The organism is Clostridium sp., from assembly GCF_036781005.1.
Taxonomy (GTDB): domain Bacteria; phylum Bacillota; class Clostridia; order Clostridiales; family Clostridiaceae; genus Clostridium_B.
Window position 1 is genome coordinate 1 of record NZ_DAIQBT010000019.1, and the last position, 54,036, is coordinate 54,036.

Below are 54,036 nucleotides of genomic sequence, written 5' to 3' on the forward strand. Positions count from 1 at the left end.
TTTGATGGGATTTTTTATATCTATAACTCTTTTTTTATTTTCGAACTCACGTTAAAATATTTCTTTGTAATGATGTGGACTATACTTTTATAGAAAAACTTAAAGATGCCATAAGACACTGCAAAATTCCTCTGGACACTACATCCTCAGAAATAGAGGCCCATTACTGCATATCTTTTGCTATATCAGGCTGCATAGGAGTAATACAGAAGTGGCTAGAGGATGACATGAAAACTTCTCCTAAAGATATGGCTGAAATTATGGTAAAATTGCTTTAAAACATATAAAAAGACAGGATATGTTTCCTGTCTTTTTATGTCTGATTATTTAACTTGTCACCTTCATTAATCAGAAAATCCTGGCAAGTACTACCTAACTCGTCAAAGGACCATAATCCGGTAGAATTGAATTTATAGCCGGCATAGGTTTCATAATCAGCGTAATCCACATTATAGGTTTGTATTAAGGGATATAAAGGCTTGTCTAAACCATAATATTGATAATCTTGAATCATTTTATCCATACATTTGGTAACAGACCACCTCATCTCTCCCCAATAACACTGCGGAGCGGCAAAATCACAGTATTTATTGAACACCGAATAAGGTATATCCTGATGATAACTTGCTATTGGAAAGGTAGTATAACCAATAATAGCATCAGGACATTCACTTCTTACAATCTGGCATATTTCTTCTGCCTGATTTGTCTTTCCCGATACAGCATCTTCAGGATCAAAAACATAATAATCACTATTATTAATAGCATCCACTATTATATTAGCTTCTCCCTGAACATCATCAAAATGATTATATCCCCAAGTACCCACTTTAAATCCTGCTTCCTTAAAATTATTCACATACTTTAAAAAATCTTCTCTGAAATTCATTCCTCCTCCAGATGCCCTTTCACCTTCATTGTATTTGATGCATACATTATTTATTCCCAATGACTTTAATTTGGATATTAAATTATCTATGCCCCCATATGCATCTACTTGATTTTGAAGCTGCCATATCCATGCCGATGTAGAAGTAACACTAGAAGGAACAGTTTCTGCTGAAGTATTTATTATAAGATTTAAATTCACCTTCTTGTCATATCCTTCAACCTGCCCCTGATAAACATAACTTCCTGGTATATTCAAGTTGCCAAGGGACTTGTCCCAAGTTACACTTACAGACTTCTTTTCTCCATTTGACATATTAGCGGTAACCACATCTGGTAATTTATAACTATCTCTTTGATTTATGGACACACTTATGTCATTTATTGAAGTTATTATTGACCCGGTGCTAAAAGTCATGCTAAAGGAAGTTTTTAAAGTTTTATTATATGCAGACATTAATCCAGCATCTATAATTAACAAATAATCACTGTCTGGAGCATAGGAAGAAGTATTTGATATATCTACACAAAAATTATCCTCACTTGATGATATATTTATTGGAACTTCTTTATTTGTTTTTTTGTCTAGGATTTTTATGCTCTTTTCAGCAGAAGATAAAATTATAGGCTGATTAAATTTTATCTTCCAAATCTTGTTTGCAGATATATTTTTATAGTTGTCTACATTAGATGTTGAAATAACAAAATCATCTTCTGCAGCAGTAGAATCAGAAGGATTTTGTGATATGGAATCTTCATTTACGTCTTTTTCATAAGAATAAGCTGCATCCTTAAATGTTGAAGATTTAGATTCTGAAGAACTGTCAGTATCTTTTAAGTCTTGAGTATCAGATGTGTTTTCAGTTGATGCAGTTTGAACTTCAGAGACAGTGGAAACATTCTCTGCCCGTACTAAATTATATGGATTTAGCTGATACATCGCAATAATACTTGCGAAAATCAAAAAATTTTTTAGTATTTTAACCAATTTTCTCTCTTCTTTCTACATATGTATATTTAAAAAACACCTTTTTATATTTTATTACCTTAAAATGAACTTTTTATAAACATAATATAGATATTTTGTTACAATAGTAAATTAATTCTTTAAAAAATATATTTTATCAGCTTGAATAATTTTTCTCTTAATATCTAATAATAATTACTGTAAAAACCAAAAAATTTCAGGAGGTATAAATACCATGATACAAATGAACACTAATACTTTAAATGAACAGAGAATGAATACACAACAGCTGAGGTTTGTGCCAATGCCATCAACTCACCTAAATTCGTGTAATGCTTTTAATTACGGACTTCCTATGCAATCCGGCGGAAATACTTGTTATAATACTCCTCAAGCCATGGGTACCCAGATGATAAATTGTGGAATCAATCCTTATCAGATGGTTTCAATGCCATATACCTTATCACACCAAGGGACTCAGATAAGAAGCGGAAATTTCAACAGTATGCCTCACCACCATCATCCCATTGCAGGAAGCATTATGGTTCAGCCTACAGTGGATATATCAGAAACATCCAGTGACATCATAATATCTGCCTATGTATCAAAGGCACCGTTAAATGATTTAAATCTCAATGTCAGCAACGATTCATTGACCATTTCAGGAACATTATCAAATGGAGTGAACCAATTTGTATTAAATAGAACAGTCCCTCTTTCTACCAGTGTAAGGGCAGAAGCTGTAGAAGCTACTTTGCAAAGCGGTGTTCTTGAAATCAAATTGCCAAAATCAGAAAAATTTTCACGAACAGTTCATACTTTCCAAAACACCAATAACATGATAATAAATGATTAGTTCTACATGTATTTTTAACTATCTGAAAAAGTGCCCTACATAAAAAATTTATATTTAAATTGGAGCTGTTAGAATATTTCATTCCACAGCTCCAATTCCTACATCCCATATATTTGACCTTCATCAAATTCTAAAATCATATCATACCATTTAGCTCCTCCATGTACTGATTTTGAAACCCCTTTATTTTTATACCCAAATTTCTCATAATACTCAATAAGATTATTCTTGCAGGTTAATACAACTCCTTTACGTCCCGATAACTTTGATGATTTTATCATATGATTCATAAGCTCTGTGGCAATTCCTCTATGGCGGTACTCTGGAACTACATCAAGTCCAAAGATAGTTTGATACTCCCCTTCTGGCAGATGTAATTTAGAATTTTTATAGAGTTCATCATAAATAACAGTATTATTTATAACTAAGAGTATTTTACTATTTCCAAACTTCCTGTGCAATTTCTTTTACCAGCTTTATTTTATTCCATTGTTCTTCTTCTGTAAGGATATTTCCTTCTTCTGTAGAAGCAAATCCGCACTGCGGACTTAAACAGAGTTTATCTATATCCACGTACTTACAGGCCTCAAAAACACGAACTTTCAGCTCTTCTTTACTTTCAAGTCCCCCGTGTTTTGTAGTAACAAGTCCCAGTACTACTATTTGATTCTTAATAAACCTAAGTGGAGAAAAATCTCCTGAACGTTCAGTATCATATTCAAGAAAAAAAGCATCTACCCTAGCATTTGAAAAAAGTTCCCTAGCCACAGGCTCATATCCACCTGCTGCAAACCACATGGAATGAAAATTACCCCTACATATGTGAAGTGCAATTGTCATGTCCTTAGGACAATGTGAAATTGACTGGTTAATCAGTTCTACATAATCTTTGGCAATTTTATCTGGATCCATTCCTAAATTAATATACCGCTTTCTGTGGATTTCGCTGCATAAAGTTCCCCAGGTTGTATCATCCAGTTGAAGATACCTACACCCTGCATCATAAAAAGCTTTTATAGCATTTTTATAAACATCCACAATATCACAGAGAAATTTTTCGTTATCTTTATAAAATCTATTAGAATTATAACTTTCTACAAAATGAAAAAGTGCAGGAGAAGGTATTGAAAATTTAGGAATACATTCTTTTGAAATACCTTTTAAATATTTAAAATCTTCAATCATAGGATGATCTTCAAATTTTATTTTGTCAATAACACGAAAAGTTTCAGCCTTCATAAGTTTATTATAGGAATTACTGCCCTGATTTATCTTGATTTTCTCAGTTCCTTTTATACCTAAAAAAAAGTCCAGATGCCACCATCCCCGTCTGAATTCACCATCGGTAACGGCCTTAAGTCCTATATGTTGCTGCTTTTTCACAAGTTTTTCAATTTGTATATCTTCCACTTCTCTAAGCTCTTTTTTTGAGATTTCCTTTTTTTCATACTGTCTTCGTGCCAATCTTATTTCTTCTGGTCTCAAAAAACTTCCTACAATATCATATCTATATGGGGGAATATCTCTTTTTTTTCCTACAACTTCACTACTCATAATTTCCTCCTTTTTACTATAGCAGGCAATAATTAAATTCCAAATATTTAGTTGCAATATCATAATTTAAAATCTCTATATACCTAGCTGCAATTTCACTTAGTTTTATATTTTTATGAGAAATCCATCCAATAGTAGCTATTTGATCACTTTCAATCGGAATAGATTGAATTTCATCTCCATTAAAGGCAGAAACTAATACTCCTGTTCCCACAGTATAAGCATTACTTTCCGTTAATAAATTAGACAATGTAGCTCTGTCATTGACCATAATACTTTTATTGGTATTTGAAAAATTTAAAATTTCCTCTGAGAAATTCAATGAATTTTTTTCTCCTTGATCAAATACTATAAAAGGAAAGGGAGTCAAATCCTCCATGGTAACAATTTTTTTATTTAAAAGCGGATGATTTTTACCTACAAACACATGAGGTGTTACATTAAATAAAGGTGTAAATTTAATATTATTGTCGCTAAAAATCTTATTCATAACCTTTGAATTTAAATCATTTGTATATAATATACCTATATCACTTTTCAAAGTTTTTACATCCTCAATAATTTCATAAGTTTTAGTTTCTTTCAAAGTAAATTCATATTTTAAATTATTATTGCTTTTCATAAGCTTTATAAAAGCATCTACCACAAAAGCATAGTGCTGAGTTGAAAGAGAAAAATGCAATGCCTCGAATTTTTCTCCATGATATCTATTCTCCAATACCTCTGTCTGTTCTATAATTTGACGGGCATATCCTAAAAATTCTGCCCCATCTATAGATATACTAATTCCTCTGTTGGTTCTCTCAAAAATACCAATTCCAAGTTCTACTTCTAATTCTTTTATAGCCTTGGAGAGGCTTGGCTGTGATATAAAAAGTCTCTTTGCCGCTTCATTAAAGGATCCACAGTTGGCAATTTCTATTGCATATTTTAGCTGCTGAAGTGTCATAACATTTCTCACCTTCTTTTAATTCATCTTAGTGTTAACGTTATAAATATAATACCATCACTCCTGTAACATGTATACTAGTTATGAAAGCTATTGTATATTAATATCTAAAATGGTCAATGGATTTTTCTCTTGAATTAACACAATATTAAAATTATAATGATTATATTATTATTTTCAGAAAGGACATAATGAGATGAAAAATTATAAGATAAACACAAAATGCGTACAAGCTGGTTACAGGCCTGGAAATGGAGAATCACGTCAAGTTCCTATAATCCAAAGTACAACTTTCAAATACAATACCAGTGAAGATATGGGAAAACTATTTGACCTTGAAACCGCAGGCTATTTTTACACCAGGCTGCAAAATCCCACAAATGACTATGTTGCTGCCAAAATTGCAGATATGGAAGGAGGTACTGCTGCAATGCTAACCTCTTCAGGTCAAGCTGCCAATTTCTTTTCCCTGTTTAATATTTGTAACTGCGGAGACCACATTGTTGCTTCCTCCAGCATTTACGGGGGTACTTTCAATCTAATTTCCGTAACTATGTCAAAAATGGGCATTACCACTACATTTGTTTCTCCTGATTGTACAGAGGAAGAATTAAATGCTGCCTTTCAGCCTAATACAAAAGCAGTTTTTGGTGAAACAATTGCCAATCCTGCCCTTACTGTACTTGATATCGAAAAATTTGCAAATGCTGCCCATACACATGGTGTTCCCCTTATTGTAGATAATACCTTTCCTACACCTGTGAATTGTCGTCCTTTTGAATGGGGTGCTGATATTGTTACCCATTCCACTACAAAATACATGGATGGACATGGTTCTGCCGTGGGAGGTGCCATTGTAGACTCTGGAAATTTCGACTGGATGGCTCACGCGGAAAAATTTCCGGGACTTTGTACACCAGATGATAGTTATCATGGTATTACTTATGCTGAAAAGTTTGGCAAGGAAGGAGCTTTTATTACCAAGTGCACTGCCCATCTGATGCGTGATCTTGGTTCTATTCAATCTCCACAACATGCCTTTCTCTTAAATCTAGGACTTGAAAGCCTCCATGTGCGTATGCTCCGTCACTGTGAAAACGGACAGGCTGTTGCAGAATTTCTTCAGAATCACGAAAAGGTTGCCTATGTTAATTACTGTGGTCTTCCAGGTGATAAATATTATAAAATAGCACAAAAATATCTGCCAAATGGTTCCTGTGGTGTTGTCTCCTTCGGTTTAAAAGGAGGACGAAAAGCCGCTGAAATATTTATGAAAAACTTGAAGCTCATGGCTATTGAAACCCATGTGGCGGATGCTCGCAGCTGCTGCTTAAATCCTGCCACAAGTACACATCGTCAGATGAGTGACAAACAATTAATAGAAGCCGGAGTGCCAGCAGAATTAATTCGTGTAAGCTGCGGCATTGAAGATAAAGAAGACTTGATTTTTGATATTTCTCAATCACTGGATTGCATTAAATAATAGTACTTACTTTCACTTTCAAGAATATGGAAACATCAGCCAATTAACTTATTTAGGTAACTATCAACCAGCTTAAGCTGGTTGATAGTTACTTTCATTAAATAAAATCAATAAAATCAATAAAAACACAGAAAACTACTCAAAACTTTCTGTGTTTAACAAACTTATTATTCTTCTATATTAAGTTTAACCCGTTCTATTCTCTTTTCCTTCACTTCCTCTATATGAAATGTAATATTTTCATACTTTAATTCAGGCTGTTCTCCATCTTCTGGTATACGTCCTATAATTTTAATCAGTAATCCCCCTAATGTATCATAATCTTCAGAATCTTCATTCAGATTTAGATGTAAACTCTCATTTAATTCATCTATAGGAATGCTGCCTTTAACTAGAAAGGTTTTATTATCTATTTTTTTTACAGAGGGTTCGTCCTCGTCATATTCATCATTTATATTGCCCATTACTTCTTCAATTAAATCCTCTATGGTTACTATTCCTGAAAATCCTCCATATTCATCTATCAGTATAGCCATGTGCTTTCTATAACTTTGAAGTTCTTTAAATAATTCATCTATATTTTTTCTTTCAGGTACAAAATATGCAGGGTGAATTATACTTCTTATATCCACATTTTCAAAGCCTACTTTATAGGCTTCAATTATAAAATCTTTCATATAAAGTATTCCTATAATATTATCACTGTCTCCTTCAAATACTGGAATTCTGGAATACCTTTTTTGAAGCAGTTCATCTACATATTCATTTAAAGGCTTATCCGCATTTATTAAATATACCTCTGTTCTAGGTGTCATTACCTCTTCTGCTAATTTATCATCAAATTCAAATATACTATTTATCATTTCTTTTTCAGTGGAGTTTATAACTCCATTTTCTTGTCCTATTTCTACTAATGACCTAATCTCTTCTATTGAAACTTTCTCCTCTAGGTTACTGCTGTTCATCCCTGTAATCCTTATTAAAAGATTGGTAGACATTGAAAGTAGTTTCACAAAAGGTATTGCCAATTTTGATATAAACAAAATTGGTCTTATAGAAATCATTGCAATTTCCTCTGACTTTTGAAGTGCCACTCTCTTTGGAAATAACTCTCCAAAAACCAGCATAATATAAGATAATATAATTGTTACTAAAAAAAATGAGATCTCCTGACCATAAGGAACATTGATCTTATCTAGATAATTTCCAATTCTATAGGAAATACCAGTTGCTGCTGAGGCACTTGAAAAAAATCCTGCAAGGGTAATTCCCACTTGTATAGTGGATAAAAATTTAGTTGGTTCCTTCAATAGCTTTTCTAATAGCTGTGCCTTTTTATCATTCTGTTCTGCTAAAAGCTTTATTCTAGTTTTATTAAGAGATACAATTGCCATTTCTGCAGAAGCAAAAAAAGCATTTACTAAAGTAAGTAATGCAATCAATCCTAATTGAGGCATTAAACCGGCAGGTTCTGGGTCTGGTTCCATTTATTTCTTCCTCCTTGAAATAAAATTTATTAATTAATATTATCATAATAACCTATAAATATCAACTAACTTGCTAATTTTACCATAAGGCAGACCCTTCTATTTCTTCTTAGATCCAGACAGAATTTTCTTACAAAGAATATACATCTTTATCTGCTCCTTGGAAGAACTTATCAAAATGCTTTATTTGCAATTGTTTTCCACTTTTAAGGAGTAGGAATATTTGCTAATTGCCACATTGAGATAAATCTAAAAACGCAAATGATATTGAGGGTCATTTTCAATTATAAAATAATATGTATATAAAGTCAATCTAAAATATATACTCAAAGCATGGTCCCAAGATGTCTGAATATGGACGCCAACTTCTAGAAAAACAAAAAATTAAAGCATATTATGGTACATTTAAATACATAAACTGCTTTGTTTTAATAGTTATTAATATAATTATACTACAATAGACCATTAAAGAGCCACTTAGCTTTCTAATACATTTTATACAGTAAATTCATGCTATGAAACCTATACAATAACTTTTTAAAAATAATTCATTGAAAAATTAGCCTGGCTGAACTAAACTTATTACTATAGAGGTGATTACTATAAAAGATAGGATATCAATAACTGATCTTGCAAAACTTAGAAATGTAACTACAGAAACCCTAAGACATTATGACAGAATAGGACTTTTTAAACCCACTTATGTAGACCCTAGAACCGGCTACAGATATTACTCCATACTTCAATATGAAAAATTAGGTACAATCAAGGAATTACGCCAACTTGGAATGAGCCTTAAAGAAATAAAAAAATATTTTGATAACAGACATGTGACTAAATCTCTTTCCATGCTTGTAAATAACCATAAAGAATTAAAAGAAAAAATAAAAGAGCTGCAGCTTCTTGAAAAAACCCTTTCTCAAAAAATAAAATTTTTAAGTAATGTTATCACAGAGTCCAAAATGAAAGAAATTATAATCAAACAACTACCCCAAAGAGAAATTATTACTTTTGGCAAGTCCATTAATAATGAGGTAGATTTAAGTTATGGATTTCTTCATCTTGAAAATATCCTTGAAGAAATTTCACCCATTTTGGCCAGCAACAGATTGGGATTTATTATATCTAAAGAAGATATTGAAAATTTAAAATTCAATAATTCTAGTGATATTTTTGTGTTTGCCAGTGGAAATAATACCAACAACGCAAAAAACACTAAAAAGATAAAGGGTGGAAAATATGTGTGTATATACAACAGCGGTAAACCTTGGGACAGGGAAAAAAGTATAAAAAAGCTGATACAATTTATCCATGACAACCATTATGCTATAGATGGTGATTTTATAGAAATAGCCCAGGTGGATATTACAGTAACGGATGTTGTAGAAGAAGAGTGCTTTGAAATTCAAGTTCCCATCAAGTGATTATTAGGCTCAGGCGGAACTTGCCTAAAACAACTTTAGTATAGAAATTAGCTGAAATCTATCATTGACATTTGTGTAACACAAAACTTTATAATTATTATAACAAAATATATTGCAAAAGGAGTCAATGATCATGAAGAAAAACTATGTAAAAAACTCAACTAATACTTTAAAAAAAGTACTGCTGTGTACTCCCACATATTTTGAATTTGAACCTATTAATGTAATAACGGAAAAGTGGATGGAGAAGGGTGAAAAAACCAATAAGGATATGTGTTTAAGAGAACACAAGGAAATTGTGCAGGCCTATAGGGAAAACGGAGTGGAGGTAGTTTTAATTGAACCAGATGCTAAACTGCCCTACCAGGTATTCGCACGGGATTTTGGAGCTTGTACTTCTGAAGGTTACATAATGGGAAGCTTTAGAGAACCTGTACGCAAAGGAGAAACCTCAGCTTATGAAAATAAAATGAAAGAACTTGGCATACCTTGTGTTGCCAGATGTACTTCAGGGGCCTTTGAAGGTGGAGACTTCTGGTTTTTAGATGACTATATAATGGCTCATGGTATCATTGCAAGAACAGATTGGCATGGATTCGAAAATATCAAAACCCAGGTACAGGAATTAGGATATGAATTAATTCCTGTACCTGCATTAAGGCAAAATCTTCATCTTGATATGTGTTTCAACATAGTTGCAGAAAAAGTAGCTGTGGTATGCAAAGAAGCTCTCCCTTACAATTTTCTGAAAATGCTTAAAAAAAGGAAATTCACCTTGATTGATGTTCCCCAGGAAGACGTCTTTAAACATTACTGCAACCTTCAATGTCTTGGAAATGATAAAGTACTGACTTTTGTGAACAACAGAGATGTAAACCACAAGTTAAAAGTACTGGGTTTGGAAACTATTGAAGTGGATCTGGTTGAAATATTAAAAGGAGGAGGAGGTCCCCACTGTATGACCTTTCCTTTAGAGAGAGAATAAAATTTTATTTCTACTTTACTAAATTTCAAATAAATAATCAGCCAGTTATATCTCCTTCCAAATTTCTATAATATAGTTAAAAATTTAACTGCTTAGCTGGTTATTTATTTGTACATTGTGGTAAATCATTATATCCTCAGAGGATATGAGATTATTAAATTGTATTTTTATTCTCCTTATTAAATCTTTATCTTTTTTTAGATTCAGACCATGATATATTGCGCCATTATATTCGCCCTGATATGTAAGGACATCCTCCACAGAATTATTTTTGTCATATATATCTTTAATCTTTCTACATTCTTTATCCCTTGGATTTATAAGTAACACAGAATATAAAATGGCACAAGCTGCACCAAATTCAATCATAGGAGTAGATATATGAAACTTTTGTGCCAGGGTAATAGTTCCAAAAATTCTCTCTCCCTCTTGTAATTTTCTCATAGGATCACGCCCCACACGGATGCACTTGTCCTTAAAAGAATTTCTACACCTTTTAATAAAATTAGAAATAAAGTCATCAATATACTGGGATAATTCAGGAGTATCTCTAATAAGTGAGGGTCTAATTTCTTTTTCAATAATATTTTTTACCAATAAAGATACCTTTTCATCTCCCATACCCTGTCCAATTGTTTTATAGCCAAGTAGAGCAGAATACCATGCTATTATTGCGTGAGGACCATTTGAAAGTTTATTTTTTATCTCCTGTATCTTTTCAATATTATCTACAACTTTAATTTGTCGTAATCTTTCAAGCAAGGGACTTTCATTACTTGCATACAACGGAATATATGGTTCACTGTTAAATAAGGATACATTAAATCTTGAAATACATTTATCAAATTGAGACATAACCGACAACTTTTTTGATATATTTCCAACCTTTAAAAGAGTCTTCTCATCAATTTTTTTCACTGTATTTATGGAATTACCGGTAATCCTTTCACTCTCTTGAAAGGATTCAACAAAACCTGTAACGTCAGACTGAAAACGGAAAACAGTTCTTTTAAGACTTGATAATTTTTTTTGAACTTGTGTAAGCAATGTTCTTTCTGGTATTGCTGAAACCATTCTATTTACAACAGTTTCACAAAAATATGTTCTAGATACTATTTTTTCAGCCTTTCCTTCCCCAACCAAATTTTCAAGAGCACTTTTAACATTTTTTTTCACAAATTTTGCTCCTTTTATTTTATTAATCACTACAAGTATTGTAAGATTTGTAGTATTTTTTCTATAGCGTTCAATGAGACCCTTAGCTATAATTTTACACTGGGACTTTACTGCTTTCTCTGGAATGGAAAGGCCAACAATCTGGCATTCTCTGTACATACTTATCATCTCTTTTTCATCATCCATATCAATAATATGAACATTACTTATACTTTGAAAATATGCCCTGCTTTCATATTTTACATTAAATTTTCCTAATGAATTTACTAATTCTTTAATTACAGTTTTTTTAGTTGCCCCAATTATCTCCTTAGGTCTAGTATAACCATCCCAGTGGGAAAAAATCTGTGTAAGATATCCTCCCCCTATTGCTCCAAAGCCGTGAATTCCCGCTTTTACATATCCAAAACTTTGCGGAAAATGTTCATTTAATTTAGGCATGGACATTTTAGGTGTAAATTTGACCAGTTCTTCGTGAAACTCTATCATACTGTTATATGATTTAAAAGCACGATTTTTTATGTGCTTTTCAGGCTCTTTTATATCCTTTATAAATATAGGAATTCCTCCTGAATCTGCTGCTGCAATCAAGCCATTTTGAGAATCTTCAAATATAAGGCAATATGATGGATGACGATTTAATTCCTCTGCTGCCTTTAAAAATATTTCCGGATCAGGTTTTCCTTTTGTAACCTCATCTCCACATATAATAACATCAAAAAACCTCATTACTCTCGCACTTAAGAGATACTCTTCTGCTATGGCCCTTCTGCTTGAAGTTGCAAGAGCTATTAGAATTCCATTTTTCTTCAGTCTTTCCAATACATCATACAGCCCTTCTTTAACAGGCACACCATTATGTCTTATATATTTCACTTCGTATTCATCAGCTTTTTTTCTTATCTCCCTATAGGGATAGTTCTCCCCATATTGTTTTTTTGCAAGTTCTTCTGCAGTTTTTGCACTAACCCCCAAAGAATCCATGAGAAGTTTGTCTGTCATACTTTCTCCATATATAAGTTTAGATGATGACTTTAACATATCAATTCTCAGTCTTTCAGTATCAAACATAGTTCCATCCATATCAAAAATTGCTGCGTAAATTTGTTTACCTTGAAAATTTATAAGACATTCTCCTTTCTATACTCGCGACATGTAACAACTTTATTATATATAACAAGTTGTTACATGTCAAATTTAGAGATAAATTCATTTAAAATCAAACTATTATTTTCCATTCAATCTACTCTAATGTTATAGAAAAATATATCTTAATCACTTTCCTCTCAATTCTATTTTAATATTTTTATCTACCCCATTTTTCTTATAGGTAAATCCCAGATATAATTTTTTTACATCTTTAAAATATGGACTTTGAAAGTTTGCTGTTATTTCCTTGATTCCTCCATTGTTATCTCCTTCTCCAAAGCTTTTACATCCATACATATTACCTTCCCCATCTTCAAGATAGGGGTTTTTAAATATCCAATCCTCTGGTATGAAAAATCTGCCATATGCACTAATAGGATATAAATTTATACCTTCTACTTTTACAGAGGAATTTTCATTTGTTTCTTGTGCTTTTACATAATTCCTTTATTTGGCATTTATAAATTTATCTTCAATTTTTATATTTATACACCAGTTTCCATTAATAATTTTAGGGGATTTATGAAAAATCCTATAAATATAACCATGTCTATAATATTCCCTCACACTTACAATATCCTTATCAGAACAATATGTAAATTTAACACTGATAGTCTTTGGAATAGTACTTAATTTTGTACTTTTAGTAGATGTAAATCCCATTACCATTTGTTTTTCCTGGGAATTTTGAAAATTTCCTTGATTTACAAATATTTTACTAGAGCCATTATAAAAAACTATATCACCATATGTTTTTCCTGTATTTTTTTTATCCTTCATAATTTCATCAAAGTCTCTTCCATCATATAATAGCCTTCCACTATCGTCTGTAATTTGCAGTATTTCTTGGTTTAAATCATTCCACTTATAACTTTTGTCAGCTTTAGAAGTATAGCCTATAATAAGTTCATTTTTATCTATAGCAAGCTGATTAATTGTAACTGTAATTCCCTTATCTGAAACTGAATTATTAGATTCAATTTTATCTTTAAAACTCCCCTGCACAAAACCATTTTTAACAGCTGTATTTATTCCTTTATCATTAAATTTACTAAATAAATTCTTTATTGCTATAGAAGTGTTATTTACATACTTGGCAAAAGCAGGTGAAATACTGTTTAGTATTACACATAAAGCTAGAGCTGCTGTCAACATGGCCGCTGCTTTTACAGCAAATTTTTTATTTCTGCCTTTAGCTCTCCTTATGGCTTTTTCTATAACTAAATCTATCTCTTTAGGAATTTCTATATTACTTAATTCATCCTTTACTGAGAATTTATCATTTTTTTGCACTTTTAACTAAGATCTCAATATCCATCTACAGTCCTCCAAACAATTTATCAAGTTACAACCGTAATAACTTTCATATATTAGACCATAAAGTGTTCAATTTGGTTTTATTTTTTTTAAATTTGTTAAAAATAAATTGCATAAAAAATTTATGATATAATATGTGTAATTTAATATAAAATAACACTGGAGGTATGAAAATGAGTATAGCAGACAAACAATATTTACATATTGTGAAAAATATTTTAGAAAAGGGATATTACGATCAAAACAGGACAGGTATTCCTACATTTAAACTTCCCCATCAAATTATGCAATTTGATCTATCTGAAGAATTTCCTATACTTACTACAAAATTTGTAGCCTTTAAAACATCAGTAAAAGAACTTTTATGGATATACAAGGATCAATCAAATGATGTAAGGAAACTGCAGGAACAAAATGTACACATTTGGGATGAATGGATGAAAGAAGATGGCACCATAGGAAAGGCTTACGGTTATCAGGTTGCAAAATTCAAACAAGTTGATAATTTGATAAATACCCTGAGAACAGATCCTCAAAGTAGAAGAATGATTATATCTTTGTGGAATATAGAAGACCTCCCAGATATGGCATTATACCCTTGTTGTTATGAAACTCTGTGGGATGTAAAAGAAGACACATTAAACTGTATGTTGGTACAAAGAAGTGGAGATATTCCACTGGGTGTTCCTTTTAACATGTGTCAATACGCAATTCTCATTCATTTAATCGCTCATGTAACGGAACTTAAACCAGGACTCTTTACCCACGTTATAAACAATGCCCATATTTATGAAAACCAGGTTGAAGGTATGAAATTACAACTTACAAGAAAGGATAAAGCCTATGATGCCCCAAAATTATGGATAAATCCAAAGATTAAAGATTTTTACGATTTTTCCATAGATGATATAAAACTTATAGACTATAAACACCATGAAAAAATTAGCATGGAGGTGGCTATATAGTGTTGAGTATAATCGTAGCTCTAAATGAAGACTATTTAATAGGATGCAATAATAAACTTATATGGCATATATCAAGAGATTTAAAAAGATTTAAAAAAATAACCTACGGCAAAACAATCATAATGGGAAAAAAAACCTTTGAATCTCTGCCAGGTGTACTTTCAAATAGAAAACACATCGTTATTACAAAAGATTCTTCCTATGATATTGAAGATAAAAATGTAGTAGTAGTAAATACCATAAAAGATGTTCTAAAATATACACATTCTAAAGAAGAAGCTTTTGTAATAGGAGGTGGCCAAATTTATACACAGTTGCTCCCCTATTGTAATAAGTTATATTTGACCAAGGTAATTTCCCAAAAAAAAGGTGATACTTATTTTCCTAAGTTTAATATGGAAGATTATATTGTAACTGAATGTGAAAAACACAAAGATGATAATATAGAATACACTTTTATAACTCTGGAAAAAAAACACAATATTGGTTAACATGATTTCTATTCTCACATATTATATAAATAAATAATGTTTAGGAGAATCATATGTATTTATGCCCCTATGCAAATTATTTTTTTTTCCGCAGTCCTGCTCCTTCATATAGCATAACAATCAACAGGAATACAAAAAAGCTTACTTTATATAGAAATGGGAAGATATACAGAACATATCCTGTAGCCATTGGCAAAAGCAGAACACCTACCCCTTCAGGAATCTTCAGAATAATAAATAAACAGATAAATCCCGGTGGACCCTATGGTGTCCGGTGGATGGGATTAAGTGCAAACGGTATAGGCATACATGGTACAAATAATCCTGCTTCCATAGGTAAGGCTGTCTCTAATGGCTGTATAAGAATGTATAATAAAGATGTAATTGAACTATTCAATATAGTTTCAATGGGTACTATAGTAAAAATTATTTAGATTTAATATTTACTTCTATACGAATTTAAAATATCCTGTTGATTTTTACAACAGGATATTTTAAATCTATTGATCTAATTATTTTTTTCTATGGATATATTGATTTCAAAGGGGAGATTATCTACCAATAATTGAACACATAATACCTTATCATTGCCGGCGGTAGCTTTAAATTTACCGTACATTAAAGTAGGTGTGGATATCTCTACATTAACACCTTCTTCCGAAAATAAGGTACAGGCTTTTGCAGTTACCATATTAGTCATCTCTGAAAGGGCACTTTGAGCCATTTCATTTAACTCTTCCACAGGCATTCCCATCATCATCTTAGAAGCAATGTTTTTTGCACTTTCCATGGTAGCTCCATATATAATATTCCCTTTCAGATCTCCCACGATTCCAATTATGATTAAAACGCCGATGCTGTCTATGGTCTTGTTCTTTATACTAAGTTTACCCTTTTTTATATTACCTATGCCAAGTTGAGGCATTATGTCTATAAATGAATCTATAAATGGGTTTATATACCTGACATCCATTCTCCTGACCTCCTTTGAAAACCTATATTTATGTAAATATCTCCAAAGTTTGTTTTAGCTGTGGATGAGGTGGTAGTATCTAGTTCCGCTTTAGATATATTTATAGAATTTCCATAAAATATGGTCGGAGGTGCTACTCTCAGCCCCATTAATTTATTGGTTCTATTCATTACAGAAGATGCATTTCCTGCTATCATATTAGATAATTCCCCCATAATATTTAACATTTCCTCTGAACTTTTAGGTTTTCTCTTTAACATAAATGTAGAAAAACTCTCTGCAGTATCATAGGACATATCCAGCAGCATTCTGCCAGAATATTTTCCTATAATGCCCATAACAATAGATATTCCCTTAGATACATGCTCTACATTTGATTTGTCCTCTTTTTCAAATTCAGGAATACATTTTACCAATTTATTGAATATATTCATAAAAGCCTCTTTATACACTTTGTAATATATAGCTTCCAATTCTTTAAAAAGTTCTTCATCTGCCATTATTCTATTTATCAACAAAGAAAGCTCCTCTGGATCCGCAGGTTTCTGTATATATCCAGAAGCATGATTTTTTCTTGCTTTTTTTACTATTTCATCATCCATCATAGAACTTACTATTACAACATTTATATTAGGATCTATGTTATGAATTGCCTTGGTACATTCAATACCGTCTGTTCCAGGCATAGTCATATCCATAGTTACAATATCCGGTTTAAGCTCACTTACCACTTCAATTGTTTCCTCCAGTGAAGTTGCCTCTCCCACAACCTCAAAACCATTTTCAGCAAGCATATCTCTAAGCATTGCAATTGAAAATGGAGAATCATCTACAACAACTATTCTAGTTTTTTTCATTTTTGCACCAACTTTCTAATTTTTATTATTTTCCACTACCTTTATTATTCTCAGGAGCGTTTTGTTCACAGGAGTATCTATACCATATTTTTCTCCTAATTTGCAAACGGTTCCTGCAAACATATCCACTTCAGTTTTTCTTCCATATGTAATATCCTCAAACATTGAAGTCTTGCTGTTTGGATTCATAGTATCCAATATTTCATACCATTTGTCAATATCCCCTTTATTCAAGTTAATTCCTACTTTTTCAGATAATTTTACTACCTCCCACATGGCAGATTCCATAAGTTCTCTGGCTTCCTTTACCCTTTGAAATATGCCATAATTACCCTTGATTACCGCTGATGTCTGATTTATGCCCACATTTATCATAAATTTCCACCATAATGAACGCATCATATTCTCAGGGATTTCATAGGAAATACCCGCTTTAACAAAAACTTCTTCAACAGCTTGTACCTTTTCACTATGCTTTATATTTTGTTTTTCTCCAAAAACTATACTACCATAGCTTGAAAAATGAATATTATTTTCTTTTCGATTGGCATCAATGGCAATACACAGTGAATACAGCATCTTATCTGTGCCATACTTCTTTCCTATAATTTCTTCACTGGTAATACCATTCATGAGAGAAATAATGATTGTATCTTTTCCTACTTGATTCTTTATATCTATAACGGCCTGTTCCAATTGATTTGCTTTTACTGAAACAATAATTAAATCTGCTGGCTCACATTTTTCCTGTGGAGATATGCACGTAAAATTATATTTTTTGCCATTAATTATAAAACCCTTGCTTTTATATCTGTCTGCCCTTTCTCCTCCTGCTATAATCCTTATACCTTCTGGATTCATGTCATATAACTTACTATTATATGCACATCCAATGGCTCCCATCCCTATAGCAGATATATTTTTTATACTTTTCACAGAAATACCCCCTGCCTTGTTTAGATATACTAAAAAACAGCTGTCTTAATATCTATTGTAAATCAAATTTTTCCTTTATAGTATACTTTTTTCTAAAATTATAAGAGTATTTGTATATTATTCCTTAGAAATATTTGATAAATGCTTTGATAATTTTTTTTGTTTTAACGTGGAAAGGAGGATATGCTATTGAAAGAGGGGCTATTTTACCCTGTTTCATATAGGAGCGTTCATGGGTAAATGCCATAAAGCCGTGATATCCATGGGATTTTCCAATACCACTATTGTTAAATCCTCCAAAAGGCAAATTGATATTGGCAGCATGTACCACCACATCATTTATCACTGCATCTCCTGATTCGGTGTTATCTAATAAATAATTTATTGCTTTTTTATCCCTTCCAAATATATAAATAACCAAAGGTTTAGGTTTGGATTTTATATACTCTAGGGCTTTATCTATAGATCTATAAGGTATGATTGGAAGTATTGGTCCAAATATTTCTTCTTCTAATATTTTAGAACTTAAATCTACATCAGTAATTATGGTGGGATATATAAAATTATCACATTCATTAAAATATCCTCCACATCTTACTTTTGCCCCTTTACTTACAGCCTCTTCTAGAAGTTCTTTTATTCTTAAAAAATGTTCCTTTGTAATTATTCTGGAATATTTTAAATTATCCATATCTTTTTTTAAAGCACCATAATACTGAATAATATATTTAACCACAAGTTCAATAAATGCTTCTTCTTTATTTTGTGGAATCAGCAAATAATCAGGAGCTACACATATTTGACCTGCATTTAAGCACTTGCCCCAGGCTATCCTCCTAGCAGCTTCATCCAAATTAGCAGAGGGATGAATTATCACGGGAGATTTTCCTCCAAGTTCCAAGGTAACAGTGGCAAGGTTCCTGGCTGCAACTTCCATAACTATCTTTCCTACAGCAGGACTTCCAGTAAAAAATATATTTTCAAAAGGCTTTTCCAGAAGCATTTTAGAAATTCTATAGTCTCCTTGAAATGCAGCTACTTCATCCTCTTCAAATATAGAGGAAACCATTTTTTCTATACATTTCCCTGTAAAAGGTGTATACTCTGAGGGCTTTAATATTACACAATTTCCTGCTGCAATAGCAGAGACAAGTGGAGATATTGCCAGTTGAAAGGGAAAGTTCCAGGGAGAAATTATAAGAGAAACTCCTTTTGATTCATACTTTATTTTACATACAGCTCCAAAATATACAATAGGTGTTTTTACTTTTTTATCCTTCATCCATTTATGTAAATTTTTTATAGCACATCCAATCTCCCATAGAACAGGATAAATTTCTGTTAGAAGTACTTCTTCTTCTGGTTTTTTAAAATCATCATAAAGTGCTTTTCCAATCTCATCTATATGATTTATTATATATCTTTTTAGCATTTTCAATTTTTTAATTCTATCCCTATAACTACTTCTTCTTAATTTCCATTTATTACTTACCTGTAAATCAAAAATTCTATCCATCTCTTTTTTTATTTCAATTAAATTTATACTCACTTTTATACCTCTTTAAATATTTGTAAAATTAATACCAGCTTCAATTAAAAACAGTATGTATTGCACTTAAACGAATTGTTGTGATATCATTATAACGTTAGTCAAAAAACACAATATTGCTTAAATATAGAATACTTTTAATCAGGCAGGTGAAACATAAATGAAAAAGCAAGAATTAAAATCCAATATGCTTCTTTTAATAACAGCAGCCATATGGGGACTGGCTTTCGTAGCCCAAAAGGTGGGTGCAGAATATATAGGCCCCTTTGCCTTTAATGGAATTAGATTTGCACTAGGAGGCATTTCTTTAATTCCCCTTCTATTATATTTTAATAAGACTGAAAATAAAACTACAAACAACTGTCATAAAAAATACAATTTTATAATTGCAGGAATAATAACAGGATGTGTACTCTTTTTTGGAGCCTCTCTTCAACAGATAGGTCTAAATTACACCTCTGCAGGAAAAGCCGCCTTTATAACGGGATTGTACATAGTATTTGTACCTATTATAGGTATTTTTTTTAAGAAAAATATACCTTTAACTATCTGGATCAGTGTAATTATAACTGCCTTTGGTCTGTACTTTTTAAGTATAAATGAGAATTTTTCCATAGGTCGGGGGGATTTATTAGAAATTATAGGTGCATTTTTTTGGGCATCGCACATATTGCTTATTGACTACTTTATCAAAAAAATAGATGCATTAAAGTTATCTTTTGTACAAACTCTAACCTGTTCCATACTCAGCATAACAGCATCGCTGATTTTTGAAAAGACAACTATTACCAGTGTATATAGTGCCCTTATACCTATACTCTATGGTGGAATATTTTCCGTAGGAATAGCCTATACTCTGCAAATAGTAGGACAAAAGCATGCTAGGCCTTCCCATGCAGCAATAATACTGAGCATGGAATCAGTTTTTGCCACTCTTGGAGGCATGCTAATTTTAAATGAACATTTACAATTCAGAGAATATATGGGCTGTTTTTTAATGCTGTCAGGAATGCTTTTATCCCAGATTTCTAATTTCAATAATGCTAAAATTTAATTTACATTGTTCACTTCTAATTCACAGTAAACGTAAGTCAACATTAGCAGTAAGAAGTATCTGTTTATACTACGATTACTTCTAACTTGATAATGATTCAGGCCAAGATATTTTTTAGTTTGTCTAAAAAATATTTCTATTGGCCATCTGTGTTCGTATCTTTTAAGCCCCTGAAATGCTTCACCTGCTTATATTGAATATTGTATATTTATGCAAACGAATCGTTCCTATAAGAATAGTAACTACTTTAGCATATCCTTGGCAGCATTTCTCCATCTAAAATATTTAAAATTCTTGTGCCTCCAAAAGAATTTTCCATGTATACCATATGCTCTAGATCCTCAGTAAAATTCCCTATAATACTTGCATTACCACACTGTTCTAAATTATGAAGTTTATTTAATATTTCCTCAGCCATTTCACCTTTAACTACAAGTACAATTCTTCCTTCACAAGCCATGTACAACGGATCCAATCCTAACATTTCATTTACAGCATATACCTCTCTTTCAATAGGTATACTTTCTTCCATAAGCTTTACACTTAAACCGGCTCTATTTGAAATTTCATTTAATATTGTACTAAGGCCTCCTCTTGTAGGGTCTTTCATTATTTTTATGAAAGGATAGTATTTTTTTAATATGCTTATAATTTCATAAACCGGTGCACAATCACTTCTAATATTGCTTTTTATATCTATATTATACCTTTCAAGGGCTATAGTAGTACCATGTTCTCCTATATTCCCACTTACAATTATCTTATCACCAGCTTCAATATTCTTCATTTTATAATTATTTTCAATAATACCTACCCCAGAAGTATTTATAAATAATCCATCTACACATCCTTTTTCAACAACTTTAGTATCTCCAGTTACAATCTTAACATTTGAGTATTCACATTGAAGGGCCATTTCTTTAACTATTAAATCAAGGCTTTCAATTGAAAAACCTTCTTCTATTATAAATCCTGTACTTAAATATAAAGGTTTTGCCCCTGATACGGCTAAATCATTTACAGTACCACAAACTGCAAGCTTACCAATATTCCCTCCTGAAAAAAATAGAGGTTTTACAACAAAAGAATCTGTAGTAAATGCCATTTTACCCTGACTTATAGAAAATACAGCTGAGTCTATTCCAGTATCTAAAATACTGTTCTTAAAATATTTATAAAAAATATTTTGGATCAATTCGCCAGTATATTTTCCACCATCACCATGAACTAATTTAATAGTTTCCCCCATCATCTCTTACCTCCATATTTATAATAAATAGAACAGGAACCTTCTGAAGACACCATACAGGGTCCAATAGGAGATTCTGGAATACATTCTCTGCCAAAAAAACTGCAATCATAGGGAACTTTCTTTCCTAATATAATTTCACCACATACACAATTATTTTTATTTTTTTCTTCTATTACCAATTCAAATTTATTTAAAGCATCAAATTCTTCATATTTTCTATTTAAATACAAACCAGACTTTTCAATTCTACCAATGCCTCTCCATATACATTCACTTTTAAAAAAACATTCTTTAATAATTCCCATGGCAAGTAAATTTCCATTTGGTGTTACACAAGTTCTATATAAATTTTTAAACTTTTTTTCCAATCTATTATTTTGTTTGATTAAAAAATATATTGAAGATATAATATCTAAACTCTCAAAACCAGATACTACAGAGGCAATATTATAATTTTCCTTAATAAATTTAAAATAATCAGCACCTGTTATAACTGCCACATGCCCTGGACATATAATTCCTTGAATTTTACAATTTCTATCGCTTAATATTTTGTGTAAAACTGGCTTTATAACCTTTAAACTACTCAAAATAGAAAAATTATTAATATTATTTTCTTTTGCCCTTTTTACAGTGAGTCCAATTAATGGAGCGGTAGTTTCAAAACCAACTGCCAGGAAAACTACCTCAAAGTTTTTATTTTTCTCTGCAATTTTAAGTGCATCTAAAGGAGAATATACTATATTAATTTTTTTCCCTTTTTCTCTTTGTTTTATTAAATTTTCTTCTGTTCCCCTAACTTTCATCAAATCTCCAAAAGTTGCTAATATAATATTTTCTCTTTCTAAAAGTTTGATAGCTGCATCTATATACCCTTCCGGTGTGACACAAACCGGGCACCCTGGTCCCGATACTAAATTTACATCAGGATAAAGCACTTCTCTTATACCCATTTTTGCTATACTTTGAGTATGTGTACCACATATCTCCATTATGTTAAAGCGTTCTATACCACTATTTTTAATTTTATCAATTAAATTAATTATAATATTATTTTTATTCATTTTGTATTTCCATTTCAAATATTTTTTGCAAATAATCAAAATATCCCCTATCGATCTTCTCTATTCCAAAGCCTGCATGTATTAGAATATAATCTTTTATTTTAGGATTTTCTATAAGTTCGATGTCCACATTTTTTTCTATCCCCATAATATCCACTTTAGCTAAATTTCCATGAATAGATTTTATTATGCCTGGAACCGCAAGACACATTTTACGTCCCCTCTTTCTTTATAATTTCATCTGCAATTACAATTTGTCCAAATGAAATTCCACCATCATTTATAGGTGTTTTAGAATTAAAAAAAACTTCTAATCCTGCTTTTTTAAGTTCATTGTAAATGGATTTAAGTAAATGTTCATTTTCAAACACTCCTCCACTTAAAACCACTTTATATATTTTATATAGTTTTGATAACTTAAATACTAAATCACAGGTGAGTTTTGAAATTGTATTATGAAATTTAGAAGATATTGTACTTTTTTTAACTTTATTATTTATATCAACCAGTACTCCATAAATAATATCTTTAATTCCTATTAAAAAAACGTTGTCCTCATTTCTTATTTTATAGTTATAACATTCATGTACATTCTCATCAATTATATTTTCCAGAGCTATAGCAGCTTCCCCATTATATGTAACTGAAGTCATAAGACCTATCAACGCTGAAATACAATCAAAAAACCGTCCAACACTAGAAGACTTATAACAATTTAGTGATGTTTTTAAAGCTTTAACAATTACATCTAATTTATCCCTATCTACGCCACCTATAAATTCATTTATAGAATATCCAAAAAAATATAAGTAGCTTACAGCACATCTCCAGGGCTGTTTTATAGATGTATCTCCCCCTTGTATATTTACATATTCAAAATGTCCTACCCTGTTAAAATTATATCCCGATGCAATAAGAAACTCCCCTCCCCATATATTTCCATCAATTCCAAAGCCTGTTCCATCATATATAACTCCAATAACTTTACCTTCAATATTATGTTCTGCCATACAGCTTGCCATATGGGCATAATGATGTTGTACTTTTATTATTTTTCGGTCTTTACTATTTCCATACTTGCTTGAAATATAAAATGGATGCATATCTTCTGCCCATACTTTAGGACTTATATCTAGCAATTCACATAAATGATTCAACACATATTCATAATTTTTATAACAATTAAAGTTCTGTAAATTACCCATATACTGACTGGTATATACGTAACCATTTTTAGAAAGCGATATACTGTTTTTTTCTTCAGGACCTAAAGCAATAATATTATCTCTAACCTTAATATTTTCTGTTGATGGAGCATACCCCCTTCCACTCCTTATAACACATTCCTCACCATTAAATACTTTAACAACAGGATCATCAATTGGAATGTAAATTTCTCTATCATGCATTAAGAAATAATCGACCACATTTTTAAGACTTTTAACTGCACTATTATTTTTATATTCAATTGGAGATCCGCTTATATTACCACTTGTCATTATAAGTAGATCTAATTCTTTTTCTAATATTAAGTAATGCATAGGGGTATAAGGAAGCATAACACCAAGCTTTCTTTGGCCTGGTGCAATATTATCTGGAAGGTCTATATTAAATTTTTTTTTCAACAGTACAATTGGCTTTTTTCTGCTAGTTAAAATCTGTTCTTCTTTTTTATTTAATTTACAGAATTTTTTTACAGTATGAATTTCTTTCATCATAATTGCCAATGGTTTATTAGGCCTTTTTTTTCTATTTCTAAGTTCACTTATGGCCTTTTCATCTCTGCCATTACATACTAAATGAAAGCCGCCAATTCCTTTTATTGCAACTATTTTTCCTGATTTTATAAGTTCAATAGTTTTATCAATTACATCTCCACATTTTTCAATTTGGTTATTACTATTTATAAGCACTAATGAAGGTCCACATTTTCTGCAGCAATTAGTTTCTGAATGAAATCTTCTATCCAGAGGATTAGTATATTCATCTTCACAACTACCACACATACCAAAAGACTCCATGGTAGTATTTTTTCTATCATAAGGCAATACTTTTATTATGGAATATCTTGGACCACACTTAGTACAACTTGTGAAAGCATACCTATATCGCTTTCCTGTATGGTCCATTATGTCCCGGGCACAATCTTCACAAGTACCTATATCCGGCAGCATAAACTTTACAGTATCAATTTCATTAGAACTTTCTCTAATATTAAAACCATCATAATATAAATATTCCAGAGTTCTACATTTCACTGAATTTATAATAACTGGAGATGGAGGATTTTTAATTACTTTAAGTATAAACTTTTTAATATTATCTAAAGTTCCAGTTATATCAATAGTAACACAACCACTAGAATTATTTACCCAACCATAAATTTCATATTCCTTAGCTGTATTATATATAAATGGTCTAAAACCAACTCCCTGTACTACACCATATATATTTACCAAATACCTTTTTTTATAGCTATTTTTCTGATCATTATTCAGTGGAGTCACCTTCTATATTCTTAATGATGGCAGTTTGCTCTGGTAAATTTTCAATTTCAATACGTATTTCTGTGAAGATATCTATTAAACTTTCATTATAGTTTTGAAGATATTCAGTTAGATTATTATTATTTATATGGCTATCTTTATTTACAATAATAGACATTTTATTTATCTTTGAAATTTTTCCCTCTCTACAGATTTTATTTAAACTCTGTGATATTTTACTTAACAATATAGTATCATGCATAAAAAACCATCTCCCAAATTATTTTTTTATGACCCCTACTTTAGGTAAATTTTCTAATATTTTTATATTTTCCTTATGACATGCATTAAATTCACTTGTCAAGTCTTTTCCTGCATATAGGCCAAAATGGGTTCCTCCGCCCCAGGATGGAACTAAACTTAAATCATATACCACACCATTAATAGCTGCATATGCAGGGCTTCCATTGGCACCATTATATTTTGATAATTCCTCAAGAGTAAATTGCCTTTTATTTTGTCTAAATTTCCTGCTGTTAAAGGCTGTATTTACTAATTCATTTAATTTTTCTGCTTCATTTTTTATTAGACCACCGTAATAATTTTTAATATATGGACAACTTACTGCAATCATACAAAATGCATAGTACTTAATTCTTTTGTTAATGCCATATAACTTTTGAATAGTATGAGAATCCAATTATCTATCCTCCTAAATTTCACAGGGTAACCTAGATATGATTTCTTTAAAAACATTCTTTGAAATTATATTAATATTTTCTTGAATCTCTTTGCTGAGACCAAATTTGAAACTAACCTTGCCTACTTCAATACCTATAATATATCCATTAACAGTTTTATAATATGATTTTATTAAATCTATTACATTGTAACTATGCTGTGTACAATATTTTTTCCTATACTGATATTTAGCCAGCGAATTTATTGTTAACTCTCCTGGATTTTTACCATAGTAGGCTGCATCTATAAAAAATATAAAATCCTCCTCTTCTATCAAAGAAATACAGTATTCAAAATCTGTTTCTCCAATTATAACTTCTATATTATTTTTCGTAAGATTTTGTGTTATTTTTTCTAAAACTACAATGGCAACGCCATCATCTTCCATTAAAATATTTCCGATTGCCATAACTTTTACTTTCATACCAGCACCTTTAAATAAGCAAGTTCACATTTATTGCTTATTAAATGGGTTGCACAAGAAACACAAGGATCAAAAGATCTTAAAATCCTTCCCACTTCTATAGGTTCTTTTATATTTCTTATTTTAGTTCCAACCAATGCTTTTTCTCCAATTCCAAATTTTCCATTTTTATCTTTAGGACTCATATTCCAAACTGTTGGAGTTATGATATTGTAGTACTTTATAAGTTTATTTTCTATCTTAACCCAGTGTCCTAGCGCTCCTCTTGTAGTATCAATTAGCCCTGCACCAAAACTTTCATTTGGAATACTATATACCTTCTGATTATTGGGAAGTAGTTTGATTCGTTTTGATAAACCTTCCATAATTTTTATTATCTTTTTGGCTTCCAGCACCCTTGCAACATTTCTATCCATACACGAACTACCCCCATTATATTCACCTGCAAGTATTAATCTGGCCAAAGGCCCAACTTCCATAGAATATCCACCATAATTAGGTGATTTTATAAAACTGTAACCTTCTTTCTTATCTAGATCAATTTCATCAATATTGTTTTCTACTGGATTTTCATTCTGCTTATTACTAACATACCAACTGTAAAGTATGTTTTCTGTAATTTTACTACTATCAAAGTTTTGCTTTTTTCCATTAATTAGTACACCTGGTTTTACATAACTTATTTCAGGATCAACATAATGATCGAAAACACCATAACTCATAAAATTATTATACGTTTTCCCCATTTTAAAATAATCAAAATAATATTTAGAAATTATTTTGATATCCTCCATCATAATATTACTAATAAATTCTTTTAATTTAGCTATTATAGATTGAACTTTTACTAACTTGTATGAATCTATATTTACCGTAACTCCGCCAACAAAAATACCATGGGAATGAGGTGCTTTACCACCTAACACAGCTAAACCTTCATGGGCTAATCTACTGTATTTTATGCTCTCAATATAGTGATCACTTAATTTTTTATTCTCAGCTTCTGAAAGTCTGTAATCGCTGTATTGCTCTGAATATAAGGGACTTATATCTGGCATCCTTACATAACTTGGCATAGTCAAATTATAAAATTGTCTCAAATGATTTTGTATGAATTCAAAACCATGCATTAAATCTCGTACATACATATCATTTACACTTACATTAACTTTTAACGCATCCTCTAGTGCCAGTGTAGAAGCCATAGCATGTGCCGTAGAACATATGCCGCAAATTCTTTCAGTAAAATATATAGCATCTAAGGGCTGCCTACTTTTTAGCATCTTTTCAAAACCTCTAAATAGGAGCCCACTAGTTTCTGCATCAATAATTATATTTTGTTCAACTTCCACTTTAGTTTCTAAAAAACCACTAATTCTTGTTATAGGATCAATTGTAATAGTTTTTTTCATAGACTCCCCCTAATATCTCACAAAAGGTTCCATTCCATCTGGAAATCTTGAATTTGCACACCCAATACATGTAGTGTTATCTTCAATGGGCCAATTTACATATGCATTCCATTTTCTTCTTGGACAATCTGTTTTAGTTACAGGCCCCCTGCATCCTAGCTTAAACATGCATCCTTCTTCCCCAAATTTTTTTGCAAAAATTCCCCTGTCAAAATAACCTCTCCTTGTACATGTGTCATGAATAGTCACTCCATAAAATAAAATTGGCCTTCCTTCACTATCTAATTCCGGTTTCCCAAAGGCCGCTAAATGTGCAATAGTACCCACAACCCAATCCGGGTGACAGGGACACCCGGGTAATTTTATAACTTCTTTACCGTTTAATACATCAGATACACTTTTACTCAAAGATGGATTAGGCTTTGCAGCAGAAATACCCCCATGGGATGCACAGGTTCCTACTGCTAAAACATATTTAGCTTTTTTACCTGCCATTTTTACTGCTTCTAAAGCTGTGATAGATTTTCCTCTATAATGGGCTATTATATTATACAAACCATTTTGTTTAGTAGATACTGCTCCATCTACTAGTAATATAAATTCCGTATTTAAAGTATCTAAAAAAGTTTTAAAAGCAAATTCTCCCTCTGAAGTCATCAGTGTATTATTATAGGTTAGATTAATTAATTCATTTAATATATAATTGAGTCCTGGATTTACACTATTTAAAAAAGAAATAATGTTTCCCGAACAGCCTGTAACCTCGAGCCATATGGAATTCAACTTTTTTACCCGTCTATTTTTAATTAAGTACATTGCTTCCTTAGCCAACCTTTTTGCACTAAGTTCTTTTTCTAAATTCATTGGACAGTTATTTCCATTTTCCATAAGTAAAATCGCTCCTGTGATAATAATATATTTAAATAGTAAAATATATTCCAATTTATTTTAATTTATTCTTTTATCCATTTAAATCAAATTTACTTTTTTCAAGAGTTCAATATTTATTAGTAATTTATCTGTTGGTATATCAGCCGCAATACGGTGATCTTCTCCAAATACTATAGCTCTTTTAGATATTTCCTGCACTAACTCTAAATTATGTGTTGAAGTTATTAGTGTTTTTCCTGCTTTGTTTAATTTAATTAAAAGCTTTGTAAGCCCTCTTTGGATTTTTGGATCAAGGCCATTCATAGGTTCATCTAAAACAAGGACTTCAGGATTTAAAGCCAGAACGCAGGCAATGGAAACTTTTCGTTTTTCTCCATAACTTAAGTGGTATGGTTGTCTGTACTTGAAATCAATGATATTTAACAAGGTCAAACAATCATTAACTCTTTTATTCACATCATTATCATTCATACCCATCTGTCTTGGACCAAATGCAATCTCATCATAAACATCTGCACAGAATAATTGAGTGTCTGGGTTTTGAAATACAAAACCTATTTTCTGGTGAAACAGTTTTGTGAACTTTATATTTTGAAGTCTTTTATTTGTTATTTCTTTATTATTAAATTTATAACTCCCCCTATCAGGTGAAATAATGCCATTAATTATCTTCAATAATGTAGATTTGCCACTGCCATTAGCTCCTAACAATACCACACTCTCACCCTTTTTTATATGGATATTTATGTCCTTTAACGCATTATTACCCGGATATGAATAATACACATTAGTTATATCAATCATTTTAAACCCTCTCCATATATAAAAATAATCATTATCCCAAAGTTAATTATTATATATATAAAGTCTACAATAGAGAATTTAAGTCTATTATTAGTAATGTAATACTCTCCAGTAAAACCTCTACATTCCATGGCAAAGTACATATCCTCAGCCATTTCTTTAGACTTTATAAACATTATGCCAATAATTCCCGAAAGTGATATATATTTATATTTATTTTTACCAACTGATCTAAGCTTTAGAGAATACATCATATTTAGCGAAAATTCACCCATTATAAATATATATTTTATCGTAATATCCATAACAAAAATAAAAACGTTTGGTACAAAGAATCTTTTTAATGTACTGGTTATGGAATCCCATCCTGCAGAGCAAGAAAGTATATTCACAGCTGTTACTGTTGCAAAAACCTTAGATGTAATCATAACACTACTAAAACTATTACCACAAAATGCTGCCGGAAGAAGTATACCAAAAGTAAAAATACATATTATAAAACTTATTTTAAAAATTTTTATGATTTCCTCACTTTTCATAATACTTAAAATTACAAGTAGATATATATTAATAATAATTATAAATGTAAAATTATTTGTAATTGAAATCATTAATATGAGCATAAATGTAAATGTAATTTTAAAATCTGTATTTATCTTAAATTTATTTTGTTTATACTCACTTTGAGTTTTTATCATTGAAATGATACCTAACAGAGACAGGATACTTTTAGTAATAAAAGTATCCTTGTCTAATTGAGGAATATAATTTTCGTCCTTTAATAACCATTCAGGCATACCTAACATTTCTCCTTACTACTAACCAGTAATATTCCTAGTTTTATTTTTCTTTAAACTACTAATAATTTTAAATAGAATCAGTGAAATTGCAACTCCTGCAGTTGCCGATAAAATATACCCTGCTCCATCTGGTAATCCTTTAATTGCATAATCTGGTATAATAGCGTTAAAACTAAATCCATTTCTCATTCCTTCAGGAATATAGCCTAATGTTTTTCCGCCAGCTGCTACAAGCTTTATTTCATCAAGTCCCCATTCACCCCATGCTGTTCCAGTTGCTAGGAGTCCTATAGGACTCAAACAAATTAGTGCTACAATTAAACCATAGATAGCTTTTGTCTTTTGTTTTGCTCCTTCATATATGGTACCTGGTGAAACCTTCTTTATAAATGAAAATATGGCCACCGTAAATATGACCTCAACTACACCTGCAATAATAAGATGAGGGATAGTCATTGCGGGAATTGATACCCACAAAGGATATGGACTATATAATGGCTGTCCAGCAGCATTTTTAAATAATAAAGGTTGAACACCAAATTCTATTGCTGCTGCAAAAGCTGCAAAATTAATTCCTAAATATGATCCCAATACTATTCCTATATATTCACCCTTTTCCGAATTAGATCTATCTTTCACAAACTTATAGATAAAATATCCAAGGAAAGGTAATATAAATGCCATATTAAAACAGTTAGCTCCAAAGGACAATATTCCACCGTCTCCAAAAAATAACGCCTGAATAAGTAAAGCAACAGTAATAGAAATACATGCTGAAAATGGTCCTAAAAGAATAGCTAATAATGTTCCACCTACAGCGTGTCCCGTTGTACCTCCTGGCAGAGGTACATTAAACATCATCATAAGAAAAGAAAATGAAGCTCCTATTCCAAGCAATGGCATTTTAACCTTTGATACTTCGTTTTTTACCTTTTTTACTGATATAGTCCACACCGGAACCATAGCAACTGCCATAACCACGCAGGTTGATGGACTTAAATAATTATCTGGAATATGCATGTTTTCAAAACACCCCCTTGACTAAAATAAAGTTCATAAAATTTTATTTTTTACAACACTCTTAAAGGATTTATTTAAATTTTTATTCCAATTACCTATAAAATATTCTTTATTTTTAAGAATTTCTTTATTTCACAGTACCCAAGCCCCCAAATATATTTATTTCTTAGAATTTTACTTATTTTCCCTCACAGATAAAAAATTTCACTGAAAAAGAGAATCTATATTTTAAGATTCTCTTTTTATAACCTCTATTTAATTAAAGAACATACATCATTTGCAAACTGTACCGGATCATCTACAGAAAGACCCTCAATTAATAATGCCTGATTATAAAGTACATTGGAGAGCATTTTCAATTTGTCCTTATCCTCTGTAAATGCCTGTTTAACAGCATTAAACATTTCATGGTTTGTATTTATCTCAAGAATTTTATCCGCTTTAATATTCTGATTTTCCGGCATCATATTAAGTACTTTTTCCATTTCAATAGAAAGTTCTCCGCTGCTTGCAAGACAAACAGGATGGGTCTTTAAACGTTTGGATGCCTTTACTTCCTTTACCTTATCCTTCAAAACTTCCTTCATAAAATCAAATAATTCTTTATTATCTTCTGTTTCCTTGTCACTTTCTTTATTGTCTGATTCAAATCCCAAATCTTTGCTGGATACGGATTTAAATTCCTTTTCGTTGTATTTTACAAGCATTTTAATGGCAAATTCATCTACATCATCAGTAAAATATAATATTTCAAAACCTTTATCTTTAACTAGTTCAGTTTGAGGCAGTTTATCAATTTTTTCTACACTCTCTCCTGATGCATAATATATGAACTTCTGATCATCTTTCATACGGGATATGTATTCATCAAGACTTACAAGCTTTTTCTCTGTGGAAGAATAGAACATAATAAGTTCTTTAAGTACATCTTTATTCATTCCAAAATCAGAATACACACCATATTTGAGCTGTCTGCCAAAATTTTTATAAAACTCATTATACTTTTCCCTGTCATTTTTCAGCATAAGTAAAAGTTCACTTTTAATCTTTTCTTTTATCTTTTTGGCAATAAATTTAAGTTGTCTGTCGTGCTGTAAAAGTTCTCTTGAAATATTAAGAGAAAGATCCGCAGAATCCACAAGTCCCTGTACAAAGCCAAAATAATCTGGCAATAAATCAGCACACTTTTCCATTATAAGCACACCATTTGAATAAAGCTCAAGTCCCTTTTGAAATTCCTTTGTATAAAAATCATAAGGCGCTCTTGCAGGGATAAAAAGTAAAGTATTATAACTTGTTATTCCTTCTACACTGGCATGAATTGTTTTAAGAGGTTTTTCATAGCCAAAGTGTTTATCCATATAAAATTGCTCATAATCCTCGGGTTTTAATTCATTCTTATTTTTTCTCCAGATAGGTACCATACTATTTAAAGTTTCATCTTCAAAATAGTCTTCATAATCCTTGTCACTACCTTCTTTTAACTTACTCTTTTTTACCATCATCTTAATAGGATATTTTATAAAATCAGAATATTTTTTTATTAAGGATCTTATTTTATATTCATCTAAAAATTCACCATACTTTTCATCTTCTGTATCCTGTTTGATTTTTAATATAACTTCAGTTCCCACTTCTTCTTTTTCACAGCTTTCAATGGTATATCCTTCTACTCCTTTTGATTCCCACTTATAGGCCTTATCTGAATTAAGTGCCCGGCTTTTTACGGTAACTAAATCAGATACCATAAAAGCAGAATAAAAGCCAACTCCAAATTGACCTATAATATCTACCCCTTCTTTTAACTCATTTTCATTTTTAAAGGCAAAGGAACCGCTCTTTGCAATAGTACCCAGATTATTTTCCAGTTCTTCTTCAGTCATACCTATGCCTGTGTCAAAGATTGTAAGGGTTCTATTTTTTTCATCTGCAGTAATTCTGATATAAAAATCTTCTTTGTTGAAAGTAACATTTTCATCAACAAGGGAACGGTAATAACTTTTATCAATTGCATCACTGGCATTTGATATAAGTTCCCTTAAAAATATCTCTTTATTGGTATAGATAGAGTTAATAACCAAATCAAGCAGCCTCTTTGATTCTGCTTTAAACTGTTTTGTAGTCATTTTATCATTTCCTTTCTTTAATATGTAAAATGTATCACCTGAAATTTTAATAACATATAGAGCACATAAAATCTATGTAACTAATATCGCATTTTTCAATACACCTCATTATTACATAGATACTTTTTATAAATTTCATATGACCTTGTTTAAAGGTGTTTAGTATTTTCTGTTAGCACTCAAAACACTTGAGTGCTAATTTTATTTTAGCAATTATTTCTCCTTTGTCAATACATTTTCAAATTAAATTTTCCTCTAAATCTATTTTAACTATTATATTTTCCACATTTTTTATCTTTTTCTCTGGTAAACTTAATAAGAATTCAATGAAATAATTTTGCCATTCTGATTCCATATTATCCCTATATTTAATTAATTCTTCATAGGATAAATTCAGAGAATTACAGTTTAAATCATCATAAAACACTGTTTTGCCAAGTACAGCTAGGGACATATCATTAAGCGTGCTAAATACTTCTATATATTCACTGCCAAATAGACACTCAGAATCCAACAGATCCATATAATCTTCAAAGGATTTTAAATTTAAAGCTATAATATTAATTTTATCCTTAACGTACCTGCATTCCATTACTTCCTCTACAATAGAGGTAAACTCATAATCATTCATTTTGCTGCCTTTTGTAAATACAATTTTATCTTCTCTGGATTTTTCATTTTCTATAATGATCATATTTGACAGATTTCCATTATTATAAGTATTTAAAAATCGTATTATAAATGGATTTTCATACATTTTTATATAATCTATAAGCTTTTTATCTCTAATATTGAATTTAACAATTATCCCTTTAAAGATTTCCTTTAAGATACTTTTTAATTCCTCTCCATTTTTCTCAAATAAACTTCTTTTTATCATTTCCCTGTCATGTGGTGAAATTTCAAGAGTAATTTCATTGTTTCCACACAAAAGCACAAAAATAGATTGCTCCAAAAGCACCTGAAATACATTAATTGGAGACTTTATAATATCGATTCTATATTTTCTACCATAATCTCTGAGTATTTTTCTAATGGAAGATTGTTTAAAAAAATCACAAAAATCAGTTTCCATTTTTAATTTTTCAATATACTGTTTTATATAGAAAATCCCTGTTAAACTCATATTGTCAAATGTAAGTGGGTAATCAATGCTGCAGGGTATGTCATAGGCGCCAAAGACCTCATCATAATTATTAAAAAAATCCTCTAGATTATCTATTGTGTCATTATAAACCTCTAGAGGAATATTAAGTTTATTTTCTTTTATATTTTTATAAATCTTCCGGCACTCTTCAGTGTATTTTTTAACAATTTCAACACCTTTTTTGTATATGAAATCAACATCTTCTTCGTAAATTAAATCAGAACATCTCTCTTGTTTTCCATAACACTGCATATAGGCATTTATGGAATAGTATATAGAATTTAGGATATTAAAGGCATTATCCTCTTTTACAGAACTGCTTTTTCCTTTTGTATATCTTATAATTAATTCTTTAAAAATTAAAAGAACACCTGATTCCATACTCTTAGGCAAAGTCTTCAATACTTATTTCCCCCTTAATCCTCATCCTCTATACTGATAAGTTCCCTACCGCTTCTAAAATTATTTAAAATTCTTTCAATACCCTTTCCTTTCATAAGTTCTGTGGAACCATTATAAACCTTGTTAAAAAGAAACATTATGACTTTAAATATTTCTTCATCTCCCAGAAAATCTGATGTGTGATTTTTTATATAATGGAATATTTCATATACATCATTAATACTTTCAATCAGATTGTATTGATTTATATAAGGAGAATATGCAAGCTCTGTTACAATATTTTTTAAAATATTCATGTTAAGTTCCAATCTGCCCTGTGCTTTTAAAGTAATATTTCTCATTTCTATAATATCTCTTACATCTTCCTCTTTAAGAAAAAGATTTCGCTCTTTAAGATGTTCATTTAACCTTAAAAGTTCAGTGGTTCCCTTTGATTTTTGAATATCATTAATAGAATTAAATATTTCAGGTAAATTCATAATCATCACTCCCTTAAAATCCAAAAAAAACACTTGACATATTATTTATAATATGATATGATTGTTATATGATATAATTGTGTTTTTTATATATTTTATTATACCATATTAAAATATAAGTTCAATATAATAACAGTTCATTTTACTGTTTTTTGTTTTTTTACATATTAAAATTAAAGGAGGTTGTATCCTCCTTATATAACCTCCCAAGGATTTTCTTTTCCTTCCATAAATAAGGTACAACTTAAAATAGAGTTTTCTACCATGTCACTTACAGATTGATCCGTATAAAAAGCGGTATGTGGAGTAATAATTACATTAGGATAGGATTTTAAAATTGCCAACTGTCTATTATTTAATATTTCACACTTTAGATCATTGTAATACAAATCTGATTCCTGTTCGATAACATCTAAAGCTACTCCTGCAATTTTTCCCCTTTCAATACCTTCTATTAAATCCTCTGTATTAATAAGGGAGCCTCTGGCTGTATTAACAATAAATACCCCTTCCTTCATCATATCTATAGAATCTTTATCAATAATGTGATAATTATTTTTCCTGGCAGGAATATGTAATGTAATGATATGGCTGTCTTTTAAAAGTTTCTCCAAGGATACATATTCAGCATATTTTTTCACATCTTCATCTTCATGAGAACTATAAGCTATTATTTTACATCCAAATCCACTTAAATTTTTAATTACCCTCTGTCCAATTTTCCCTGTGCCAATAACACCTACTGTTAAATTATGAAGTTCTCTGCCCTGTACACCTTTTAAGGAATAATCCTGAACACTTGCACATTGCATAATAGCTTTCATCTTCCGTATTGTCATCAAAATTACCATAACTGTGTGATCCGCTACACTACTTGGAGAATAAGTTACATTTCCTATATGCATGTTCAACTGTATGGCTTTTTCAATATCTATATGGTCATATCCAATAGTTCTTGTAGATATAAAATTTACTCCCATTTCATGAAATTTTTCTACAAGTTCTCCTGAAACAGGAGTAGTAACTATACTTATACATTGGAACCCTCTGGCTAGTTCTGCATTCTCCATACAGGGAGCATCATCACACAATACCACTTCCACATTATATTTTTTTCCAAATTCTTGAAAATACATTTTTTCATCATCCCTATAACTATAAGCTAGTATTTTCATTTTCTTCCCCCCCTTATTTACAATTCACAGTACACAATTTACAATTCACGATGCACTATTTACAATTTATAATTATATCATATTGTACATGTTTCATCTTTGTTTTATTCCATTTATCAATAAATCACAATATTCTTCTGTAATTTTATTTATAGATTTTTCATATTTTTTATATGCTTCATATCCTTTAAAAAATTCTGTTTCTGGGATATTGAGTTTTTCTATAATAAAATCCCTAAGAAGTACCATATTTCTGAATATATAAAATATCATGATGTTTTTATCCAAATCCATACGTATTAACTTTTTGTTTTGCAGTATATCGAGCATATCTATGAATTCTTTTCGATTCATAGTCAAATATTCCTTGAATTGGCTGTTTTTACGGGCATAAAAAAGAAAGCTGGCATAATTGTAATACATGAAATCAAACTGCAGTACATGAATTACAAGTTTTTTCGAAAGAGTTATTGCATCCAATTCCTCCTCCTCCGGGTTGAAATTGGTTACATATTCTAGTTGCTTGTTTAGTGCATAATCAATAAGATATATATATAAATCCGTTTTATTGTTAAAATATCTGTAGAAACTCCCCTTGGCAATTTTCAGTTGGTTTATGATCCTATTTAAAGAAGATGACTCAAAATCCTGATTTGCAAATTCCTTAATAGCTACCTGTATAATTTCTTCCTGCCTTTCTTCTGGCAAATTAAAAAAGGTTTTACTAGGCAAGGTTATCACTCCTAATTTTATAATTGATAAGACTTAAGTAACATATATCAAATTATGTAATTTCTTCAATATCAATTATAACATTTATGAAAAAGTTTTGTAGTATTGACAATATAAATAACATAATAGTATAATCTACTAGACTGACCGAATGGTCGCCACTTATAATTCTCATTTAGGAACTTCAAATAGTTGCTAAATAATTAGACAAAGTTGTATATTAGTGGACATTTTTATCTAGTGTACAATTAACTATTTGATCTTTTCAAGCTTTAGTGAATGTAGGATTATGGAAATAATCCAGCATGATGAACTACGATTTTATAGAAAGTTAAAAACATACCCTTGAATGTATTCTTCAGTTTAAGGCTCTATGAGTGAGGAAGGATGACCGACTACTAATGTCATGTGGTCAAACACCTAATCAAACATACTTCTATAATGTCATTGGCAAGAAGAAAATTTCCACGAAAGTGAGAGCGGTCAGAAATGACTAATAATAATCAATTTAGTTTTGTTATTGATAAAAAAGGTAATTGATACAATAAAAGGAAACATATTGGTTTTAAAAACTTAGAATACTAAAAAGTAAGTGAAGGAAGGAGAGGTTAAGTTTGTCTAAGTTTTCTTAACTACCTAACTTTCGTACAAACGAAAATTGACCGATATGAATAAATTCCCATGGTATTATATCCAAAAAGTAACTAAAGGATAATAGCACACCTTAAAGAAATAAATTCTTATATAAAACAATCATGAAAGGTGGTATTATCCTATATGAACAAGATAACATTTTCTCGTAATGACTGTAAAGAAGAAACTACTTCCATTTGGCTCGTTTCAGTTCTGCAATATGGACTTAAGCTTGAATTTTTCAAGCCTTTAGAAACCTTTAAACTAAAGATGAAAAAAGTAAAATTTTCAGTTTATCAGAAACTTGTTACCATAATAATGTCCATAGCTGTGGGCTGTGAATTTATGAAAGACATTAACGAAAAGCTTGGTTCGGAAAAATTATCTGCAAATTTATTCAATATGGACAGTTTCCCTGATCAATCACAGCTCAACAAGGTTTTAAACCGTTTTGATTCTGATTCCATATCCCAGTTTGAAAATATACATCATAAGCTTTTTATTCAAAACAGCAGCTCAGCTTTTACTGAAAAAGAAGTAGTGATAGACTTTGATCAAACTGGATTAATTGCAAATGGTAAATCTTATGAATCAGCATCAAAGGGATACTTCTCAAAGAAGAAAAATCAATCCGGGTACCAGATGTCAGCAGCATTTGCAGGTGAACATTCTGAAACAGTTGCCATGTATCTTGATTCGGGTAATATGCATTGTCAAGATCACTTTAAAGATTTGCTGAAATCTACATTATCAAAATATAATGATGCATTAAAAAATGGCAGTTTAATCATACGTTCAGACAGTGGATATGGTTCTGCAGATATAATTGAACTAATGAAATCCATACCCAATTTAAAGTTTGTTACCAAAGGTTATTCTACTGTAAAAGCCAAAAATCTTGCTAAGGAAATACCATATTATGAATATACTCAGGCAGATGAATCCGCATGGGTTCATGAGTTCCCTAATATTGACGGACTGAGAATCATAATAGTTCAAATTCTCACTAAAAGTGGTAAATTAAAATATTCAATGCTTGTCACCAATATTGCTGTAAAAGATATGGATGCAGTTGAGTTATTTCACTTTTATAACAAGCGTCAAACAATTGAAGCATTCTTTAAGATGATTAAAAATGTATACAGCATTAAAAATCTTAGAACTACTTCCTTCTATGGCATATACGGATTTCTCTGGCTTGTTTTTTTCACTCATAATCTTATAGTTTGGTTTAAAGCAACAACATTGCATAATACTGAATTAAAGGATGCAGGGGTCAGGGTTCTGGTAAAGAAAATAGGGAATATAAAATGCTTTGTAAAACGAACTGTTGATAAAATAGAAGTAAATATTCCTTCACTTACCAGGCTTTCCAAGATTATTGCCTATGCACTCTGTAGATCTCAATATGAACAAATACGTTTTAATATCTGAAAATTACTTTACTATAATATAATCCATTAATGGTAAAACAATCAATTTTACCATTAATAATCAATGTGCTTTTTAAATTACCATATTAAGCCATCAAGAGTATATTTAAAAACAGGATAAATATAGAAAATATATACATGATTTTACTGGATTAATTATGCAAGATGCTGTTTTATGTTGGTACAAAACTTAGGTAACTAGGTTTTTCTATGAAAAAAGGAAGTTTAGTTTTCACATTCCTGATTATAATAATAAGTTTTTTTACAGGATGCAGTAATATAGCTGTATTAACTGGAGATGATTTAACGCAGAAAAGTAATTCTAATTTAATTGTTCAAGGAAATATAGAAACCAAGGAAATAAATATAAACTCTAAAGTTGCAGGAAAAATAACAGCTATAAAAGTAGATGAAGGCGACAGCATAAAAAGTGGACAAGTTCTAATAACTATAGATAATAGTTCATTAATTGCAAAAGAAGCCCAATCCCAAGCTGAAATTGAAGCAGCTACCGGACAAATGAAAGCAGCCCAGGCAGCAAAAGAAGCAGCTCAAGCTAAACTTTCGGAGGCTCAAAATGGATCAAGACCAGATGAAATTGCTTCAGCTAAGTCCCAATACGATTTGGCTAAATCTACATATGACAGAATAAATACATTATTTCAACAGGGTTATACAACTAAAGAAAACTTAGACAAATCAGAGACATCTATGAATGTAGCAGAAAATCAATATAATATTGTTAAAGAAGGAGCAAGAACTGAAGATATAGCAGCATTACAGGCACAGGTAAGTCAGGCAGATGCAACAATACAAGCATATCAGGCTCAAATTAAACAAGCCCAGGGAGGAAAAAGTGAAGTACAAAGTTATATAACAGATACTACAATTACAGCACCTGCAGATGGAATTGTAAATCAGCGAAATGTGGAAGTGGGTGAACTGGTGTCCACAGGTATGCCTCTTCTTGTGATAACAAGTACAACTACTCCATGGATTGAATGCAATGTGAAAGAAACAGATCTTTCAAAGGTAAAATTAAATCAAACCGTTTCAGTAAAACTTTCAGCTTACCCTAAACAAAAATTTAAAGGCAAAGTAGTAAAAATAAATGAAAAACCCGACTTTGCAGTTAAAAGAGCTACAAATGACAATGGAGATTTTGATGTATTATCCTATGGGGTGAAAGTTGAATTAACATCTGTAAACAAAACCCTTTATCAAGGTATGACAGCCTTTGTTGATTTTGGAAAGTGAAGTGATTAACCTATTATGAAAGATAAAATATTTAATTTTATGAAAATAGTTTTAAAATTAAAAGGGGTTTTCATCTTTATTTTCTTTATATTTATAATTCCCATCACCTGCAGTTTCATTTTAGGCAATGAAATGCATGAAGGCGAAATTAAAAATATTCCAACCATAATTGTAGACCATGATAATTCTTCCTACAGTCAGATGCTTATCAAAGAAATAAAATACAATGAAATATTTAATGTAAATAATTATGGTGAGAATGATTATGATGTTAAGACTTCAATAGAAAAAGGCAAAGCCTCAGTGGGGGTTATCATTCCCCAATCTTTTTCAAAAGACTTAACAGAAGGAAATGCTCCTAAAGTTCTGGTATTTTATGATGGCTCACAGATGTCAATTACCAGTGCTGCTAAGTCTAGAATGGATGAAATACTTTTGTCTATAAAAACAGCGTACATACAGGAAACTATGCAGGGAAAGCTTGGAATAATGCCTGAAGTATCCAGAAATTATATGCTGCCTATGTATTTTAACTATAGAATTTTGAATAACCCTGCTAGAAATTACAGTAACTTTTTAAATATAGGAATGCTAATTTCTATTACTCAAGTATGTATTGTAATGCTTGGAGCAGTTATTCCAAAAAAAGAAAAATACTATTTATCTATATGGATTAAATCTATTTTAGCAGGTTTGGCAGGTACAGCTTCCACCCTGTTAACTTTATGGATCCAGGTGAAATATTTTGGAGTTCCCTTTAGAGGTACACCTAAAGAAGTTATTATACTAACCACATTATTTTCTATTGCAATAGCAAGTTATGGAGTTTTGGTAAGGCTCATCATAACACAAGAGCTGTTTTCAATACAAGTTAGTGCAGTAACAGTACTGCCTACAAGTGTACTTGGAGGATATACTTTTCCACTGCTTGCAATGCCCAAATTTTTTCAGGATTTATCAGCCATACTTCCCTTTGTGCATTATGCAGATCCTATGAGAAGACTATTTCTTGTGGGCATAGAAATGAAGTATATTGTCCCAGAAATAATTTGGTTTGTGAAGTTTACACTTTCTATGTGGTTATTTTCTTTGGCAATATTCTACATGAAGAAAAGAATCAAAAAAGTAATTACCAATACTAAAGACAATAAAAATAAATCCCCAAATACTGGAGAGGTGGTAAAGGCATGATTAAAAAAAGCTCCATTAAAGATACAGCAGAAAGAATAAAAAATGCTGCAATTATTATAATAACACCTATTTTTTTTACCTGTGTTTTCTGTTTAGTATTTAGCAAAGTATTTGTTGAACAAATACCTTTTGGTGTTTTAGATTTAGATAATTCCTCCACCTCCCGAAGTATTGTAACGCAATTTAAAACTCATCCAGGATTTAAAGTGAATTATTATGCTCAATCCTATGAAGATATTAATGAAAAACTAAAATCCGGAAAAATAAAAGCAGCTATTATAATACCAAAGAAATTTGGCAAAGATGTATCTGAAATGAAGGCTCCAAAAACTATACTGTTAGTGGATGAAACCAATATAGTTATAGGAAATAATGCACTATCTTACGGAAGTGCTATATTAAATACTTTAAATGCAAAAATCCAGCTCAATGTTCTGCAAAGCAATAACATGATGCCTTATGTGGCACAGCAATCAATGAGTTCTTTATCTTTTATTGAACGCATATTATATGATCCCCAGCTTTGCTATGGCAAGTATTTAATTTATGGTCTTATAGCTGTGGTGGCTCAACAAAGTTATTTAGCTGTAATAACACCTATTTTAATTACAGAAAAATCCAATATAATAAAAGTTAAAATGCATTCAAAAAAGGGAATAAAAAAGTTGGCATTTCTATGTTTGAGAATTTTTTTATGTGTATTATGTGCCTACATAGGCTTTACCGCCAGTTTATATTGTACTGGAAAGTATTTTAATATGCCTCTCAGAGGAACTATAGTAAATTACCTCAAATTAATAACCATATTTATTATAAATCTTACTGCAGTATCTTTCATACTATCCATTATCTTCAATAAGATTTCATACTTTACCAGATTCTCCATGTGTTTATCTGTTCCCACATTTCTCACCGCAGGCTATAGCTGGCCTGAGTATATGATGCCCGGCGGATTTAGTCATATTGTTAAGGCTATATGGCCTATTATATACACAGCAGATCCCTTAAGAGCCATAAGTCTAAAAGGAATAAACAACATGGAATTTTTACACTCATATATACAACAGGGAATTCATTATGGACTGATATGGCTTCCTGTAGGAATAATACTATATATTGTTAAAGTTATAGTACTTAAATACATATACAGAAGGTTTCCTGCTGCCATAAAGTCACTAGAGCATTAATAGATATTTCCTAAAATTACTCTATTTAAATATTTTCTCCCTACTGCTTCTGCTTTTTTCATGAAATTTATATCTGTAGGGGGATTTTTAAGTTTATACCTTGGAAAATATCTTGAAAGGTGCAGTGGAATATTATTATCTATAGAACTTAAGAACTTTGAAATATCTTCCACTTCCTTTAAATTATCATTTTTTCCACTTACTAAAAGTGTGGTAATTTCCACATGACAAACTTCTGCAGCTTTTTTAATGGTTTTTAGTATGGGCTTTAAACTTCCTCCACAGAGATTTTTATAATAACTTTCATTGAAACTTTTCAAATCAATATTCATAGCATCTACATAGGGAAGAAGCTTATCTAAAGGTTCTTCCTTTATATAGCCATTAGTAACAAGAACTACCTTCAAATAAGGCTTTTTTTCTTTTACTAGTCTGGCACAATCATATACATATTCATACCATATTGTAGGTTCATTATAAGTAAAAGCTATTCCTATATTATTCTTTAAATTCACTGCAGTATCTATTAAATTATTTTTAGACATAAACTCACTCTTAGCTCTAAACTGGGCTATAGTATAATTTTGGCAAAAATTACAAGTGAAATTACATCCAAAGCTCCCTACTGAAAAAATATAACTGTGTGGTTTAAAATAATGAAGAGGTTTTTTCTCTATGGGATCCAGTGCCCCAGCGGTAACTTCCCCATAATTTACAGTAAAAAGTTTTCCTCCCTCATGTATTCTCACATCACACTTTCCAAAACACCCATCTTCAATTATACAATTGTGGGGACATAAAAAGCAGTGAACCTTATCTTTAAATTTTTCATAAAATGAAGCTTCTACCTTCATAACATCACCTTTTTCTCAATGTTCTTTATAACGAACCACTTTAAATCTTTCTATTTTATATTCTTCATCAGGTTTTATACCTGCCTTTTCCAGAGCAATTGAAAGCTGTTTTTCCACTGTATCCACCCCTTCTAAATTGGGAAGTAACAATCCTGTTTTTCTACCTTTTCTCACAATAACACCATACTTCTCAGGATCCAATTGTTCCCTGCAACAGGTTTCAGGTTCTGTTAAAACATCCACTGAAAATACAATATCTAAAAGCTCTTTTTTCTCCACTTCATAAAATCTTGGATCATTGAAAGCCGCTTCAACAGCATTGCGTATAATCTCTTCTGCCAAGTTATCTGTAACAGGGAATATTGTACCTATACATCCTCTTAAATCCCCATATTTTTTTAAGGACACAAATACTCCTCTTTTAATACTTATCATTTCATCTGTTATATAGTCCGGAATCTTCTTAAGCATTCTTCCCTTATTTAAATAGAACTCAACACTTTCCCTTGCAAGTCTCACATAGGGATTGCTTTCCTCTTTTCTCTTTTTTGCAGCATTACTTTGAAGTAATTCCATCTGCTTTAATTTTGAGGTATCCTCTTTTAATAGGTTGAATTTCATTACTCCATAACCCACTCCAAAAGTCCCCTCATAACTTAAAAGCTCCCCACTGAATTTAATCTTATCTAAAGCTCCCAGTAAGGTTAAAACTGAATTTCTTCCACATTCTGCAGCATTACCTACACCATCCTTATCCATATTAAAGATACCCTTTACATCTCCATCTTTTAAATTTTCAAGAAATTCCCTATCAAACTTTTCCCCAAAAGGACTGTATCCATAAGGTCCTTCTTCTTTTAATTTATGGGATAAGTCCCCACTTGCTATAAATACAACTTCTTCTCCCAACTCTTCTACTGCTTTACTTATACATATACCAAATTTATACAAATTAATATCATCTAAAGGTGCATAAGTTATGTGTACAATCTTGTAACCATTGTAGTATTTATCAATAAAATACAGAGGAACCATAGCTCCATGATCTAAATAAACAGAAGTATTATATCTACTTAAAAGAGAATTGGTGGCCATCACAACAGGTATATGAACTTTATATGCAAGTTCATATATTTTACTGGTAAGGGATTTATGGATTTGTAACTTCATAGAAATACCTGATACACCGAAATTCCCCAAATCCCCTGCTATTTCATTTTCATAGCTTAGTGAAATAGCATCTTTAAACATTACACCATGGGGAGTAACAAGTATAATGGTATCCGGAGCCTTTCTTGCAATCTCTTTTCCTATTACATGAAAACTATCGCCGGTACTACTAATCTTTTTTTCCTGCCCTTTTCCTATCTCTGGAATCACAATAGGGGGATGGGGCAATAAATAAAATCCTTTTACACTCAAGAAATCACCTCCATAAATAATATTTACACTTTTCTATAATAATATTAGAAAACTAAATATTATGCAATATATAGCCAATAAGACAATTATATAAATTATTTTTGAATAATTTTTTTTATAAAAGTCAAACTAATTTTATCCGATGTACAAATCATTATATTCTATAAAGATTAAGGAGTGTTTTATTTGAATAAAAAGTTAAATCTGCTTATATTTAGTGGAGATTATGACAAAGCTCTTGCAGGACTGATTATAGCTAATGCGGCTAAAGAAATAAATATAGAGGTATCAATATTTTTTGGTTTCTGGGGACTTCTCCTGGTACGTGATCCTAAAGCCCCTCCCTATGATAACAAAACTGTTTATGAAAAAATGTTTTCCATGATGACTCCAAAGGGCATTGAAGAGCTTCCATTATCTAAAATGAATTTCAGCGGTATAGGCAAGGAAATGCTTAAAGCCATGATGAAAGAAGAGGATACTCCAAGCATCACAGCCTTTTTAAAAGGAGCCATAAAAAAAGGAGTGAAATTTTATGGCTGTAAACTTTCAGTAGAAATTATGGGATTTAAAAAAGAAGAACTCCTTCCTGATGTTGAAATAATAGAAGCAAAAGATTATTTAAAAGATGCTGTTAACTCTGATATGCAGTTATTCATCTAAATATACTCATACCTATGAATAAAATATAAGTTTTAAAAAATTATATCCCAATTTTGCTCCATAAAAAATCAATACGCTGCCACAAATTATATTTATTTTTCCCAGTATATTTTCATTAAAACTATTTTTGAAAACCAAAAAAACTGTAGCAAGAAAAATAAACCATATAAAAGACGCCATACATACCCCTGCAATAAAAAATTTACAGGCATATAAGGACATGGATGCCCTGAAGCCTCCAAGAAGAAGAGATCCATCTATTATAGCCTGCGGATTAAGCCAGGTTACTGTAAAACAGCCTGCTGCCAATTTATATAAAGTAATATCTATGTCCATATTGTTCCTTGAAAGTTGAGGCTTGGATTTAATCAGTGATATTCCTATATAGATAACCACAATGCTTCCCAAAAAGAAGATTATAAGTTTTAAAAAATAAAAATTATCTATAAGCAATCCTATTCCAAAAAAACTTGCAATAGACAGGGTTATGTCAAAAAATATAGTTATAAATGCTGTTTCATAAGCTCTCCCTCTACTCATAGCTACAGCTGCATTTATTACATATAAATTTTGCATTCCTATAGGTGCCACATAGCTGACGCCAAGTATAAATCCTTGTATTAAATATTTCATCATAGTTATTTTCCCCTTGTTGAATGAATTTTTAATGTCCTAATAGGCATAGTGTAATTATAATAGTAATAATATCAATTATGTCCATCCAAAGGAATAAAACTTATACCAACCAAATGCACAAAAAGAGTTGTTAAACCTTAAAATATGTGATTTAACAACCCTTTTGTTTTTTTTCTAATCTTCTAATTATGTAAGATAGTTTTTCAAGTCCCTTTTCCATTTGGTCAATTGAAGCATAGGAATAAGATATTCTCAAATTTTGATTGTTAGAAAAACCATACATGCTCCCAGGATTAATAAGAATTTTTTCCTTTATAGATTCTTTGAATAATTTATCTATAGATATAGTGGAATTTAATTTAACCCATATGTAAAATCCACCCTGGGGGATATTCCATGAAGCTAAGTCTTTAAAGTTATCCTCTAAAATTTCTATAGTTTTATCCCTGCGAAATTTAAGCTTTTTCCTAAATTCTTTAAGATGTTCTTCATATAATCCACTACTTATCCACTCCATTAGCAGTATCTGAGATATGGAACTGGAACCATAATCAGTCTGCATTTTTATATCCGACAGCCTCTCTATAACACTTTCCGGGCCTACAATCCATCCAATTCTAAAGCCTGGAGCAAGACATTTTGAAATACTTCCAAGATAGAGTACATTTCCATTTTTATCTCTACTTTTAAGCGGCAATGGAGGCGACTTTTCTATCCAAAGTTCTCTATATACATCATCTTCTACAATAGGAATTCTTAGCTCTCCACAACATTTTAGAATTTTCACACGTCTATTTTCACTGCTCACAATCCCTGTAGGATTATGAAATGTAGGGATAGTATATAACATTTTAGTAGCATTTTTTCCGCAATTTTTTTGTATTTCTTCAGGAATAATCCCTTCATCATCCATTTTCAAACCGGTCATATTCATTCCAAAAGACTGAAATATGTGCAAAGATTTTAAATAGGATGGATCCTCTACCAATATTCTAGCTCCTGGAGGTAAAAGAGCAAGTGATATAAGTTGAAGAGCTTGAAGTGCTCCAGAGACAATGAGTATGGAAGAAGGTGGTACTTGTATGCCATATTTTTTTATGTACTTACTAATTAAAATCCTTAATTCCAACAACCCTTTTGCCTCAAGATACCCCAAAGAAGTAATTTTATTTAAACATCTACTTAAAACTTTATCCATCATATGCCTTGGAAACAAATCAGGGCCTGGTTCCCCGCTTCCAAGTCTGATTATATTTTCTTCATACTCCAGCTTATTAACCATTTGAATAGTGCTGAGATTAGGCTTATGGATACTTCCTTCAATATAATTCTTCCAATTCAATTCTGGTTTTGAGGAAAGTAGGGACCATGTATTATTTACTATTGTAGTACCTCCTCCTTTATTACCTTCAATAAGTCCTCTGCTTTTTAGCTCATCTAAAGCTTCAACTATGGTACTCCTGTTTACTTCAAATATTTCTGCAAGTTTTCTCTGAGAAGGAATTTTAGTACCTATGGCAAAATTACCCCTTGATATTTCCTCGATTATATAATCTACAATTTGCATATATAAAGTTTTAGGCGAATTCTTATCTGGTTTCCAATTAATATCTATCACTTACTGCACCTTCTTCACCCTAAATACTTACTACATAATATCAATATATCATATTTCATCCAATCTTATATTGAGATATTTTATTTTGCAATTCTATTACTATTTCTGTTAACGATTGGGCGGCATCTGCCACCTGTTTCATAAGAGCAGTCTGTTCTTCTGAAGCTGCTGCCACATTTTCAATATAATTAGAAGATTTAGTAGAAATATTGGAAATATTTTGTATTCCCTTCACCATATTATCAGAATGTCCATACAACCCTCCAATAACCTCTTCTATTTGTGCCATTTGCTGCGAAACCTTTTTAACAGAATCTGCTATAGTTTTAAATGAATTACTAGCCTCACTCACTCTATTTTTTCCCATGTCCACTGATGTGTTTCCCATATTCATGGCTTCTATTGCACTTTTTATATGTTCTTGTATCTCCTTTATGAGAATGCTGATTTTTCCTGCTGCATTTCCTGATTGTTCTGCTAATTTTTTAACCTCCTCCGCAACTACAGCAAACCCTTTCCCCTGTTCTCCTGCTCTAGCCGCTTCTATTGCAGCATTTAAGGCAAGAAGGTTTGTTTGTTCAGATATGTCATCTATTATAGTAATGATACTATCTATTTCTTTAGACTTTTCACCTAACACATTTACGATATGTGTGGATTCTGAAACCTGTAAACTTATATTCTCCATTTGATTCATAGCATCATTTATTATATTACTTCCTTTTTCAGCTATTTTTGTAGAATCAAAAGATAATTCGGTGGTTAAATTTACATTTTCTTTTATATCTTTTATACCTTCATGGATTTGCTCAACTGATTCAGATACATCTCCAGTTTCTTTAGTTTGCAGCCCAATATGTTGGGACACTTCCTGCATTGATACAGCTACCTGCTCAGCCGCAGTCTGGGTTTGCTGTGCACTTGCAGTGAGTTCTTCAGAAGTGCCTACAATATGATCAAGGTTATTTATTATAGACTGAAAAATTGTTTTCAAATTTAATGACATTTTATTTAAATCTTTAGCCATATGGCCCATCTCATCCTCAGAATTTACATCCAAGATATGGGTTAAATCCCCATCGCAAATAACAGAAGTCAATTTAGTAACCTGGCTTATATTCTTTGTAATATAGCTGCTATAGAAAGATATGACAACAGTGATTATTACTATTAAAAGTACACTAAGTATAGCAAGGGTGCTTATTAAACTGTTTAGCGGACTGTATAATTCTTTTTCTGAAACAGTAATACCCAATATCCAATTTGTTGAAACTATAGGTGTATGATAAATGATTCTCTTATCACTTCCGTCCATATAAATGCCTTTTCCACTTTTTCCGCTTAATATATCCTTGCTAATGCTTGAAAAATCAGGGTTGTCTGTTATTTTAGATTTCATCACTTTTTTTCGTTCTACCCCAGCAATATACAAGCCACTATCTGTAGTTAAAAAAACTTTTCCTGACTGACCAAATTTAACTTCGTCTATCATTTTTTCTAAATTGCTCAAATCAATATCTGCATTGGTTTCTCCCTGAAAATTTCCCTTTTCATCAAAGAATGGTGTAGAGACAGTTGCCATAGTAATTTTAGTATTATCATCATAAAAGGGCGGAGTCCAACTTACTTTATCCTTTGTAGTCTTTCCTACCTTATACCAATCCTGTGAAAGATAATTATAATCCTCTTTCATGTAATTTTCTGTATACACAACTTTACTATTATCTTTATATGCATAAGGACCAAAAAATTTTATATTATCTTTATATTTATAAGGCTCAAACCATACTCCCACTCCAAAAGTATCTTCATTAACTGCAGCATATTTTTGTACTAAATTTTTGTATTCATCTTGAGACATGGTATTTCCTGAAACTTCAACAGTTCTTGCTAAAATTTCAGCAATTCTACTGTGGGAAATAATTTTGTTATTGACTGATAATTTTAATTCATTTATTTTGTAGGATATTTCTCTATCAATTTGCTCACTTATAATTTTTCTTCCAGTATAATAACTCAAAACAGATAATATAACTAATACCATTATTGTAACAGGAAGAATAGTTATAATAGTCCTTGTCCTAATACTTTTTATTTTTATCAATTTATTTCACCTCCAATTAATATTTTAGAGCCATTTAATATTTAATTTTAATATAGTACTTTTCGACATAATTATTTATAACTTTACATTTTAATCATGTTAAAATGTTTTAACATATAATTTACATGATTAGCAATAATAGATGGTATACTTATGCTGTAAGTATACTATTTTCCACCTTTTTAATTGTATAATAATTTGGAGGCACATATAATGTTATATAAATCATTAAATAATCTCCATAATAAGGAGTTTCATGAATTGTTAAAAATAATTGAAAATGAAGATATATCTACTGTATATCAACCTATTGTATCTTTAGCAGATGGAAACATTATAGGATATGAGGCACTGAGCAGAGGACCTGAAAATTCTCCACTACAAAGCCCTGACAACCTGTTTTCCACCGCAAAGCTCTATAACAGAACCTGGGATCTAGAACTTTTATGCCGCACAAAAGCTATTGAAAGGGCATGGAATATTCCAGAGGACAAATTTCTCTTTATAAATGTAGATCCTTATATTTTTAAAGATGAAAAATTCAAACGAGGATTTACAAAAGAATTTCTGACCCAACATAATATATCTTCAGAAGCAATAATATTTGAAATAACCGAAAAAACATCCATAGAAGACTACAGAAGACTACAAAAATTTTAGGGCTGTACTAAATAACTATATAGAACAAGGGTATAAAATTGCCATTGATGATACTGGTTCAGGTTATTCAGGACTCAAAATGCTGGCTGAAATAAAACCCCATTATATAAAAATTGACATGGATTTAATTAGAGATATCCATAAAGATACTTTTAAACAGGCATTAATAGAATGTTTTGTAAGACTATCTGAAGTCACCAATATGAAACTAATTGCAGAAGGTATAGAAAATGAAAAGGAACTTGAGACTTTAATTAACCTTGGAGTTTATGGAGGACAAGGTTATTTTATCAATCCACCTGCTGGAACATTTTTAGATATACCTAATCGTGTAAAAGATGCCATCTCATCCTGCCACAAAATGAAAAATGCCAGATTTATTTCCTCTTCTAATAATTACATAGGGAAAATTGCACGTTTAGATAAATCTTTTAATATAAATACTACCTGTAAAATTATAAAGGAATATTTCAACAAAAACACCAATATAACCGGAATCTGCATTGTAAATAACAAATTTCCTGTAGGGCTTATAATGAAACATTCTCTAGATTCAGTATTTGCAACTCAATATGGCGCTGCTATTTTTTCCAAACGTTCAGTATCTTTAGTTATGGATTCAAACCCTATAATAGTTGATTACTATACCCCTGTAAACCAGGTTTCTAAAATTGCAATGGAACGAAAAATTGACAATATATATGACTATATTATTGTAACCAAAAATAACCAGTATTATGGAATTGCAACCATAAAAACACTTTTGAATTATACTACAATGCTGGAATACAATTACGCAAAACAACTTAACCCTCTAACAGAACTACCTGGTAACTCAATTATAGAAAATAAACTTAGGGATATTCTTTCTTTTAATAAAAGATGCTGTATTTTATATTTTGATTTAGATAATTTTAAAGTCTATAACGATACCTACGGATTTGAAAATGGAGACAAGGTAATAAAATTTACATCTGAGATAATAAAATCTGAAATAGGAGGTCTATTTCCCTACAACAGTTTTATAGGACATATTGGAGGAGATGATTTTTTCTCTATAGTAGAAAATTCTCTTAACAGCTGTTCTAAATTATGCCAGAATATTATTAAAAAATTTGATATGGGAATATTGAATTTTTTAAATGAAAAAGATAAGTCCAACGGATACATTAAACATGTAGATAGGAAAGGAAATAAAGATATATTTACACTTCCCTCCCTGTCTATTGCAGGCCTTTATGGCAATATAAACATTTTCTCCAATATTGAGGAGATTGCAGAAAAAGCGGCATTTATAAAAAAAGAAGCTAAAAGTATACAAAATAGTTGTTATATAATAAAAGAGTGTTATTAAATTTAATATCTACTTATTTAGAAGCCTTTTCCTTAATCTCATTAAAATATTCTTTTGAAGGATATCCTGTATCTAACTTTAATCCCTTTTCTGCGGACTTTAGAGCTGCCTTTTTATCATCTGACTTTAATTGTGCTTCTGCCAGGTAATACCAATAAAAGCCAGCTCCTGGCATTTCCTTTACCTTTTGCTCATAATAAGGTACCACTGACTGTTTAAAATAATCGGGAAAATCAATTTTTTCTGAAACAAAGGTCTTTCCATTCCACCTTAAAATATCTATCATATAAGCATCTCCTGTATCATGCTGCCACAGAGCTATGTCTTTTTTATCTTTCCCAGGAACACCTACTATATCTAACTTGGAATAATATAAATCATCACTGGAAACTTTATTTAGCACATTGTCATTCCATTCATATACAAAAAGATTTCCCCACTGTCCTCCTACTCTTCTACTTAATAACACTTCTTCCTCTCCATCTACATCTATATCTGCAGCTAATGCCAAATCCAATTTAAAACCCTGTCCAGATTCATCTAAAGCTTTAAACCACTTTTCTCCACTTTTTTTAAGAACCAGTAAATTTATCTTTTCATCTACACTGGCTTGTTGTCCTGATGGTTTATAAGCAGTTATAATTTCACTTTCACCATCATTGTCCAAATCCTTTAACAAAATATTATCTTCTTCTGTTTTTTTGCCATCTTCATTACTGGAAGTTATAATTTGTGAGTTTTCTGGTAAAAATTTCTTCACTATATTTAAATAATCTATATTGCCCCATTGTTCTTCCTGGGATTCTCCTCCACCCTTTAAAATTTCAGCTTTGATAGGTGCATTGGTTACCCCGGTTATACACACAGCTATCATAATGCACACTGCAGCTATTGCCCGCTTATATGGATTTTTTTTAAATTTTTTTATCATAATTATCCTCCTTTTTATATTTGAGATTTTGTTAAGTTAATATTGTCATACAATCGCTCCATTTAGGAGTTATAATAT

50 protein-coding genes and 2 pseudogenes are annotated in these 54,036 nt (G+C 30.9%); 16 read left to right on the forward strand and 36 right to left on the reverse strand.

What is annotated here, in order from left to right; all coding sequences use genetic code 11:
* The first annotated feature begins 56 nt into the window (after window positions 1-56).
* Window positions 57-278, forward strand: a complete 222-nt coding sequence (locus V7Q02_RS09095; protein WP_442882162.1) for a TetR-like C-terminal domain-containing protein — start codon at window positions 57-59, stop codon at window positions 276-278.
* 35 nt (window positions 279-313) lie between these two features.
* Here V7Q02_RS09095 and V7Q02_RS09100 read toward each other — a convergent pair whose 3' ends face one another.
* Window positions 314-1,852 (reverse strand): Ig-like domain-containing protein, encoded by a 1,539-nt coding sequence (locus V7Q02_RS09100; RefSeq protein ID WP_333860697.1) that lies wholly within the window; start codon window positions 1,850-1,852, stop codon window positions 314-316.
* A 238-nt stretch (window positions 1,853-2,090) separates the two neighbouring features.
* Here V7Q02_RS09100 and V7Q02_RS09105 point away from each other — a divergent pair, with 238 nt between their 5' ends.
* The gene (locus tag V7Q02_RS09105) at window positions 2,091-2,711 is read left to right on the forward strand and encodes an Hsp20/alpha crystallin family protein (protein WP_333860698.1); all 621 of its coding nucleotides are present in this window, start codon (window positions 2,091-2,093) and stop codon (window positions 2,709-2,711) included.
* Window positions 2,712-2,809: 98 nt separating this feature from the next.
* On the opposite strand, the pseudogene V7Q02_RS09110 reads toward V7Q02_RS09105, so the two are convergent.
* The 3 genes and pseudogenes from V7Q02_RS09110 to V7Q02_RS09120 all read right to left on the reverse strand — a co-directional run.
* Window positions 2,810-3,136 (reverse strand): annotated as a pseudogene (locus V7Q02_RS09110) (GNAT family N-acetyltransferase); the annotation flags it as partial.
* A 13-nt stretch (window positions 3,137-3,149) separates the two neighbouring features.
* Window positions 3,150-4,265, reverse strand: a complete 1,116-nt coding sequence (locus V7Q02_RS09115) for a 5-methyltetrahydropteroyltriglutamate--homocysteine S-methyltransferase (protein ID WP_333860699.1) — start codon at window positions 4,263-4,265, stop codon at window positions 3,150-3,152.
* Between the two features lie 16 nt (window positions 4,266-4,281).
* Window positions 4,282-5,214 (reverse strand): LysR family transcriptional regulator, encoded by a 933-nt coding sequence (locus V7Q02_RS09120; RefSeq protein ID WP_333860700.1) that lies wholly within the window; start codon window positions 5,212-5,214, stop codon window positions 4,282-4,284.
* Between the two features lie 196 nt (window positions 5,215-5,410).
* On the opposite strand from V7Q02_RS09120, the gene V7Q02_RS09125 reads away from it, so the two are divergent.
* Window positions 5,411-6,697 carry an O-acetylhomoserine aminocarboxypropyltransferase/cysteine synthase family protein gene (locus V7Q02_RS09125; protein ID WP_333860701.1) on the forward strand — a complete coding sequence of 429 codons (1,287 nt, stop codon included), beginning with the start codon at window positions 5,411-5,413 and terminating at the stop codon, window positions 6,695-6,697.
* A gap of 167 nt (window positions 6,698-6,864) precedes the next feature.
* On the opposite strand, the gene V7Q02_RS09130 is transcribed toward V7Q02_RS09125, so the two are convergent.
* Window positions 6,865-8,184, reverse strand: coding sequence for a hemolysin family protein (locus V7Q02_RS09130; RefSeq protein ID WP_333860702.1), 1,320 nt, complete (start codon window positions 8,182-8,184; stop codon window positions 6,865-6,867).
* A 593-nt stretch (window positions 8,185-8,777) separates the two neighbouring features.
* Here V7Q02_RS09130 and V7Q02_RS09135 point away from each other — a divergent pair.
* Together V7Q02_RS09135 and V7Q02_RS09140 are read left to right on the forward strand one after the other, a co-directional pair.
* Window positions 8,778-9,608 carry a MerR family transcriptional regulator gene (locus V7Q02_RS09135; protein ID WP_333860703.1) on the forward strand — a complete coding sequence of 277 codons (831 nt, stop codon included), beginning with the start codon at window positions 8,778-8,780 and terminating at the stop codon, window positions 9,606-9,608.
* Between the two features lie 133 nt (window positions 9,609-9,741).
* Window positions 9,742-10,593 (forward strand): dimethylarginine dimethylaminohydrolase family protein, encoded by an 852-nt coding sequence (locus V7Q02_RS09140; RefSeq protein WP_333860704.1) that lies wholly within the window; start codon window positions 9,742-9,744, stop codon window positions 10,591-10,593.
* An 84-nt stretch (window positions 10,594-10,677) separates the two neighbouring features.
* Here V7Q02_RS09140 and mtlD read toward each other — a convergent pair whose 3' ends face one another.
* The 3 genes from mtlD to V7Q02_RS09155 form a co-directional block, all read right to left on the reverse strand.
* A complete protein-coding gene (gene mtlD, locus V7Q02_RS09145) occupies window positions 10,678-12,894 on the reverse strand; it encodes a bifunctional mannitol-1-phosphate dehydrogenase/phosphatase (RefSeq protein ID WP_333860743.1) in 2,217 nt (738 codons plus the stop codon).
* A 150-nt stretch (window positions 12,895-13,044) separates the two neighbouring features.
* Complete coding sequence (locus V7Q02_RS09150) at window positions 13,045-13,215, reverse strand: hypothetical protein (protein ID WP_333860705.1); 171 nt, start codon at window positions 13,213-13,215, stop codon at window positions 13,045-13,047.
* Between the two features lie 150 nt (window positions 13,216-13,365).
* Entirely contained in the window at window positions 13,366-14,211 is an 846-nt protein-coding gene (locus V7Q02_RS09155; protein WP_333860706.1) for a DUF4179 domain-containing protein, read from the reverse strand.
* A gap of 197 nt (window positions 14,212-14,408) precedes the next feature.
* Between V7Q02_RS09155 and V7Q02_RS09160 the strand changes: the two genes are divergently transcribed.
* From V7Q02_RS09160 to V7Q02_RS09170, 3 genes are read left to right on the forward strand one after another with little or no spacing between them, the layout of a single operon-like run.
* The gene (locus V7Q02_RS09160) at window positions 14,409-15,200 is read left to right on the forward strand and encodes a thymidylate synthase (protein ID WP_333860707.1); all 792 of its coding nucleotides are present in this window, start codon (window positions 14,409-14,411) and stop codon (window positions 15,198-15,200) included.
* On the forward strand, window positions 15,200-15,691 hold the full coding sequence (locus tag V7Q02_RS09165) for a dihydrofolate reductase (RefSeq protein ID WP_333860708.1): 492 nt from the start codon (window positions 15,200-15,202) through the stop codon (window positions 15,689-15,691). The genes V7Q02_RS09160 and V7Q02_RS09165 overlap by 1 nt, the downstream gene beginning before the upstream one ends.
* A 53-nt stretch (window positions 15,692-15,744) precedes the next feature.
* Entirely contained in the window at window positions 15,745-16,125 is a 381-nt protein-coding gene (locus tag V7Q02_RS09170; protein WP_333860709.1) for a L,D-transpeptidase, read from the forward strand.
* A 74-nt stretch (window positions 16,126-16,199) separates the two neighbouring features.
* Here the strand turns inward: V7Q02_RS09170 and V7Q02_RS09175 are convergent, their stop codons facing one another.
* The 4 genes from V7Q02_RS09175 to V7Q02_RS09190 all read right to left on the reverse strand — a co-directional run bounded on the left by V7Q02_RS09175 (window position 16,200) and on the right by V7Q02_RS09190 (window position 20,006).
* On the reverse strand, window positions 16,200-16,664 hold the full coding sequence (locus V7Q02_RS09175; protein WP_333860710.1) for a chemotaxis protein CheX: 465 nt from the start codon (window positions 16,662-16,664) through the stop codon (window positions 16,200-16,202).
* A complete protein-coding gene (locus tag V7Q02_RS09180) occupies window positions 16,646-17,521 on the reverse strand; it encodes a response regulator (RefSeq protein WP_333860711.1) in 876 nt (291 codons plus the stop codon). The genes V7Q02_RS09175 and V7Q02_RS09180 overlap by 19 nt, the downstream gene beginning before the upstream one ends.
* 15 nt (window positions 17,522-17,536) lie before the next feature.
* Complete coding sequence (locus tag V7Q02_RS09185) at window positions 17,537-18,457, reverse strand: ketopantoate reductase family protein (RefSeq protein WP_333860712.1); 921 nt, start codon at window positions 18,455-18,457, stop codon at window positions 17,537-17,539.
* Window positions 18,458-18,581: 124 nt separating this feature from the next.
* Window positions 18,582-20,006, reverse strand: coding sequence for an aldehyde dehydrogenase family protein (locus V7Q02_RS09190; RefSeq protein ID WP_333860713.1), 1,425 nt, complete (start codon window positions 20,004-20,006; stop codon window positions 18,582-18,584).
* A 160-nt stretch (window positions 20,007-20,166) separates the two neighbouring features.
* On the opposite strand from V7Q02_RS09190, the gene V7Q02_RS09195 reads away from it, so the two are divergent.
* Entirely contained in the window at window positions 20,167-21,060 is an 894-nt protein-coding gene (locus V7Q02_RS09195; protein ID WP_333860714.1) for a DMT family transporter, read from the forward strand.
* A gap of 17 nt (window positions 21,061-21,077) precedes the next feature.
* Here the strand turns inward: V7Q02_RS09195 and V7Q02_RS09200 are convergent.
* The 18 genes and pseudogenes from V7Q02_RS09200 to V7Q02_RS09285 form a co-directional block, all read right to left on the reverse strand.
* Window positions 21,078-21,227, reverse strand: a pseudogene (locus V7Q02_RS09200) (transposase); the annotation flags it as partial.
* Between the two features lie 80 nt (window positions 21,228-21,307).
* Complete coding sequence (gene hypE / locus V7Q02_RS09205) at window positions 21,308-22,309, reverse strand: hydrogenase expression/formation protein HypE (protein WP_333860744.1); 1,002 nt, start codon at window positions 22,307-22,309, stop codon at window positions 21,308-21,310.
* A complete protein-coding gene (gene hypD / locus V7Q02_RS09210) occupies window positions 22,309-23,376 on the reverse strand; it encodes a hydrogenase formation protein HypD (RefSeq protein WP_333860715.1) in 1,068 nt (355 codons plus the stop codon). The genes hypE and hypD overlap by 1 nt, the downstream gene beginning before the upstream one ends.
* Entirely contained in the window at window positions 23,369-23,587 is a 219-nt protein-coding gene (locus V7Q02_RS09215) for a HypC/HybG/HupF family hydrogenase formation chaperone (RefSeq protein ID WP_333860716.1), read from the reverse strand. The genes hypD and V7Q02_RS09215 overlap by 8 nt, the downstream gene beginning before the upstream one ends.
* A gap of 1 nt (window position 23,588) precedes the next feature.
* Complete coding sequence (gene hypF / locus V7Q02_RS09220) at window positions 23,589-25,835, reverse strand: carbamoyltransferase HypF (RefSeq protein WP_333860717.1); 2,247 nt, start codon at window positions 25,833-25,835, stop codon at window positions 23,589-23,591.
* Between the two features lie 31 nt (window positions 25,836-25,866).
* Window positions 25,867-26,124, reverse strand: a complete 258-nt coding sequence (locus V7Q02_RS09225; protein WP_333860718.1) for a hypothetical protein — start codon at window positions 26,122-26,124, stop codon at window positions 25,867-25,869.
* A gap of 18 nt (window positions 26,125-26,142) precedes the next feature.
* Window positions 26,143-26,562 (reverse strand): cytochrome b5 domain-containing protein, encoded by a 420-nt coding sequence (locus V7Q02_RS09230; protein WP_333860719.1) that lies wholly within the window; start codon window positions 26,560-26,562, stop codon window positions 26,143-26,145.
* A 12-nt stretch (window positions 26,563-26,574) separates the two neighbouring features.
* Window positions 26,575-27,027 carry a hydrogenase maturation protease gene (locus V7Q02_RS09235; RefSeq protein WP_333860720.1) on the reverse strand — a complete coding sequence of 151 codons (453 nt, stop codon included), beginning with the start codon at window positions 27,025-27,027 and terminating at the stop codon, window positions 26,575-26,577.
* The gene (locus tag V7Q02_RS09240) at window positions 27,024-28,439 is read right to left on the reverse strand and encodes a nickel-dependent hydrogenase large subunit (RefSeq protein WP_333860721.1); all 1,416 of its coding nucleotides are present in this window, start codon (window positions 28,437-28,439) and stop codon (window positions 27,024-27,026) included. Before V7Q02_RS09240 ends, V7Q02_RS09235 begins: the two co-directional genes overlap by 4 nt.
* 9 nt (window positions 28,440-28,448) lie before the next feature.
* Window positions 28,449-29,327, reverse strand: coding sequence for a hydrogenase small subunit (locus V7Q02_RS09245; protein WP_333860722.1), 879 nt, complete (start codon window positions 29,325-29,327; stop codon window positions 28,449-28,451).
* A gap of 81 nt (window positions 29,328-29,408) precedes the next feature.
* Window positions 29,409-30,134 (reverse strand): energy-coupling factor ABC transporter ATP-binding protein, encoded by a 726-nt coding sequence (locus V7Q02_RS09250; protein ID WP_333860723.1) that lies wholly within the window; start codon window positions 30,132-30,134, stop codon window positions 29,409-29,411.
* Window positions 30,131-30,931: an energy-coupling factor transporter transmembrane component T family protein gene (locus tag V7Q02_RS09255; protein WP_333860724.1), complete on the reverse strand. Its 801-nt coding sequence runs from the start codon at window positions 30,929-30,931 to the stop codon at window positions 30,131-30,133. The genes V7Q02_RS09250 and V7Q02_RS09255 overlap by 4 nt, the downstream gene beginning before the upstream one ends.
* A gap of 21 nt (window positions 30,932-30,952) precedes the next feature.
* Complete coding sequence (gene cbiM / locus V7Q02_RS09260) at window positions 30,953-31,954, reverse strand: cobalt transporter CbiM (protein ID WP_333860725.1); 1,002 nt, start codon at window positions 31,952-31,954, stop codon at window positions 30,953-30,955.
* A 251-nt stretch (window positions 31,955-32,205) separates the two neighbouring features.
* Window positions 32,206-34,080: a molecular chaperone HtpG gene (htpG, locus tag V7Q02_RS09265; protein WP_333860726.1), complete on the reverse strand. Its 1,875-nt coding sequence runs from the start codon at window positions 34,078-34,080 to the stop codon at window positions 32,206-32,208.
* Between the two features lie 238 nt (window positions 34,081-34,318).
* Complete coding sequence (locus tag V7Q02_RS09270; RefSeq protein WP_333860727.1) at window positions 34,319-35,629, reverse strand: DUF6179 domain-containing protein; 1,311 nt, start codon at window positions 35,627-35,629, stop codon at window positions 34,319-34,321.
* A 14-nt stretch (window positions 35,630-35,643) separates the two neighbouring features.
* Entirely contained in the window at window positions 35,644-36,108 is a 465-nt protein-coding gene (locus V7Q02_RS09275) for a DUF6323 family protein (RefSeq protein WP_333860728.1), read from the reverse strand.
* Between the two features lie 194 nt (window positions 36,109-36,302).
* Window positions 36,303-37,283 carry a D-isomer specific 2-hydroxyacid dehydrogenase family protein gene (locus V7Q02_RS09280; RefSeq protein WP_333860729.1) on the reverse strand — a complete coding sequence of 327 codons (981 nt, stop codon included), beginning with the start codon at window positions 37,281-37,283 and terminating at the stop codon, window positions 36,303-36,305.
* Window positions 37,284-37,376: 93 nt separating this feature from the next.
* Complete coding sequence (locus V7Q02_RS09285) at window positions 37,377-38,015, reverse strand: TetR/AcrR family transcriptional regulator (RefSeq protein WP_333860730.1); 639 nt, start codon at window positions 38,013-38,015, stop codon at window positions 37,377-37,379.
* Between the two features lie 777 nt (window positions 38,016-38,792).
* Between V7Q02_RS09285 and V7Q02_RS09290 the strand changes: the two genes are divergently transcribed.
* From V7Q02_RS09290 to V7Q02_RS09305, 4 genes are all read left to right on the forward strand, one after another.
* Window positions 38,793-40,082, forward strand: a complete 1,290-nt coding sequence (locus V7Q02_RS09290) for a transposase (RefSeq protein ID WP_333860731.1) — start codon at window positions 38,793-38,795, stop codon at window positions 40,080-40,082.
* Window positions 40,083-40,291: 209 nt separating this feature from the next.
* Window positions 40,292-41,338, forward strand: a complete 1,047-nt coding sequence (locus V7Q02_RS09295; RefSeq protein WP_333860732.1) for an HlyD family secretion protein — start codon at window positions 40,292-40,294, stop codon at window positions 41,336-41,338.
* 39 nt (window positions 41,339-41,377) lie between these two features.
* Window positions 41,378-42,529, forward strand: coding sequence for an ABC transporter permease (locus V7Q02_RS09300; RefSeq protein WP_333860733.1), 1,152 nt, complete (start codon window positions 41,378-41,380; stop codon window positions 42,527-42,529).
* Window positions 42,526-43,716, forward strand: a complete 1,191-nt coding sequence (locus tag V7Q02_RS09305; RefSeq protein ID WP_333860734.1) for an ABC transporter permease — start codon at window positions 42,526-42,528, stop codon at window positions 43,714-43,716. The genes V7Q02_RS09300 and V7Q02_RS09305 overlap by 4 nt, the downstream gene beginning before the upstream one ends.
* Here the strand turns inward: V7Q02_RS09305 and amrS are convergent.
* Window positions 43,713-44,570 (reverse strand): AmmeMemoRadiSam system radical SAM enzyme, encoded by an 858-nt coding sequence (gene amrS / locus V7Q02_RS09310; RefSeq protein WP_333860735.1) that lies wholly within the window; start codon window positions 44,568-44,570, stop codon window positions 43,713-43,715. The two genes, V7Q02_RS09305 and amrS, sit on opposite strands and share 4 nt — an antisense overlap.
* Window positions 44,571-44,585: 15 nt before the next feature.
* Window positions 44,586-45,992, reverse strand: coding sequence for an AmmeMemoRadiSam system protein A (amrA, locus tag V7Q02_RS09315; protein ID WP_333860736.1), 1,407 nt, complete (start codon window positions 45,990-45,992; stop codon window positions 44,586-44,588).
* 186 nt (window positions 45,993-46,178) lie between these two features.
* Here amrA and V7Q02_RS09320 point away from each other — a divergent pair, with 186 nt between their 5' ends.
* Window positions 46,179-46,655: a DsrE/DsrF/DrsH-like family protein gene (locus V7Q02_RS09320; protein ID WP_333860737.1), complete on the forward strand. Its 477-nt coding sequence runs from the start codon at window positions 46,179-46,181 to the stop codon at window positions 46,653-46,655.
* Window positions 46,656-46,667: 12 nt separating this feature from the next.
* Here V7Q02_RS09320 and V7Q02_RS09325 read toward each other — a convergent pair whose 3' ends face one another.
* The 3 genes from V7Q02_RS09325 to V7Q02_RS09335 form a co-directional block, all read right to left on the reverse strand.
* Window positions 46,668-47,291 carry a LysE/ArgO family amino acid transporter gene (locus V7Q02_RS09325; protein WP_333860738.1) on the reverse strand — a complete coding sequence of 208 codons (624 nt, stop codon included), beginning with the start codon at window positions 47,289-47,291 and terminating at the stop codon, window positions 46,668-46,670.
* A 151-nt stretch (window positions 47,292-47,442) separates the two neighbouring features.
* Window positions 47,443-48,909, reverse strand: a complete 1,467-nt coding sequence (locus V7Q02_RS09330) for an aminotransferase-like domain-containing protein (RefSeq protein WP_333860739.1) — start codon at window positions 48,907-48,909, stop codon at window positions 47,443-47,445.
* Between the two features lie 55 nt (window positions 48,910-48,964).
* Window positions 48,965-51,013: a methyl-accepting chemotaxis protein gene (locus V7Q02_RS09335; protein WP_333860740.1), complete on the reverse strand. Its 2,049-nt coding sequence runs from the start codon at window positions 51,011-51,013 to the stop codon at window positions 48,965-48,967.
* Between the two features lie 213 nt (window positions 51,014-51,226).
* Here V7Q02_RS09335 and V7Q02_RS09340 point away from each other — a divergent pair, with 213 nt between their 5' ends.
* On the forward strand, window positions 51,227-51,673 hold the full coding sequence (locus V7Q02_RS09340) for an EAL domain-containing protein (protein WP_333860741.1): 447 nt from the start codon (window positions 51,227-51,229) through the stop codon (window positions 51,671-51,673).
* A gap of 43 nt (window positions 51,674-51,716) precedes the next feature.
* Window positions 51,717-53,027 (forward strand): GGDEF domain-containing protein, encoded by a 1,311-nt coding sequence (locus V7Q02_RS09345; RefSeq protein WP_373844363.1) that lies wholly within the window; start codon window positions 51,717-51,719, stop codon window positions 53,025-53,027.
* A 13-nt stretch (window positions 53,028-53,040) separates the two neighbouring features.
* Here the strand turns inward: V7Q02_RS09345 and V7Q02_RS09350 are convergent, their stop codons facing one another.
* Complete coding sequence (locus tag V7Q02_RS09350) at window positions 53,041-53,958, reverse strand: hypothetical protein (RefSeq protein ID WP_333860742.1); 918 nt, start codon at window positions 53,956-53,958, stop codon at window positions 53,041-53,043.
* Window positions 53,959-54,036: the final 78 nt, after the last annotated feature.

Excerpts from the sequence above, each read along its gene's own strand:
- V7Q02_RS09105 (WP_333860698.1), top strand. The coding sequence starts at position 2,091 with ATGATACAAATGAACACTAATACTTTAAATGAACAGAGAATGAATACA.
- V7Q02_RS09115 (WP_333860699.1), bottom strand. The coding sequence starts at position 4,265 with ATGAGTAGTGAAGTTGTAGGAAAAAAAAGAGATATTCCCCCATATAGA.
- V7Q02_RS09120 (WP_333860700.1), bottom strand. The coding sequence starts at position 5,214 with ATGACACTTCAGCAGCTAAAATATGCAATAGAAATTGCCAACTGTGGA.
- V7Q02_RS09125 (WP_333860701.1), top strand. The coding sequence starts at position 5,411 with ATGAAAAATTATAAGATAAACACAAAATGCGTACAAGCTGGTTACAGG.
- V7Q02_RS09130 (WP_333860702.1), bottom strand. The coding sequence starts at position 8,184 with ATGGAACCAGACCCAGAACCTGCCGGTTTAATGCCTCAATTAGGATTG.
- V7Q02_RS09140 (WP_333860704.1), top strand. The coding sequence starts at position 9,742 with ATGAAGAAAAACTATGTAAAAAACTCAACTAATACTTTAAAAAAAGTA.
- V7Q02_RS09150 (WP_333860705.1), bottom strand. The coding sequence starts at position 13,215 with ATGTATGGATGTAAAAGCTTTGGAGAAGGAGATAACAATGGAGGAATC.
- V7Q02_RS09160 (WP_333860707.1), top strand. The coding sequence starts at position 14,409 with ATGAGTATAGCAGACAAACAATATTTACATATTGTGAAAAATATTTTA.
- V7Q02_RS09170 (WP_333860709.1), top strand. The coding sequence starts at position 15,745 with ATGTATTTATGCCCCTATGCAAATTATTTTTTTTTCCGCAGTCCTGCT.
- V7Q02_RS09175 (WP_333860710.1), bottom strand. The coding sequence starts at position 16,664 with ATGGATGTCAGGTATATAAACCCATTTATAGATTCATTTATAGACATA.
- V7Q02_RS09180 (WP_333860711.1), bottom strand. The coding sequence starts at position 17,521 with ATGAAAAAAACTAGAATAGTTGTTGTAGATGATTCTCCATTTTCAATT.
- V7Q02_RS09195 (WP_333860714.1), top strand. The coding sequence starts at position 20,167 with ATGAAAAAGCAAGAATTAAAATCCAATATGCTTCTTTTAATAACAGCA.
- hypE (WP_333860744.1), bottom strand. The coding sequence starts at position 22,309 with ATGGGGGAAACTATTAAATTAGTTCATGGTGATGGTGGAAAATATACT.
- hypD (WP_333860715.1), bottom strand. The coding sequence starts at position 23,376 with ATGAATAAAAATAATATTATAATTAATTTAATTGATAAAATTAAAAAT.
- V7Q02_RS09215 (WP_333860716.1), bottom strand. The coding sequence starts at position 23,587 with ATGTGTCTTGCGGTTCCAGGCATAATAAAATCTATTCATGGAAATTTA.
- V7Q02_RS09225 (WP_333860718.1), bottom strand. The coding sequence starts at position 26,124 with ATGCATGATACTATATTGTTAAGTAAAATATCACAGAGTTTAAATAAA.
- V7Q02_RS09235 (WP_333860720.1), bottom strand. The coding sequence starts at position 27,027 with ATGAAAGTAAAAGTTATGGCAATCGGAAATATTTTAATGGAAGATGAT.
- V7Q02_RS09240 (WP_333860721.1), bottom strand. The coding sequence starts at position 28,439 with ATGAAAAAAACTATTACAATTGATCCTATAACAAGAATTAGTGGTTTT.
- V7Q02_RS09245 (WP_333860722.1), bottom strand. The coding sequence starts at position 29,327 with ATGGAAAATGGAAATAACTGTCCAATGAATTTAGAAAAAGAACTTAGT.
- V7Q02_RS09250 (WP_333860723.1), bottom strand. The coding sequence starts at position 30,134 with ATGATTGATATAACTAATGTGTATTATTCATATCCGGGTAATAATGCG.
- V7Q02_RS09255 (WP_333860724.1), bottom strand. The coding sequence starts at position 30,931 with ATGCCTGAATGGTTATTAAAGGACGAAAATTATATTCCTCAATTAGAC.
- cbiM (WP_333860725.1), bottom strand. The coding sequence starts at position 31,954 with ATGCATATTCCAGATAATTATTTAAGTCCATCAACCTGCGTGGTTATG.
- htpG (WP_333860726.1), bottom strand. The coding sequence starts at position 34,080 with ATGACTACAAAACAGTTTAAAGCAGAATCAAAGAGGCTGCTTGATTTG.
- V7Q02_RS09275 (WP_333860728.1), bottom strand. The coding sequence starts at position 36,108 with ATGAATTTACCTGAAATATTTAATTCTATTAATGATATTCAAAAATCA.
- V7Q02_RS09280 (WP_333860729.1), bottom strand. The coding sequence starts at position 37,283 with ATGAAAATACTAGCTTATAGTTATAGGGATGATGAAAAAATGTATTTT.
- V7Q02_RS09290 (WP_333860731.1), top strand. The coding sequence starts at position 38,793 with ATGAACAAGATAACATTTTCTCGTAATGACTGTAAAGAAGAAACTACT.
- V7Q02_RS09295 (WP_333860732.1), top strand. The coding sequence starts at position 40,292 with ATGAAAAAAGGAAGTTTAGTTTTCACATTCCTGATTATAATAATAAGT.
- V7Q02_RS09300 (WP_333860733.1), top strand. The coding sequence starts at position 41,378 with ATGAAAATAGTTTTAAAATTAAAAGGGGTTTTCATCTTTATTTTCTTT.
- V7Q02_RS09305 (WP_333860734.1), top strand. The coding sequence starts at position 42,526 with ATGATTAAAAAAAGCTCCATTAAAGATACAGCAGAAAGAATAAAAAAT.
- amrS (WP_333860735.1), bottom strand. The coding sequence starts at position 44,570 with ATGAAGGTAGAAGCTTCATTTTATGAAAAATTTAAAGATAAGGTTCAC.
- V7Q02_RS09325 (WP_333860738.1), bottom strand. The coding sequence starts at position 47,291 with ATGATGAAATATTTAATACAAGGATTTATACTTGGCGTCAGCTATGTG.
- V7Q02_RS09340 (WP_333860741.1), top strand. The coding sequence starts at position 51,227 with ATGTTATATAAATCATTAAATAATCTCCATAATAAGGAGTTTCATGAA.
- V7Q02_RS09350 (WP_333860742.1), bottom strand. The coding sequence starts at position 53,958 with ATGATAAAAAAATTTAAAAAAAATCCATATAAGCGGGCAATAGCTGCA.